We start from the raw sequence: 57,671 nt of genomic DNA, 5'->3' as shown, positions 1-57,671 counted from the left end.
GCTCCCCCTCCCGGTGGAGCGTGTTCACGTCGATCCGGTACTGGATGTCCTTGACCAGCGCCCGGGCCGAGCGCGTGGTGTGCTTGATGGCCAGCCTGGCGCCGGGCCGCAGCGGCTGCTCCACCATCCAGCACACCATGGCGTCGATGTCCTGCGAGACGGTGGGCGGGTTGCCCGGCCGGCACAACATGTCTCCCCGGCTGATGTCGAGCTCCTCCGTCAGCGAGAGGTTGACGGACATGGGAGGGAAGGCCTCCTCCACGGGCGTGCCGGCCAGCTCGATGGCGCGGATGCGCGAGGTGAAGCCCGAGGGCAACACCACCACCTCATCGCCCGGCCGCAGCACACCGCCCACCACCTGCCCGGAATAGGCCCGGTAGTCGTGGAGCTTCCGGGAGATGGGACGGGACACGTACTGCACGGGGAAGCGCACCTGGATGAGGTTGCGATCCGAGGCGATGTGCACGTTCTCCAGGTGGTGCAGCAGCACGGGGCCCTGGTACCAGGGCATCTTCTCCGAGCGCGTCACCACGTTGTCGCCGTTGAGCGCGGAGATGGGGATGAAGGTGAGGTCCGTGAGCTCCAGCTTCATGGAGAACTCGCGGAACCCGGCCTTGATGGACTCGAAGACGGCCTCGTCGTAGCCCACCAGGTCAATCTTGTTGACGCACAACACCACGTGGGGCACGCGCAGCAGCGAGGCGATGAAGGCGTGGCGCCGCGTCTGCTCGAGAATGCCCTTGCGCGCGTCCACGAGGATGAGCGCGAGGTCCGCGGTGGAGGCCCCCGTCACCATGTTGCGCGTGTATTGGAGATGGCCGGGGGTGTCCGCGATGATGAACTTGCGCCGGGGCGTGGCGAAGTAGCGGTAGGCCACGTCGATGGTGATGCCCTGCTCCCGCTCGGCGCGCAGGCCATCCATGAGGAGGGCGAGGTTGACGTACTCGTCCCCGCGCGCCTTGCTGGTGCGCTCCACGGAGGTGAGCTGATCCTCGAAGATGGATTTCGTGTCGTACAGCAACCGGCCAATGAGGGTGCTCTTCCCATCATCCACCGAGCCAGCCGTGGCGAACCTGAGCAGTTCCATCTAGAAATACCCCTCGCGTTTGCGGTCTTCCATGGCCGTCTCGCTGAACTTGTCGTCGGCCCGGCTCGCCCCCCGCTCGGTCACCCGGGAGGCGGCGACCTCCTGGATGACCTGCTCCACCGTGGAAGCGGTGGACTCGACACAGGCGGTGCACGTCATGTCGCCCACGGTGCGGAAGCGCACCTGGGCTGTCGCCGCCCGCTCACCCGGCAGCAGCGGCAGATAGGGCGAGCACGCCATCCACATGCCGTCGCGGAGGAACACCTCGCGCCGGTGGCTGAAGTAGATGGACGGCAGGGGAATGCGCTCCTGGTGGATGTATTGCCAGATGTCCATCTCGGTCCAGTTGGACAGGGGGAAGACGCGGATGTGCTCCCCGCGGCGGTGGCGGCCGTTGTAGAGGCTCCACAGCTCGGGCCGCTGGTTCTTCGGGTCCCACTGGCCGAACTCGTCGCGGAAGGAGAAGACACGCTCCTTGGCGCGGGCCTTCTCCTCGTCGCGGCGGGCGCCACCGAAGACGGCGTCGAACTGGTGCTTCTCGATGGCGTCGAGCAGCGGCGCCGTCTGCAGCCGGTTGCGCGAGGCGCGCGGGCCCTTCTCCTCCACCACCCGGCCCGAGTCGATGAACTCCTGCACCGAGGCCACCACCAGGCGGGCGCCCAGGGCGGCCACGCGCTCGTCCCGGTACTCGAGCACCTCGGGGAAGTTGTGCCCCGTGTCCACGTGCATCAACGGAAAGGGCAGCGGCGCGGGCGCGAAGGCCTTCTCCGCCAGCCACAGCATCACGGCGGAATCCTTGCCACCGGAGAACAGGAGGACGGGCCGCGAGAACTCGGCCACCACTTCCCGCAGGATGAAGATGGACTCGGCCTCCAGGGCCTGGAGATGAGACAGCGCGTAGCTCATCGCCCCGCCTCCGCCTGCTCCCGCAGCAACTGCTCACAGAGCGTGGCCACCTCCTCCAGGGTGTTGAACAGCTCTCCCATCATCGGACGGATGCCCAGCTCCTCCTCGATGCGGTTGGCCAGCATCGTCGCGAGCAGGGAGTTGCCACCGAGCGAGATGAAATGGTCTCCCCGGCCGATCTCCTGGAGGCCCAGCAATTCACTCCAGTATCCGGCGAGTCTCTGTTCCATCTGCGTGCTGGGAGAAGGGGTGCTCATGGTGGGGCCTCAGGGCTTCTCGGCGGAGGCGATGACGTAGTCATCGCAGTTGAACTGGGCGAGGTGCTGGTACTGCTCGGGCTCCAGCTCCCGGACCTCGCGGACCTGCGCGCGGATGCGCTCCGGGCTGACCGAGCCGGGTTGCCGGCTCGCCGCCGTCACCATGCGCAGGGCCGTGAACGCGGTATTCACCGGCCCATAGACATCCGCCGCGATGGATTCGAGCCGGGCCTTCTGGAAGCCCACCGACTTCAGCTCCGTGGCATACCGCTGGACCGTCCAGACGTTGGCCTCCGGAAAGGCAATCAGGCCCCGCCAGTAGCGATGGCGCAGGCGGCGGCGCAGTCCGGCGCCCGCTTCCCGATCCGTCTTCTGGCACATGTCCGCCATGACCAGACGGCCCCCCGGACGAAGTACCCGGAACGCCTCGCGCAGGAAATCGCGCCGCGTGTTGAAATGCATGGCGGACTCGAGCGCGAAGACGACGTCGAACTCGCCCGGGCCAAAAGGAAGCTCGGTCGCGGAGCCCTCGTCCAACTGAACCACCTTCTCGAGCCCCGTGAGCCGGACACGCTCCCGGCCAATCCGGACCTGATTGGGCGTGACGTTCAACCCGTGGATGCGCGCGGGGCGGTACTCCTCGGCCCAGAGGAGATCCTGATCCGCATAGCCAAAGCCACAGTCCAGCACCACGTCGCCCTGCCCCAGGCGCGCCGTCTTCGCGAGCAGGTGGGCCATCTGTGCCTGGGCGGCCTTGAACAGCTCGCCCACGCGCTCGTAGTTGTTCTCGTCGACGCGCTCCACCTCGCGCCAATAGCCGAGGTTGAGCCACAAGGGCTCACGGCCCGTGGTGACCTGGATCTCATCCGACTTGGGAAGACCCGTGACCCAGGCCCCCGTGTCGACCGTATAGAAGCGCTTGGGATCCGCCAGCAGCGCCTTCTTGAGATTCCTCGCGAACGTCGTGACAGCGTTCAGCATTGCCCACCCGACCTTTCATTCATCCAAGACAGTGATTCGGCCCGGGCCCGCTCCAGGCACGCCCGGATCCGCGCCGCCAGGACGTCCACATGGGGCGGGAGCAACATGCTGTCGTGGTCTCCCGGGACGACCTCGACGTGCACCTCCGGGCACCGGTCCGTCCAGCCCGACTCCATCCGCTCCGGCCTCCCCGGCTGGAGCTCGGCGGCCCGGAAGAACCGCAGCGCTCCTCCCTCCCAGCGCGGGGCGGTGTAACGGTGCAGGGCTTCCGCATGGCTCCTCCACACCCGGAGGAAGCGGAGGCCCCGCTCGACGTCCGGGAAGGGAGGCTCGATGCCCCTCCGGGCCGCCTCGTCGAGCACCTTCTGGAGCTGTGCCTCGGCTGGCAGTCCGCGCAGCGCTCCGGCCGGGAGGTCCACCCAGGAGGCCACCATGCCCGCCAGGAGCTCGGCGTCATCCTCGGGTGGTGGCGGGAAGTGCTCCGGGCCGGGCGAGTCGAGCAGCGCGCACAGCGGCACCGCATGGCCCTCGGCGGACAGACGGCGGCCCATCTCGTACGCAATCACCCCGCCGAAGGACGCCCCCACGAGCAGGTATGGCCCCGTGGGCTGCACGGCGCGCAGGAGCTCGAGGTAGTGCGCGGCCATCTCCTCGATGGTGGTGGGCTCCAGTCCTCCCGCCTCCAACCCCGGCGCGTCGAAGCCGTAGGCCGGCAGGTGCGGAGCGATGCGCCGCGCCAGCTCCCGGTAGAAGAGCGTGCGTCCCCCCATCGCGTGCGGGAAGAAGAGCGCCGGCCCGGGCGAGCCCTCCTGGAGCCGCACGAGGCAGCTCGTCCGCTTCGGCACAGCCGGCTCGCGACCGTCCCCGAGCTTCCCCGCCAGTTGCGCGGCGAGCGTGCGCACCGTGGAGAACTGGAACAGCTCCACCATGGGCAACGTGCGGCCCACCAGGGCCTCCACCTTCATGTGCACGGCCTGCAGCAGCAGCGAGTTGCCACCCACGTCGAAGAAGTTGTCGTCCGCGCCCACCCGCTCCAACTGGAGCACCTCCGCCCAGATGGCCGCGAGCGACTGCTCGAGCCCGCTCTCGGGAGCGACATAGGAGGCACCGAACCCCGCCCGCTGCGAATCCGGCGCGGGCAGCGCCTTGCGGTCCACCTTGCCGTTGGGTGTCAGCGGCAGGGATTCCTGCAACACGATGACCGCGGGCACCATGTGCTCCGGGAGGAGCTGCTTCAACCAGGTCCGCAGCTCCTCGGATTTGAGCTCGGGGCCCGAGATACCCTCACCCCGTCCCTCTCCCGGAGGGAGAGGGGTATTGGGGACCACGTAGGCCACCAGCCACCTGCCACTCGGGCCATCCTCCCTGGCCAGGACCACACCCGCGCTCACCCCCGGGTGTCTCGCCAGCACCGCTTCGATCTCGCCCAGCTCGATGCGGAAGCCTCGCACCTTCACCTGTCCGTCCCGCCGGCCCAGGAACTCGAGCCTCCCGTCCGGCAGGTACTTCACCAGGTCTCCCGTCTTGTAGAGCTTCGCTCCCGGCTCCGTGCTGAACGGGTGCGCGACGAACTTCTCCGCCGTCAGCTCCGGCCGGTTCAGGTACCCGAGCGCCAGCCCGTCTCCGCCCGTGTACAGCTCTCCCGGGACTCCCACCGGCACCGGCTGCATCCGCTCGTCCAGCACGTACACGTCCGTGTTCGCCACCGGCCGGCCGATGGGCACCGACACCGCCCCCTCCGGCACCTCCCGCACCTCGTGCCACGTCGTGTTCGTCGTGTTCTCGGTGGGCCCGTACAGGTTCAGCAGCTTCGGGTTTCCACCCCGCCGCAGCACCTCGCGCAGCCGCACCGGGTCCGCCGCCTCGCCGCCGAACATCACGTACCGCACCGTCTGGAACGCGTCCGGGCACTCGGCCGCCACCTGGTTGAAGAACGGCGTCGTGAAGACCATCGCGCTCACCTGCTGCTCGCGCACGAACGCGGCCAGCGCCTTCGGAGACAGCGCCACCTCCCGGGGCACGCCCACCAGACTCGCCCCGTTGAGCAGTGCGCCCCACAGCTCGAGGTTCGACGAGTCGAACGAGGTGTTGGCCATCTGCGTGAAGCGGTCCTCCGCCGTCACCTGGAAGAAGTCGGTGTCGCGCACCAGCCGGACGATGCCCCGGTGCGGAATGCACACGCCCTTGGGCCTTCCCGTCGAGCCCGACGTGTACATGACGTACGCCAGCGACTCCGGCCCGCCCGTCTCCTCGAGGTCCTCCCCGCTCTCGTGCGCGAAGGACTCCCAGGTCAGCTCCAGCACGAAGGCGCCCCCCGCCGGCAGCTCCGAGGCCTGCTCCGGCGCGGCCAGCACCACCGGCACCGCCGCGTCCTCCAACATCAAAGCCAGCCGCTCCGCCGGATACGAGGGATCCAACGGCACGTAGGCGCCCCCCGCCTTCAGCACGCCGAGCATCGCCGCCACCAGCTCCGCCGAGCGTCCCGCGCACAGGCCCACCCGCGTCCCCTCCCCCACGCCCAGGCCCCGCAGGGCCCTCGCCACCTGGTTCGCCCGCCGGTTCAGCTCCCCGTACGTGAGCCGCTGCTCCCCGTACTCCATCGCCACCGCCTCGGGCCGGCGTGCCGCCTGCTCCTCGAACAGCCCGTGCACCGTGGCCTGGCGCGGGTACTCCGTCCGCGTCTGGTTCCACTCCACCAGGAGCTGGCGCCGCTCCTCTTCTCCCAGCAGTGGCAGCTCTCCCACCCGCCGTCCGGGGTCCCCCACCACGCCCTCCAACAGCGTCCGCAGGTGCCCGAACATCCGGGCCATGGTGGAGGCATCGAACAGATCGGTGCTGTACTCGATGACGCCCTCCAGACCCGCCCCGGTCTCCCTCAACGACAACGTCAGGTCGTTCTTCGAGGCCTGGCCCGTCAGCTCCACCGGCCGGGATTCGATGCCCGGCAGCTTCAGCTCCGGCGACGGCGCGTTCTGCAGCGCGAACGCCACCTGGAAGAGCGGCGCGCGGCTGGTGTCACGCGCGGGATTCAGCGCCTCCACCAGCTTCTCGAACGGCACCTCCTCGTGGGCATAGGCCCCCAGCGCCACCTCCTTCACCTGGTGCAGCAGCTCCCGGAAGGACGTCTCTCCCCTCACCTTCGCCCGCATCACCAGGGCGTTGACGAAGAAGCCGATCAGCCCCTCCAGCTCGGCCCGGTTCCGGCCCGCGATGGGCGAGCCCACGCTGATGTCCTCCTGTCCCGAGTACCGGTGCAGCAGCGCCTGGAAGCCCGCCAGCAACGTCATGAAGAGCGTCACGCCCTCCTTCTGGCCGAGCTCGCGCAGCGCCTCGGTCAGCGCCAGCGGCAGGTGCACGGAGTGGAGCGCGCCGCGGTAGCTCTGCACCGCCGGTCTCGGGCGATCCGTCGGCAACTCCAGGGCCGGTGGTGCGCCTTCCAGCTGCTTGCTCCACCAGGCGAGCTGTGACTCCAGCACCTCGCCCCGGAGCCAGCTCTGCTGCCACGCCGCGTAGTCCGCGTACTGGATGGGCAAGGCCTCCAGCACGGGCTCCCTCCCCGCCAGCAACGCCTCGTACAGGGCCTTCACCTCCCGGGCGAGCACCCCCATCGACCACCCGTCCGACAGGATGTGGTGCATCGTCAGGACGAGCACGTGCTCCGCCTCGCCCGTCCGCAACAGGCTCACCCGCAGGAGCGGCCCCTTCCCCAGCTCGAAGGGCCGCAGCACCTCCTCCGTGGCCAGCCGCCTCGCCTCCTGCTCCCGCGTCCCTTCCGCCAACTCGCGCAGATCCACCACCGCCAGGGGCAGCGCCGCTGGCCCGGAGATGACCTGGTGGACTCCGCCGTGTTCACCTTGTTGGAACGTCGTCCTCAGCGACTCGTGCCGGTACACCAACGCCTGGAAGCTCCGCTCCAGCGCCGCCACGTCGAGCTCCCCGTCCAGACGCAGCACCAGGGCGAGGTTGTAGAGCGCACTCCGCGGATGGAGGCGATCGAAGAACCACAACCGCTGCTGCGCGAAGGACAGCGGCAGCGCCCCCTCCCTCGGCACGGGAACCAGCGGCGGAAGCCGGGACTCCCGCGAGTCCTCCGACATCGACTCGAGCCGCCTCGCGAGCTCCGCCACCGTCGGCGCCTCGAAGAGCACCCGCACCGGGACGTCTCCCTTCAGCGCCTCGCGCAGGCGCGACATCACCCGCATCGCCAGCAGCGAGTGCCCGCCCAGCTCGAAGAAGTTGTCGTGTGCGCCCACTCGACGCACGCCCAGCAGCGGCGCCCAGATGTCCGCCACCACCTGCTCCAGCTTCGTCCCGGGCGCGACGTAGGCTTCGTGTCCGGTGCCTTCCTCCTCCGGCTCCGGCAACGCCCGGCGGTCCACCTTCCCACTCGGCGTCAGTGGGAAGGACTCCAGTGTCATGAAGACGGACGGCACCATGTACTCGGGTAGCCGCTCCTTCAGCCAGAGACGGAGAGACTCGGGCTTCAACCCGGGGCCCGTGGCACCCTCACCCCGTCCCTCTCCCGGAGGGCGAGGGGATATGGGCGCAGTGGGGAATGTGGGAACGGTGGGGGATGTGGGGACCACGTAGGCCACCAGTTTCCTGATGCCAGTGCCGTCTTCCCTCGCCACCACCACTACGTCCTTCACCGCTGGGTGTCTGGCGAGCGCCGACTCCACCTCCGCCAGCTCGATGCGGAAGCCGCGCACCTTCACCTGCGCGTCCCTCCGCCCCAGGAACTCGAGGTTTCCGTCCTCCTGATACCTCGCGTAGTCCCCCGTCCGGTACAGCCTCGCTCCCGGCTTCGTCTTGGACTCGTCCGGGAGGAATCGCTCCTCCGTCAGCTCCGGCCGGTGCAGGTAGCCCCGCGCCACCGCCGCCCCTCCGATGTACAGCTCCCCCACCACTCCCACCGGCACCGGCTCTCCCTTCGCATCCAGCAGGTGCACGCTCGTGTTGGCTATCGGCCTGCCAATGCTCGGGACCTCCGGCCACCGCTCCGGATCTCCCTCCAGCCGGTACGCCGTCGCCACGTGCGTCTCCGTCGGGCCGTACTGGTTCTCCAGCACCCCTCCCAGCCTCTTCATCAGCCGGCGCAGCGCGGGCGTCACCCTCAGCTGCTCTCCCGCCGTGATGACTTCCTTCAACGCCCTCGGCGCCAGGCCTCCCCGATCCGCCTCCTCCGCCAGGTTCTGCAGCGCCACGAAGGGCAGGAACAACCGCTCCACGCCGACGCGGTCCATCCTCTCCAGCAGCGCCCTCGGCTCCAGCCTCAGCGCCTCGGGGATGAGCACCAGCTCTCCACCCGCCCCCCACGTGGAGAACAGCTCCTGGAAGCTCACATCGAAGCTCAGCGCCGAGAACTGCAGCGTCCGGGGCTTCTCCGCCGAGCGCTCCACCTGCCAGCGAATCAGGTTGAGCAGCGGCCGGTGGTGCATCGCCACGCCCTTGGGCACTCCCGTCGAGCCCGAAGTGTAGATGACGTAGGCCAGTGACTCCGGCCCCGACACCGTCTCCGGGTTGCCCTCCGCGCACCCCGCCCAGGCCCCCTCGTCCGCGTCCAGGTACAGCCGCGTCGCCTCACCGGCCGGCAGCGTGTCCCCCCATTGCTTCTGCGTGAGCAGCACCGGCGCCCGGGACGCCCCGAGCATCATCGCCAGGCGCTCGGCCGGATAGGCCGGGTCCAGCGGAACGTAGGCGCCACCCGCCTTGAGAATCCCCAGCACCCCCACCGCCAGGTCCATCGAGCGCCTGACGCACAGGCCCACCGGTACGTCCGGCCCCACTCCCAGGCCCCTCAGGTGGTGCGCCAGCCGATTGGCCTTCCGGTTCAGCGCTCCGTAGGTGAGCCGCTCGTCCCCGAAGCTCACCGCCACCGCTTCCGGCGTCCGGTCCGCCCACGCCTCGAACAGCTCGTGCACCCCGTTGGCCGGGGCGTACAGCACCTTCGTGTCGTTGAACTCCACCACCACCCGCCGCCGCTCCGCCTCGTCCATCAACGGCAGCCCCGACACCTTCCGCTCCGGCTCGGCCACGGCCCCCTCCAGCAGCCGCGTGTAGTGCGCCGCCATCCGCGCCACCGTCGCCTCGTCGTAGAGGCCGGTGTTGTATTCCCAGAGGCTCACCAGCCCTTCCGGCGTCTCCCTCACGAACAGCGTGAGATCGAACTTCGCCATCCCCGGCTGGAAGGCGAGCTCGCTCGCGGACACCCCGGGGAGCGCCATCGCAGTCAGCTCGGTCTGGTAGACGAACATCACCTGGAAGAGCGGCGACCGGCTCAGATCCCGGGCGGGCTGGAGCGCATCCACCAGTTGCTCGAAGGGCACGTCCTGGTGCGCATAGGCGCCCAGGCACGACTCCCGTACCCGGCCCAGCAGCTCCCGGAAGCTCACGTCCCCCGAGCCATCCACCCGCAGCGCCAGCGTGTTGAGGAAGAAGCCGATCAGCCCCTCCACCTCGCGCCGGTTGCGCCCGGAGATGGGCGTGCCCACCACCAGGTCCGTCTGCCCGCTGTAGCGCGTCAGCAGCGCCTGGAAGCCCGTCAGGAACGCCATGAACGGCGTGACGCCCTCCTCGTGGCTCAGCAGCGCCTTCACCGAACCGGCCAGGCCCGCCGGGAGCGGCACGGTCAGGTGCGCCCCACGGAAGGTCTGCACGGGCGGCCTCGGCCTGTCCGCCGGCAGCTCCAGCACCGGAGGCGCTCCCGCCAGCCGCTGTTTCCACCACGCGAGCTGCTCCTCCAGCACCTCGCTCTTCAGCCACTCCCGCTGCCACGCCGCGTAGTCCGCGTACTGCACCGGCAGCGCCGGCAACGCGGGCTCCGTCCCCGCGCGGAACGCCGCGTACAGCGTCTCCAGCTCGCGCGACAGCACGCCCAGCGACCAGAGATCGCACGCGATGTGGTGCATCACGAGCACCAGCACGTGCTCCTCCGCCGCCGTGCGCAGCAGCTTCACGCGCACCAGCGGACCCGTCCCCAGGTCGAACGGGCGGCGCGCCTCCTGCTCCACCCGCCGCTTGGCCGCGTCCGCCGCCTGTCCCTCCAGGTCCTCCACCGTCAACGGCAGCGCCAGCTCCGGCGCGATGTGCTGCACCGGCCGTCCATCCACCAGCAGGAATGTCGTCCGCAGCGTCTCGTGCCGCCGGATGACCTCCGCGAGGCTCCGCTCCAATGCGGCCACCTCGAGCCGGCCTCGCAGCCGCACGGCGTAGGGAACGTTGTACGTGAACCCTCCCGGCTCCATCTGCTCGATGAACCACAAGCGCTGCTGCGCGAAGGACAGCGGCAGCTCGCCCTCTCGCGGCACGGGCACCAGCGGGGGAACCCCGGCCTCCTCCGTTCCTCCCGGGAGCAACTCGAGCCGCGCCGCCAGCGCCTCCACCGTGGGCGCCTCGAAGAGCATCAGGATGGGGAACTCCCGCTGGAGCTCCTCGCGCAACCGCGTGGCCACCTGCGCCGCCAGCAGCGAGTGCCCGCCCAGCTCGAAGAAGTCGTCCCGTGCCCCTACGCGCGGCTGTTTCAGCAGCGGCGCCCAGATGTCCGCGACCCGCTGCTCCATCCGCGTCCGCGGCGCCACGTACTCCTCACGCTCCGTCCCCTCCGCCTCCGGCGCGGGGAGGGCATCTCGATCCAGCTTCCCGTTCGGCGTCAGCGGCAGGCGCTCCAGCCGCACGAAGGCCGATGGCACCATGTACTCGGGCAGCGTCTGCTTCAGCCAGGTGCGGAGTTCCTCGGGTTTCAACCCGGGGCCCGTGGCACCCTCACCCCGTCCCTCTCCCGGGGGGAGAGGGGAGATTGGGACCACGTAGGCCACCAGGTGCTTGCCGCTGGGTCCATCGTCCCTCACGACCACCGCGACCTCGCCCACCCCCGGGTGCTTCGCGAGTGCCGCCTCCACCTCTCCCAGCTCGATGCGGAAGCCACGCACCTTCACCTGGGCGTCCCCGCGTCCCAGGTACTCGAGCCTCCCGTCCGCCAGGTACCGGACCCGGTCTCCCGTCTTGTACAGCCGCGCCCGAGGGTCCTCGCTGAAGGGGTGCGGCACGAACCGCTCGGCCGTCAGCTCCGGCCGGTTCAGGTACCCCAGCGCCAGCCCGTCTCCTCCCGCGTACAGCTCTCCCACCACCCCCACCGGCACCGGCTGCATCCGCTCGTCCAGCACGTACACCACCGTGTTGGAGATCGGCCTTCCGATCGGCATCGGGTTCCGCACCTGCCCCGGCTCCGTCATCACGTAGCAGCAGGTGAAGGTGGTCACCTCCGTCGGCCCGTACCCGTTCACCAGCGTCCCGGCCACGCCCTGCTCCAGCACCGCCCTCACCCACCTCGGGTCCGCCGCCTCGCCCCCGAACAACACCTGCCGCACCGTGCGGAACGCGTCCGGGCACTCGGCCGCCACCTGGTTGAAGAGCGACGTCGTCAGGAACATCGCGCTCACCCGCTGCTCGCGCAGGAACGCGGCCAGCGCCCTCGGGGCCAGCGCCACTTCCCGCGGCACTCCCACCAGGCCCCCTCCATTCAGCAGCGCACCCCACAGCTCCAGCGTCGACGCGTCGAACGAGGTGTTGGACAGCAGTGCGACGCGGTCCTCTCCCGTGAACCGCACGAAGTGGGTGTCACGCACCAGCCGGACGATGCCCCGGTGCGGAATGCACACGCCCTTGGGCCGCCCCGTCGAGCCCGACGTGTACATGACGTACGCCAGCGACTCGGGCCCCACCGTCTCCTCGAGGTTCTCCCCGCTCTCGTGCGCGAAGGCCTCCGGCGACAGCTCCAGCACGAAGGCGCCGCCCGCGGGCAGCTCCGAGGCCAGCTCCGGCTGCGCCAGCACCACCGGCACCGCCGTGTCCTCCAACATGAACGCCAGCCGCTCCGGCGGGTACGACGGATCCACCGGCACGTAGGCGCCCCCCGCCTTCAGGATGCCGAGCGTCGCCACCACCAGCTCCACCGAGCGCCCCGCGCACAGGCCCACCGGCGTCCCCGCCCCTACCCCCAGCCCCCGCAGGGTCCGCGCCACCTGGTTGGCCCGTACGTTCAGCTCGGCGTACGTGAGCCGTTGCCCCTCGTACTCCACCGCCATCGCCTCGGGCCGGCGCGCCGCCTGCTCCTCGAACAGGGCGTGGACACTGGCGTGCCTCGGGTACTCCGTCCGCGTCTGGTTCCACTCCACCAGCAGCAGCCGCCGCTCCTCCTCATCCAGCAGCGGCAGCGCGGACACCTCCTGCTCCGGCCGCGCCACGGCGCCCTCCAGCAGCCGCGTGTAGTGCGCCGCCATCCGCGCCACCGTCGCCTCGTCGTACAGGCCGGTGTTGTACTCCCACAAGCTCTCCCAGCCCTCCTCCGTCTCCCTCACGAAGAGGTTGAGATCGAACTTCGCCAGCCCCGTCTCGAAGGCCACCTCTTCCGACACCACTCCGGGCAGTGGCAGCGCGGGCGCCGGGTCGATTTGCGAGAACATCACCTGGAACAGCTGCGCGCGGCTCGGGTCCCGCACCGGCTGCAGGGTGTGGCTCAACTGCTCCACCGGCAGCTCCTGATGCGCATAGGCACCCAGGCAGGCCTCGCGCACGCGCCCGAGCAACGTCCGGAAGCTCGCCGCTCCCTGGACCTGGACCCGCAGGGGAAGCGTATTGACGAAGAGGCCCACCAGCCCTTCCAGCTCGTGCCGGGTGCGCCCCGCCATGGGCGAGCCCACCACGATGTCCGTCTGCCCGCTGTAGCGCGCCAGCAGGGCCTGGAAGCCCGCCAGCAACGTCATGAAGGGGGTGACGCCCTCCCGGCGGCTCAGCTCCCGGAGGGCCCTGGAGAGCGCCTCGGGCAGCCGCACCAGAATCATGGCGCCCCGGAAGGTCTGCACCGGGGGCCTCGGCCTGTCCGTCGGCAGCTCCAGCACGGGAGGCACCCCGGCGAGCTGCTGCTTCCACCAGCCCAGCAGGGACTCCAGCGCCTCGCCCTTCAGCCACTCCCGCTGCCACCGGGTGTAATCCCCGTACCGCACCGGCAGCTCCGGCAGCGAGGGCTCACTCCCCGAGCAGAGCGCCTGGTACAGCGCCGCCAGCTCCCGCGCGAGCACCCCCACGGACCAGCCGTCACAGACGATGTGGTGCATCACGAGCACCAGCACGTGCTCCTCCGCCGCCACGCGCAGCAGCAGCGCACGGACGAGCGGTCCCTTCTCCAGATCGAACGGGCGCCGGAACTCCTCCTCCACCCGCCGCTGGACCGCTCCGGTGCGTTCCGCTTCCGGCAAGGACTCCACGCTCTCCACCGGGAGCGAGAGCGCCAGCGCTGGCGCGATCCGCTGCACCGGCTGTCCCTCCACCTGGGTGAACGTCGTCCGCAGTGATTCGTGCCGCTGGAGGAGCGCCCCCAGGCTCCGCTCCAGCGCGGACACCTCGAGCCGGCCTCGCAGCCGGGTGACGTACGGCACGTTGTACGTGAAGCCTCCCGGCGCGAGCTGCTCGATGAACCAGAGTCCCTGCTGCGCGAAGGACAGCGGCAGGACTCCTCCGCCCGGCTGGGACACGAGCGGTGGCGGCCGTGGCCCCTGAGACGGCTCGGCGGCCGACTCGAGCCACCGCGCGAGCTCCGCCACCGTCGGGGCCTCGAAGAGCGCACGCACGGGCAGCTCCACCCGGAGCACCTCCCGCAGGCGCGAGACGACTTGCGTCGCCAGCAGCGAGTGCCCGCCCAGCTCGAAGAAGTGGTCGTGTGCGCCCACGCGCCGCACGCCCAGCAACGAGGCCCAGAGCTCCGCGACGAGTGCTTCCAGCGCCGTCCGGGGCGCGACGTACTCCGTGCTCAGCCCTTCCGGCTCCGGCTCGGGCAGCGCCTTGCGGTCCACCTTGCCGTTCGGGGTGAGCGGTAACGCCTCCAGCCTCACGAAGGCCGAGGGCACCATGTGCACGGGGAGGGCCTGCTTGAGCCAGGTCCGGAGAGACTCGGGATTCAGCCCGGGGCCCGTGGCACCCTCACCCCGTCCCTCTCCCGGGGGGAGAGGGGAGGTGGACTCAGTGGGCGTACTCGAGCCACCAGGCATACTGGCGGCAGTGGGGACCACATAGGCCACCAGTCGCTTGCCGCTGGCGCCGTCGTCCCTCGCCACCACCACCGCCTCGCCCACGTCCGGGTGCTTCGCCAGCGCCGCCTCGATCTCCCCCAGCTCCACGCGGAACCCGCGCACCTTCACCTGCTCGTCCCGCCGCCCCAGGAACTCGAGGTTCCCATCCGCCAGGTACCTCGCCAGGTCTCCTGTCTTGTAGAGCCTCGCCCCCGGCCTCGCACTGAAGGGGTGGGCCACGAACCGCTCCGCCGTCAGCTCCGGCCGGTTCAGGTACCCCAGCGCCAGGCCCTCGCCCCCCACGTACAGCTCTCCCGCCACCCCCACCGGCACCGGCTGCATCCGCTCGTCCAGCACGTACGCTTCCGCGTTCGCCGGTGGCGTCCCCATGGGCACGGACACCGCCCCCTCCGGCACCTCCTTCACCACGAAGAACGTGGACGCCGTCGAGTTCTCCGTCGGCCCGTAGCCATTCACCAGGGAGCGCGGCGCGCCCCGCTCCAGCACCGTCCGCATCGCCTTCGGATCCGGGGCCTCGCCTCCGGCCACCATGTACTTCAGCGAGTGGAACGCATCCGGACACTCGGCCACCACCTGGTGGAACAGCGCCGTGGGCAACACCGTCACGCTGATCCGCTTCTCCCGCAGGAACGTGGCGAGCGCCCGCGGGGACAGCGCCACCTCCCGGGGCGTCCCCACCAGACACCCGCCATTCAGCAGCGCGCCCCACAGCTCCAGCGTCGACGCATCGAACGCGGTGTTGCACACCTGCGCGACCCGCTCCTCCTCCGTCAGCCGCACATGGACGGTGTCACGCACCAGCCGGACGATGCCCCGGTGCGGAATGCACACGCCCTTGGGCCGTCCCGTCGAGCCCGACGTGTACATGACATACGCCAGCGCCTCCGGCCCGCCCGTCTCCCCGAGGTTCTCCCCGCCCTCGTGCGCGAACGTCTCCCAGGAGCGCTCCAGCGGCACCACCGTCGCGCTCACGGCCGCCCACCTCGAGAGGTATTCCGGCTGCGCCAGCACCACCGGCACCGCCGTGTCCTCCACCATGAACGCCAGCCGCTCCGCGGGATACGACGGATCCAACGGCACGTAGGCGCCCCCCGCCTTCAGGATGCCCAGCATCGCCGCCATCAGCTCCAGCGACCGCTCGGCGCACAGCCCCACCCGCGTCCCCGCCCCCACCCCCAGCCGCCGCAGATGTCTGGCCACCTGATTGGCCCGGCGGTTCAGCTCCGCGTACGTGAGCCGCTCGCCCTCGTATTCCACCGCCTCCGCCTCGGGCCGGCGCGCCGCGTGCTCCTCGAACAGCCCGTGCACGGTGGCGGGGCGCGGGGACTCCGTCCGTGCCGGGTTCCACTCCACCAGCACCTGGTGCCGCTCGGCTTCCGATAGCAACGGCAGCTCCGCCAGCGCCCGCTCCGGATGCGCGAGCGCCACCTCCAGCAGCCGCGCGTAGTGCGCCGCCATGCGAGCCACCGTCGCCTCGTCGAAGAGCGCGGTGCTGTACTCCCAGAGGCCCACCAGCCCCCGCGGAGTCTCACGCAGGAAGAGGGTGAGATCCGTCTTCGCCACTCCGGGCTCGAAGACGAGCTCCTCCACGGCCACCCCGGGGAGCTCCAGCGCGGCGAAGGGCGCGGTCCCCTGGAGGACGAACGAGGCCTGGAACAGGGGCGTCCGGCTCGAGTCCCTCACCGGCTGCACGGCGTCCACCAGCTGCTGGAAGGGCACCTCCTGGTGGGAGAAGGCCCCCAGGCAGGACGCGCGCACCCGCTTCAGCAGCTCCCGGAAGCCCAGCCCTCCCGGAGCCTCCACCCGCAGGGGCAGCGTGTTGGCGAAGAAGCCGATCAGCCCCTCCAGCTCGCGCCGGTTGCGCCCGGAGATGGGCGTGCCCACCACGACGTCCGGCTGTCCGCTGTAGCGCGCCAGCAGGGCCTGGAAGCCCGCCAGCAGCGTCATGAAGGGCGTGACCCCCTCCAGACGGCTGCGCTCGCGCACCGCCGTGGACAGCGCCGGAGGCAGCGCCACCCGCAGCACGGCCCCGCGCGAGGACTGCACCGCGGGCCTGGGCCTGTCGGTGGGCAGCTCCAACACGGGGGGAGCTCCGGCCAGTTGCTCCTTCCACCACGCGAGCTGCGCCTCGAGCGCCTCGCCCTTCAACCCCTCCCGCTGCCACACCGCGTAGTCCGGGTACTGCACGGGCAGCGCCGTCAGCCGGGGCGCCTCTCCCCGCGAGTACGCCGCGTACAGCGCCGTCAGCTCCCGCTCCATCACCTCCAGGGACCAGCCATCGCAGACGATGTGGTGCAGCGACAGCAGCAACACGTGCTCGTCCGCCGCCAGCCGCAGCAGCCGGGCCCGGAACAGCGGCCCCTTCTCCAGCTCGAACGGACGCCGGGCCTCCTCCTCCACGAGCCGCAGGGCCGCCCCGGTGCGCTCGCCCTCCGCCAGCCCCTCCAGGCTCTCCACGGGCAGCGGGAGCTCCGGCTCCGGGCCGATCCGCTGGACCGGCTGTCCATCCTCCAGGGTGAACGTCGTCCGCAGGGCCTCGTGCCGCCGGACGAGCGCCTCCAGGCTCCGCTCCAGCGCCGCCACCTCGAGCCGCCCCTTCAACCGCGCGGCGAGGGGAACGTTGTACGTGAAGCCCCCCGGCGCGAGCTGCTCGATGAACCACAACCGCTGCTGAGCGGAGGACAGGGGCAACGCCGCGGCCCTGGAGACCGGGACCAGGGGCGAGGCTCCGCGTCCCGGCCGCGTGCCCGGCTTCGCTCCGGTGGTTCTCTCGGGGGGCTGCACATCGCGCACGTTCATATCGACCTGGGAGTCCTGAATCGGATGGAAGACTTCGAAACCAGGGTGGAAGACAGACTCAGGCGGGGCTGCCGGGCTGCTCCTTCAAGCGCTCGCGCAGGAGGAACTTGCGGATCTTCCCGGAGGGCGTCTTCGGCATCTCGGAGATGATCTCCAGGCGATCCGGCCAGTACGAGACGGACATGCCGGCCTTGCGCAGGTGCTCTCGCAGTTCATTCAAGGTGGGGACCTCGTCGCGAGGCACCACGACGGCGCACACCCGCTCGCCGCCGATGCGATCATCCGCGTGGGCCACGACGGCGACCTCGCGCACCTTGGGATGCGCGTACAGCGCCGACTCGACCTCCACGACGGGAATCTTCATGCCGTGCCGGAAGATGATGTCCTTGAGCCGGCCGGCGATGCGGATGCCTCCGCGCCCGTCGTCGCGCGCCAGGTCGCCCGTGTCGAACCACCCCTCCGCATCCACACACGCGTTGTAGATGTCCTCGCGCTTGAAGTACCCGAGGCACTGGCTCGCGCCGCGCACCAGCAACCGCCCCGCGCCATCCGGGAAGGGCGTCCCGTCCTCGGAGAGGGCCGGAGCGATCTTCACCTCCATCCAGGGCACGGGAGCGCCGTCGCTGTTGGCGGGCCAGTCGGGCGGATCCTCGTGCCGGGTGATGGTGACGGCGCCGTTCTCCGTCATGCCCCAGAGCGTGTGCAGCCGGACGCCGAGCACCTCGCGCACCTCGGCGATGAGGTGGGGAGGCACGGGCGTGGAACCCGTGGCCAGACACCGGAGCGTGCCCACCTTCCGTGGCCGGCGCTTCTGCGACGCCAGCATGTTCAGGTAGTACGTGGGAATCCCATACATGAACGAGATTCCATGCTCCTCGATGAGCTTGAGGTGGAACTCGGGATCCGCCACGTCCAGGTAGACCGCCGTCGCCCCGAGCAGGACGGGCATCTGGAAGAGGTAGGTGAAACCACTCGAGGCGGTGAGGAGGCTCGGCAGGGAGATGACGTCGTCCGCGCCCAGCCCCAGGGTCTCGTTGAGCGCGCGGGTGATGGCGTAGTTCGTGTTGTACGAGTGGATGACGCCCTTGGGCTCGCCGGTGGTGCCCGAGGTGTAGAGCACGTTGAACACGTCATCCGCGCGGGCCGTCAGCGCGTCCAGGCTGCTGGACGGATGGCGCTCCTCCCACGGCTGGGAGACGAAGTGGGCGTCGAAGTCGAGCTCGCCCTCCCCCACCCCGCTGCCCGCCCCGAGGAAGATCCGGTGGCGCAGCGCCGGGAGCGCCGGAGCCATCTCGCGGAGCATGTCGCGATGGGAGAAGCCGGTCCAGCTCGCGGGCCCGATGTACACGGGCGCCTCGGTCCTGCCGAGGATGAACTCCACCTCGCGCCGCCGGTAGTCCGGAGGAATGGGCGCGAGCACCGCGCCGATCCGCGCGCACGCCAGGGCCAGCGCGGTGAACTGCCACCAGTTGGGGAGCTGCACGGCGACGATCTGCCCGCGCCCGACGCCCAGCTCGCGCAGGGCCCCGGCGAACCGCTCCATGTACCGGCCCAGCTCCGCGTAGCTGATCCGCGTGAGATCCCTCGAGAAGTACCGGGCCGCGATGATCGCCGTCTTGTCCGGGTGTTTCCGGATCGCACGGCGGAGGTCATCGACAACAGTCTCGTCGCGCCACCAACCCCTCTGGCGATAGGCCGAGCCGTTGAGCGGCACGACAGTGCTGCCGGATTTCTCCGCCATTGTCATATCTCCCCGATTGATTTGTTATTATGTGATTTGGGGTTTCATGCCCTAACACTTTCTTTGTGGCTGGCCAATGTCGGATTTTTTTTTTACATCGGCCCCAAAGTTCACACATTGACGAGTCACCGCTCGATTTCCTATAGGGTGAGCCCGCTTTAGCATCGAAGTCAGGAATTGCCCCCCCATCCATCATGACTCGCTCGATGACCGCAGCAACGACAAACGCTCGCGTCGAGCGCCCCTCGGATGATGCCCTGGGCCCGCTCCAGGCGCATGCGAGACATATCCGGCGGCTCATCGTCCGGCTCGCCGCCACCCCCGCGGGATGCCATGTCGGAGGCTCCCTCTCCCTCGTGGAGATCCTCGTGGCGCTGCTCGGGCGCGTCATGAAGCTCCATCCCCAGGAGCCCCTCTGGGAGGGGCGGGATCACCTCATCCTGTCCAAGGGACATGCCGCGGCGGGGCTGTATGCCGCACTGTCTGAATTTGGATACTTCGATCCCGAGGAGCTCGTCCAGAACTACAACGCGGAGTGCAGTCATTTCACTGGGCATGTCAGTGCAAGGGTTCCCGGGGTGGATTTCTCCACCGGCAGTCTCGGACATGGACTGGGTTTGGGAACCGGGCTCGCGCTCGGCTACCGGCTGAAAGGCCTGTCCAATCGTGTCTATGTCATCTGTGGCGACGGCGAGATGGGCGAGGGCTCCAACTGGGAGGCCCTCCAGATAGCCTCACATCAACGCCTGTCCAATCTGACAATAATTATCGACCGGAACGGGGGCCAGAACGACGGCCCGACGGAGTCCATCCTCTCCCAGGCCGCCCTCGCGGACCGGCTGCTCACGTTCGGGTTCGACACCGTGGAGGTGGACGGGCATGACCTCCCAGCGCTGCTCCAGGCGCTGGAAGCCCCCGCCACCGGGACGGCCCCGCGCGCCGTCATCGCGAAGACCCAGAAGGGAGCGGGCGTGCCGCTGTTCAAGGGCAAGGGCCCGCACTACGCCGTCTTCTCTCCCGAGCAGCTCCGGCGCGCGCTCGTGTCCATGGGAGAGACCCCTTGAGCGGCCCCCAGACGGGCGGCGCGGATCTCGCGAGCGCCCCGGAGGCCTGGCTGCGGGAGAACCCCAAGCTCTCCAACCGGCAGATCTTCCGGCATGCCCTCGCGCGCTTCGCGGACCAGGATTCGCGGCTCGTGCTGCTGGAGGCGGACCTCGGCGGCGGGGGAGATCCCTTCGAGGCCCGCCACCCCGGCCGCTCCTTCAACCTGGGCATCTGCGAGGCCACGATGCTCGACATGGCGTGCGGCATGGCGCACGTGGGGCACGTCGTCTTCGCGCACACCTTCGCGCCCTTCGGGGCCATGCGCGCCTGCGAGCAGGTGCGGCTCGGCATGGCCTACCCCCAGGCCAACGTGAAGCTCGTCTGTGACTACGGCGGCATCTCGGGCGCGTTCTTCGGGCCCACCCACCACGCCATCGAGGACCTCGCCATCCTCCGCGCCATGCCGGGGATGACGGTGTTCTCCCCCGCCGACGGCCTGGAGACGATCCTCGCCACGCGCGCGATGATCGACCACGACGGCCCCGTGTACATGCGGCTCGGCCGCAACCGGGTGAGCCGGCTGGAGGAGCCGCGCGGTGGCTTCGCGCTCGGCAAGGCGCTCTGTCTCCGGGAGGGCACCGACGTGGGGCTGATCGCCCACGGGGAGATCGGCGTCCACGTGGCGCTGGAGGCCGCCCGGCGGCTGGAGGGCCAGGGCGTCTCGGCGCGCGTGGTGAACCTGCACACGCTCAAGCCGCTCGACGAGGCGGCCATCCTCGAGACGGCGGAGCGGACGCGGCTGCTCGTCACGGTGGAGGAGCACAACATCCTCGGCGGGCTCGGCGGCGCGGTGTGCGAGACGGTCTGCGCGCATGGGCCCGCCCGGCGGGTGCTGCGGATCGGCATCCAGGATCGCTACGACCCGCTCGCGGGCTCCCACGAGTCGCTGCTGCTCGGGCACGGGCTCGAGGGCGCGGCGGTGGCCGAGCGCATCCTCGGCACGTGGCCGCGTCCCCAATAGGCGTCGTTGGAACCTGACTCAAGGAGGAGCGCATGCAGCTGCAGAAGCAGATGGAAGCCAAGGATGTGGCGGGAATCAACGGGTGCCCCACGTGCGCCTTCGAGATCACCGGTGACGGCTACATGGAGGGCGAGGTCGTCACGTGCGAGGGCTGCTCCGCCGAGCTCGAGGTGGTGGGCCTGAAGCCCCTCCGGTTCGCCGAGGCGCCCGAGGTCGAGGAGGACTGGGGCGAGTAGCCCCCTCCCCCCAGCGCCGTATTGGCGGATGGAGCCGCTCGGATCCCATGAAGAAGATCGATCTGATCTACACACGGTTGCGCACGGAAGAACGGATGATCCTCGAGGCGCTCCGCAAGCGGGACTGCGCGGTCGAGCTCCATCAGGACGCGGATCTCGTCCTTCCCCTGGATGCCGGGCGCTGGTCCGGGGGAAACGTCGTGCTGATGCGGAGCATGTCGCTCACGCGCTCCCGGTACCTGGCGGCCATCCTCGAGGTGAAGGGGGCGCGCGTGGTGAACAGCTCCCGGGCCATCACCACGTGCGGGGACAAGATCCTCACGACCCTGGCGCTGGCCGCGCAGGGGATTCCCATGCCGTGGTCGTTCGTGGGCTTCGAGGAGGAGGCCTGCCTCGCGGAGATCGAGCGCCGGGGCTACCCGGTGGTGACGAAGCCGGCGGTGGGCTCGTGGGGACGCATGGTGGCGCGCATCGACGGGCGCAGCGCGGCCGAGGGCCTCCTGCAGATGCGCTTCGACATGGGCAGCGCGCAGGACCACGTCGCGCTGGTGCAGCAGTACATCGACAAGCCGGGGTATGACCTGCGCGTCTACGTGCTGGGCCGGGCGGCCGGAGGCATCCGCCGGCGCTCGGAGCACTGGGTGACGAACACCGCGCGCGGCGCCGTGCCCGAGCGGTACGAGGTGCCCGAGTCGCACGCGAAGCTCGCCGAGCGCGCCGCGGCGGCCGTGGGGGCGGACATCGCGGCCGTGGACCTGCTCGAGACGCGCGGTGGGGAGATCCTCGTGAACGAGGTCAACCACTGCGTGGAGTTCGCCCGGAGCATCGAGTCCACCCGCATTCCGCTGCCGGAGTTGATCGCGGACTACGCCGCCGGGGTGCACCCATGACGCGCGTGGCCGTGCTGGGCGCCTCGGGCTACACGGGGGGCGAGGTGCTGCGGCTGCTCCTGGCCCACCCGGGCGTGGAAGTCGTCCAGGCCACCTCCGGGCAGTTCGCCGGCAAGCGCCTCGACTTCCCCCACCCGAGCCTCCGGGGCATGAGCGCGCTGCGCTTCGTCCCGCACGAGGCGCTGGAGCCGTGTGATCTGCTCGTGAGCTGCCTGCCCCAGGGAGGGCTCCTCCAGCGCTGGGCCCAGGTGCGCGAGCTCGCGGGCCGGATCGTCGATCTCAGCGCGGACTTCCGGTTGGACCCGGTGGACCACTCACGCTGGTACGCGAAGCACCCGCGGCCCGAGGACGCGCCGCGCTTCGTCTACGCGCTCCCCGAGTGGACCGCCCAGGAGCTGCCCGAGGCCCGGTATGTCGCCATCCCCGGCTGCATGGCGCACGCCGCGCTCCTGGGCATCCTCCCGCTGGTGCGCGCGGGGCTGGTGAAGCCGGAGCTCGTCGTGGACGCGAAGACGGGCTCTTCTGGCGGTGGCGCTACGCCGGACCGCGCGTCCCACCACCCCGAGCGCGCCTCCGCCCTCCGCTGCTACCGGCCCGTGGGGCACCGGCACACGGGGGAGATCGAGAACGTCGTCGAGCGGCTCACCCGGACGCGCCCCAGCGTGCACTTCAGCGCCACGGCCGTGCCGAGCGTGCGCGGCATCCTCGCGACGGTGCACGGCTTCGCCGCCCGGCCCCTCGACGAGAACGAGCCCTTGCGCGCCATCGCGATGGCCTACCGCGAGAAACCCTTCGTGCGGCTCATCCGGCCGAACACGAGCGCCTCGCCCTTCCCCGAGCCGGGCCCCCTGCAGGGGACGAACTACTGCGACCTGGCCGTGGACGTGGACACGGAGCGGCAGCGGATCGTCGTGAACGTGGCGATCGACAACCTGGTGAAGGGCGCGGCGGGAACGGCCGTCCACGCCATCAACCTGATGCTCGGGAGACCCGAGACCGAGGGCCTCGGCTTCCGCGGCCTGCATCCCATCTGAAACACAGGGGAAGAACACATGAGCACGAATGAAACCGCGGGGACCGAGCTGTCCCCCGGGAGGGCTTTCGCCGCGGCGGTCGTCTCCCAGGGCACGAAGGCGTCCGTGGAGTTCTCCACGACGATCACCGACTCGTTCCCGGGCTTCAAGCGCCGCCCCCGCATCGCGGTGCGCGGCCTCTTCAAGGTCGTGAAGACGGAGCAGCCCCAGGTCAAGTACTGGTACGAGACGCGCCCCCAGTCCGCCCTCACCGAGCAGGTCATCGACGCGCAGCTGCGGCAGGAGGCCACGTTCGAGTTCCACTCGGACAGGACGGAGCTGAAGCCGACCACGGCGTGGGTGCAGATCGATCCCGCCCTGCTGGATGATCCCGAGGCGCTCGCGACGTTCATCGACTACCGGCTGCTGGTGCGCCTGTGCACGGCGGAGAACCAGGCGCTCGCCCGCGGCCCCGGTGGCGAGCGCGTGCGCGGACTGCTGGAGACCCCGGGCGTGACCCGGCTCGCGGCGCGCGAGACCCCGGTGGCCTCGCTGCTGGCGGCGTGCAATCGCGTCGAGCAGGTGGGCGGCTCGGCCGACGGCATCCTGATGAACCCGGAGGACTACTACCGCTACTTCGTGGGCCAGGGCAGCCTGCTGAAGGACCTCGCGGACATGGGCGTGCGCATCGCCCGCGCGCGCATGGTGAACCCGGGCACCATCATCGTCGGGGACTACACCGCCGCCGCCACCATCTTCGACAGCGGCCGCTCCGTCATCCGCTTCGCCGAGCCCCCCAAGGGCATCTTCCCGCGCGAGGGGCTCGCCGTGTGCGGGGAGATCCAAGAGGCCCTGGTGGTCCACCTGCCCACGCACTTCTACGTCGCGGCGCTGGCCTGACGGCGGTTGGAACGGGGAGCGCGCGTGTCTCGAAATTCACTGAAGGTTCTCTACATCACCGGCTGGTGCCGCAACGGCAGCACCATCATCGGCAACGTGCTCAACGAGGTGGAGGGCTTCTTCCACACCGGTGAGCTCAGCTTCCTGTGGAAGAATGCCTACGGCAACGGCTCCAACACCTCCTGTGGCTGCGGTGAGGCGCTGACGAGCTGTGGCATCTGGTCCCGGGTGCTCCAGGAGGAGACGCCTCCGGGCCAGGATCCCGCCGGCCATGCCCGCGAGGTCGTGAAGCGCCAGACGAAGGCCGTCCGGACGCGGCACACGTGGAACATCCTCCGGGAGGGCACCCGCTCGGAGGCGGTCCGCGAGTACGCCGCCACGCTGAGCCGGACGTACCGCGCCATCGCGAAGGCCACCGGCAGCCACACCCTGGTGGACAGCGGCAAGCTCCCGTCCGAGGCGGCACTCCTTCCGCACGTGGAAGGCATCACGCCCTATTACCTCTACCTGGTGAGGGATCCCCGCGCCGCCGCGCACTCGTGGACGAAGACGAAGCAGTACGTCGTCCCCATGTCCACGTTCCGCAGCACCTCGTATTGGGTCGGGTTCAACCTCGCCTCCGAGGCCGTCATCCGGCGCTACCCCGAGCGCTCGTTCTTCCTCCGCTACGAGGACTTCATCGCGAATCCAGCCAGCGGGGTGGACGGGCTGCTCGGGATGCTCGGCGAGGAGGGCGCGGTCAATCCGGTGAAGGGGCGGACGGTGCAGCTGGGCGGCAACCACACCGTCACCGGCAATCCGGATCGCTTCCGCGCCGGGACCACGCTCCTGCGCCCGGAGGACGACGCGTGGCGGAAGGAGCTGCCCTCCCGGGCGAGGGCCCTCACCGAGGCGCTCTCCTGGCCGCTGATGGCCCGCTACGGCTACTACCAACCGCCGCGCACCCACGCCCGCGCGAGCGAGGGCTCCGTGACGGCGAACAACGACACCCGGGAGGACGTCCGTGGAACTGGGACTGGCAGGTAGGGTCGCGCTCATCGCGGGAGGCTCGAGTGGGCTCGGGCTGGCCGTCGCCGAGGAGCTGGCGAAGGAGGGGGCCCATGTCGCCATCGGCGCGAGGGACCCGGAGAAGCTCGGCCGGGCCGAGCGCCGGTTGAAGGAAATGGGCCGGGGCCGGGTGCTCGCGACGGAAGTGGACCTGAAGAACCCCGATGCCGTCCGCCGCTGGGTCGAGGACGTGGCGGGCCGCATGGGAGCACTCCACATCGCGGTGACGAACAGCGGCGGACCTCCTCCGGGCCCGGCGACGAAGTTCGGACTCGAGGCGTACCGGGAGGCCGTGGACGCGGTGCTGCTGCCCCCCATCGGCCTGGCGCTGGCCGCCCTCCCCCACATGAAGCAGGCCCGGTGGGGACGGCTGCTCTTCATCACCTCCGAGACGGTGGTCCGGCCCGTGGCGCGGTTCGCCCTCTCGGGCTTCTCGCGGCTCGGCATCGTCGGGTTCGCGTCCGCGCTCGTGCAGGAGCTGGGGGACTGCGGCGTCACCGTCAACGTGCTCGCCCCCGGCTACACCCGCACGCCCCCCGTCGAGCGCACCGCCGGCACCGAGGGAGACGTGGACGCCGGGCTGCGCGCCATGGCCGCCCACATCCCCATGCGCCGGGTGGGCCTCCCCGAGGAGTTCGCCGCCGCCGCCGCGTTCCTGGCGAGCGAGCGGGCCTCGTTCATCACCGGGACCGTGCAGCTCGTCGATGGTGGCGCGAGTGTGATCGGATGAGCCGCGGGCCCATCGTGGTGAAGATCGGCGGCGCCCCGGGGGTGGACCTCGAGAACGTCTGCGATGACGTCGCGGAGCTCGTCCGCCAGGGCGAGCGCGTCCTCGTGGTGAATGGAGGCTCGGACGCTGGAGAGCGGCTGTTGAAGCTCCACTCGCTCGAGCGCCCCGAGGTGACCACGCCCAGTGGCAACGTGGTGCGCCTCACGAACGCGGCCACCCTGCGCATCCTGATGATGGCGTGGGTGGGCGAGGTGAACAAACGCATCGTCCTGGCGCTCGGGGAGCGCGGCATCTCCGGGCTCGGGCTGTGCGGCGCGGATGGGCGGGTGCTCATCGCCCGGCGGCGGCCTCCGTTGAAGATCCACGACAACGGGCGGCTCCGGATCGACCGGGAGCACCTGGCCGGGGAGCTCACGGCGGTGAACACGGGCCTGCTGGGCACGCTGCTGGAGCTGGGCCACGTGCCCGTCCTCTGCCCTCCCGCGGTCACGGAGGACGGTGTGCTGGTGAACGCCGATGCGGATCAGGTCGCCGCGTCGGTGGCCACGGCGATGGGGGCCCGGGCCTTCGTCATGCTGTCGAACGTGCCGGGGCTGCTGGAGAACCCGAACGAGCCGCTGACGCTCGTGCGGCACAGCGACGACGTGGAGGGCTGCATGCAACTGGCGGCCGGACGCATGCGGTACAAGCTGGACGCCGCGCGCAAGGCGCTCCAGGGCGGAGTCCCCTCCGTCTATGTGAGCTCCTCCCGCGTGCCCCGCCCCGTGTTCGTCGCCCTCACCGAGGAGTCCGGCACGAAGTTCACCCTCCCCCGGAAGGACGCGGCCAATGCGGGCACGTGAGAAGTCGATCGAGTTCCTCAAGTGGATGGTGGAGCAGTACAGCCCCAGCCACCACGAGCACGCCTTCTCCCGTGCCCTGGCCGGGCAACTGGAGCGCCGCGGCTGGCGGGCCCACACGGACGAGGTGGGCAACACCATCGCCAGCCTGGGCGAGGGCGATACGTGCATCGCGCTGCTCGGCCACATCGACACGGTGCCCGGAGAGGTGCCGGTGCGCATCGAGGACGGGCGGCTCTTCGGGCGCGGGACGGTGGATGCCAAGGGGGCGATTGGCGCCTTCATCGAGGCCGTGGAGCTGCTCGAGGAGAGCGAGCGCGCCGGGAAGAAGTTCCTGCTGCTCGGGTGCGTCGAGGAGGAGGTGGCCATCACGCGCGGCGCGTTCCACGTCCGCGAGCGCTACCGCCCGGACTTCGTCATCAACGGAGAGCCGAGCGGGGCCCACGCGGTCACCATCGGGTACAAGGGGCTCGTCCGGGCCGAGCTCGAGTACCGGGCGAGCCGGCGCCACACGGCGAGCCGGGAGTACCGCGCCGCCGCCGAGCACGTCGTCGAGTCCTGGAACCAGCTGCGCGCGGACTGTGACGCGTGGAACCGGGAGCGGCCGCTCTTCGAGCAGAACCTGCCCTCGCTGACCTCGTTCCAGACGGGCGCGACGGACACCGAGGAGTGGGCGCGGGCCAGCGTGAACATCCGCACCGGCCCGTCCAGCGATGGCGAGCGCCTGCTGGCGCTCCTGGGCGGCGTTCCCGGCGTCACCGTGAATGCCCTCTCGAACAAGGGCGCGGTGAGCACGGATGGGAACGACGCGCTCTCGCGGATGTTCAAGCGCGTCATCCGCGAGCGGGGGGCTCGTCCGACGCTCCGGCTGAAGACGGGGACGTCGGACTGGAACACCGTGGCGGCGGCGTGGCAGGTGCCCACGCTCGCCTACGGCCCCGGCGACTCCTCCCTGGACCACACGCCGCACGAGCACATCGGGCTCGACGAGTACGAGGAGGGCGTCGCGGTGCTCGCTCGCGTGCTGGCGCTGCTGCCCACGAAGCCGCTGGGGTGAGGGGTGTGACGGCGTGCACACGTGGGCTGTTCGTGCCGTCACAGCCGCCCGGCGGCCTTCCGGGCAGAGTCGTTCGCATGTCCCACGTCACGAACACCGAAGTCATCCTCCCCCACTCCCTGTCCGCCGAGGCGCGGCGCCAGCTCATCGACTCCCTCTACGCCGTCCACCGGCGGATCTTCGATGGCGTGGGCCGGGAGTCCTTCGCCCGCTACGTGGTCGAGTCCCAGGCCGAGCACACGTGGCTGCTGCTCCACAAGAACGAGGCGGGAGAGGTGGTCGGCTACTTCGCCCTGCACCTCTTCGAGAAGCAGCTGGGCGACGAGCCCCTGGCGGTGTTCCGCGCGGAAGCGGGCCTGCTCAGGGAGTACCGGGGCGGCAACGTCAACGCGCGTTTCTGGATGGAGCGGGTGATCCACCATGTGCTGACGCACCCGGGCCGGCGCGTGTTCTACATGGGCTCGCTGGTGCACCCGTCCAGCTACTGGCTGTTCGCCCGGCACTGCGGCGAGGTGTGGCCACGGAGAGACCAGGAGACGCCCCCGGAGCTGCTGGCCTTCATGGACACGCTGGCCACGGAGTTCGGCCTGGAGAAGGTGCACCCGGCGCGGCCGCTGGTGCGGAAGGTGGGCTGGCGGACACGTGAGACGGAGGTGGAGCGCGAGTATTGGGCGCACTGTGACAAGCCCGAGGTGCGCTACTTCGTCGAGGCCAACCCCGGGTATGGCGAGGGGCACGGGCTGGTGACACTGGTGCCCATCACCCTGGGGAACCTGCGGAGCATGGCGCGGTCACTGCTGACGAAGCGGCTGCGCCAGTCCTTGGAGCAGCTGGCGGCTAGGGTGCAGCGCACGCGCCTCGGGGCCCGCCTGATCGCCTCGCGGGTGGTCCAGCAGCTGCGCCGGGTACCGTCCCTGGCCCACCTGGACGAAGGCACCCTGCGCGGCCTGGCAAGGCGAGCGGAGCGCCTCGTGCTGCCCGCGGGCCGGTACGTCTTCCACGCGGGGAGCGCCTGCGACGAGCTGTACGTGCTGGAGCGGGGCGCGGTCTACGTGCTGGCCGAAGGCGAGAAGCTCGTGGACGAGCTCGGCAGCGGCACGGTGTTCGGGGAGGGAGCGCTGCTCACGGGCGAGCGCCGCTCGGCGTCCATCCGCACGGCGACGGCGTCGACGCTGGTGCGCATTCCGCGCTCGGCGGTGCTGCCCCTGCTGGAGGGGGATGCGCGTCTGCGGGAGGGAATGTGGAAGACGCTCGCCGAGCGGCGCTTCGATGACCTGGTGCGCGGGAGCGAGCGGTACGGGCAGCTCGGGCGCAAGGACCGGCTCGCCCTGCTCCGGGAAGGAGAGCACCGCGAGCTGGCACCGAGGGAGCAGCACGAGCTCGAGGCGGGCACCTGGCTGTTCGTGCTCTCGGGCACGGTGGAGGTCGAGCACGAGGGGATGGAGATGACCCAGAGGGGTTCCACGTTCCTGGAGGCACGGCAGCCGCTGCGGATGAAGGCCCGGGAGACCACGCGGTTCGTGCTCCTGAAGCAGGAAGCGGCACGGCGGAACGAGGAGACCTCGCTCGTGTACCTCGCGGCGGCGTAGGACGGACCCGGCCCACCGTGCAACACCTCTTGAACCTACACCCGATGAACCTGAACCGCGCTCCGACCAGAAGGGGCATGGTGAACTGTTGAGTTACACTGGGCGCTCTCGCGAGGATCTCGGTTCTCAGCCTTAGCGGAGATGGCATGCCATGGGACACCCCACCGTCGATAACGAGACGCCGTTCGCCTTCGACATCATGAGCCTCGTGGATGAGGACGGGAGGCCCCTGCTGCTCTTAGTGGTAAAGGCTACCTATTCCATCGGCGACACGAGGCTGCGGCTCGCCGAGGAGCAGTTCCCAGTGAACTGGAGCGGCGAGTCCTGGGGTGAACCCGGCGAATCCAGCTACAAGTACGAGCCGGAGGGAGCCTTCATCAAGCCGGCCACGGATGTGGCACTCATCGGCCACGCACACGCACCACAGCGGGGTACTACCGAGACAGTGGTCGCCCTCCAGAGTAGGCCCGCTGAAAAAGGTCGTGCGCGTGGTGGGCGAGCGCACCTGGTTCCGCAGCATGGGCCGAGTGGGCATGACGAAGCCGCTGCCCTTCGAGACAATGCCCCTCGCCTGGGAGCGGGCCTTCGGTGGTTGGGACCGGACGGATTCGGGCAAGCCCGCCTTCGAGCCGCACAACCCGGTGGGTACCGGATTCCGTGCCAGCGCGCGCCATTTCGAGGAAGGATTGAAACTGCCCAACCTGGAGGATCCGGCGGAACCGCTGCGCGACTTCGGGCAGAAGGTCACGCCAGCGAACTTCGGATTTATCTCGCCCCACTGGCAGCCAAGGGCGAAGTACGCGGGCACCTACGACGAAGCCTGGAACAAGACGCGCAAGCCACTACTGCCGAAGGACTTCGACCAACGCTTCTTCAATGCCGCAGCACCAGGCCTCATCGCCCCTGGCTACCTCCAAGGCAACGAGGCCGTGGTCGTTGCTGGCGCCTCTCCAAGAGGTCGGCTCACCTTTCCACTCCCTGGCCAAGCAGCCCCCAGGGTCACCGTAGCCCTGACCAGCTCCGGGGACGTGAAGCCCGAGATGCGCCTGGACACCGTCATCCTCGACACGGACGCGGAGCACGTCCTGCTCCTATGGCGCGGGCATGTGGTGCTCAGTGACGGTATGCATGATGTGCGCGACTTACGCGTCACTGCTGAGGGTGTTTCTCGACTGAAGACAGCCTGAGAGTGCAGACTCATTTCCAGCTTTCCTGAATTGGTTCTGGCTCGCCGCCCACTTGACTCCTTGAGCGGGCCTGTGTTCGCGCTACGTGGATTCGGCGTGGTAATCTCTTCCCTCTTGGAGGTGGACATGCCCGTCAACACTGGTGTCAACAAGATGTCCGTTGTGACCAAGGACAGTGGTGGCGTCACCACCGCGTTCCCGGACGTGTGCAAGACGCCCAGTCCGGCCGGGCCCGTGCCCATCCCTTACCCCAACGTGGCGCAATCCTCGGACACCGCGAAGGGCACCAAGAAGGTATCCGTGGCAGGCAACCCGGTGTGCGTGAAGGACTCGAACTTCAGCACCAGCACGGGTGATGAGGCAGGCACGGCCGGGGGCGGCGTGGCCTCCAGTAAAACCAAGGGCAAGGCCGAGTTCGTCAACTTCTCCTTCGACGTGAAGTTCGAGGGTAAGAACGTAGCGCGCGCCTTCGACCTCATGCTTCACAACGACAAGAACACGCCTCCCTTCCCGGTCATGCAGGGACCCATCATCGCCATGGGGAGTGGTGACACGAAGCCCAAGTGTCTCTGCTGCGAAGAGGACGTCTAGGCAGGTTGCCGGGAACGCGCTGATGCTCTCCATGGAAGCCCACCGCAGCACCGGCGCGTCCTCCGCGCCGCACGATGCCTCACCCCGAATGGACATGGCGCGGGACTTCCTCTCGGATGCCGCCTTCTTCTGGGTGCAGCGCGAGCAGGGACTGGTAGCTCCCGACTACACCCTTCAGGAGCTCCTGGAAGGCCCCGAGCAGCGGCTACTCGCCTGCCTTGACGCACTGGTGCTGGGTGGACCGACAGTCCATCGGAAGTTACTGCGGCCCGCCCTGGCTTCGGAGGAACTGGAGACAGTCGCCTGCGCATGCTCCGCCCTCCTCATGCAGGGCGGAGCGGAAGGGCTCGATGCCGTGCTCACCACGCTCTGTGTCGACGTGGAGCCGACGAGCCAGGGGGCGGCACGAGCCCTGGAACTCACCCGCCGCGTGGACGCGGTGTCTCGGCTGCACGCGCTCCTGAAGGATGACACTCCCGTAGTCCAGACCCGTGTGCTTGATATCCTCACGCAGTGGGAGACGGATCCCGCTCAAGACCTGGACGGGCTCCTCGCCGCGAGCGATGCACCGCTGGCCTGCGCGGTGCTGCGCGCCGCCCGCCGCTTTCCCGCGCGGCTGAGGGTCTCCTCGCTCGATCGCGCCCTCGGCTCGGACGTGCCGGAGGTGCGCAACACGGCGCTGGAGACAGCCTTTCTGCTGGGGCACCCCGGCGCGTGGAGCACCTGTGTCGAGGCCGTCCGCCGCCGGGGGCCGGGTTGGGGTGGGCCTGCGGCGCTGCTCGCGCTGGGCGGCGACCTCCAGGACGTCAACCTCCTCCTCCAGGCGCTGCCGGAACCAGCGCTGCGGCGGGACGCGCTCTGGGCCCTGGGGCTTAGCGGGCGCGTTGCCGCCGTGGGGCCGCTGCTTGAGGCCATGCGAGACGAGGCCGTCGCGCCCTTGGCTGCGGAGTCCTTCTGCGCCATCACCGGCCTGGCTCTCACCGGTGACCTTTCGGTGCCTCGCGAAGCCTGGACGCCGGATGCTCCCGAGGAGGAGGAACCTACGCCGCTCGGACCCGAGGCCGAACTCCCCCTCCCCGAGCCCCAGAGGGTGGAGAGCTGGTGGAAGCAGGCCCAGAGTCACTTCCCACCCCAGGGGCGCTACCTCGCCGGGAAACCCTTCGGGGCCGAGCCACTCCTCGAGGCCCTCACCGCTGGACCCATGCGCAGACGCGCGACGCTGGCGCTGGAACTGGCCGTGCGCACCCAGGGTGCCTGGCAGCTTTCCACCGGGACTTGGGCGCTGCGGCAATGGAAGGTGCTACAGTCCATGGGGCCTGCGGTACGTGGGAGGCTGGCCCTGGGCTCCTTCCGCGCGCTGCCGCGTACCCTCGCCGTCCCGGAGGCGTTGCCGATGAAGGACGAGCCGCTCTTTCCGCCGGTGTTCCGCCAGCGCCCTCCGCCTCCGGGTGCGCTCGCGGTGACAGGGCTGGGGCTGGTGTCGTCCCTGGGGGATGGTGTGGTGGGCAGTTGCGCGGCTGCACGGGTGGGCGTGGCCCGGCCGGGGGCGCTGGAGGGCACTTCGATCGTTGACGAGGACTCGGGCGAGGAGTTGCCGATAACGGGGCATGCCATCCCCCACCTCACGCAGGGCTTCAGCGGCGTGGGACGGCTGGTGCGGCTGGGCGTGGCGGCCCTGACGGACCTCGTACACCAGACCGGACTGACCGCGGGACCGCGTACCGGCCTCTTTCTCAACTTGCCGAGCGGCTTCCTCCTCGCCGCCGCGGAGCGTCATGCGCGTGAGGCCGCGAAGCGGGAGGCGGTCGCCTCCGGGCAAGAAGAGGACTCCGGGGAGGCAGAAGTCTCCGAAGAGGAGCCCCTGCTCGCGGAGGTACTGCGAGAGCAGTACTCACGGACGCTGCTGCCGCGGCTGCTCGCTCAGGCCGCCTTGCCGGGCGGTGTCTCGCAGGAGGAGCTCTTCTTCGGTGACTCCCCTGGCTTCGTCACCGCCTTGCGCGCGGCGGAGCGCGCGCTCAGGTCGGGCGCGGTGGAGCGATGCATCGTGGGCGGCATCGACAGCCTCGTCGAGCCAGAGTGGTTGGACGCGCTGGAGGAACTGCGGCTGCTGAAGACGCCCAATCGGCCAGTGGGACTGATGCCCGGAGAGTGTGCAGCCTTCGTGCTGGTGGAGAAGGCGAACGCGGCGGCCCTCCGAGGCGCATCTGTCCACGCGCACATCGACGCGATGGCCTCCGCCTCCGAGCCGACCCACATGTTCTCCGGCCAGACCCACCTGGGCGTCGCGCTGACGTCGGTGCTCGCTGAGGTGCTCGGGAGCCTGGAGGATCGAGGGCGGGAGACGGGCCTTGTCTTCGCAGACCTCGACGGCACGATGCAGCGGGCCCAGGACTGGGGCTACGCCCAGGTGAGGCTGGAGGGCTTCCCGCTGAGGGAACTGCCCACGTGGTACCCTGCGGACGCGTGGGGCGGCGTGGGCGCGGCAACGGGAGCCTTGGCCGTCTGCATGGCGTCACGAAGCTTCGCGCGGGGCCATGCACCGGCGTCCGGAATCCTGGCGTGGCTCTGGGGGTGGGCGGGGGAGCGGACTGCGCTTCACGTACGGGCGCCCACGGCGCGGTGAGGTGGAACGTCAGCGCCGGGCCAGGCCCGGCATCATCCGGTACTCAGGCTGCGTGCTCAGGCCGCGCTCCTCGGCCAGCCGCAGCAGGGCCAGTCCCTCGATGAAGACGTGGCGCTCGGTGTGGAAGCGTTGGGGATGGAGGGGTGGGCCTGCGTTCCGGAACTCTGCGTCGCGCTCGACGAGCAGATCCTCCAGGGCGGCATCGAATGCCTCCTGGTCCCGGTTGGAGAGCGACTCACACACGGCTAGCCGCGGGGAGCCACTGTCGCCGGAGCATTTCTGGAAGGCCGCGAGAGCCCGCTCCTCACCCGGGGACGGGGTCTTCGCGCCCGCGAGCAGGTGCTCGCGAAGGAAGTCGGCGTAGCGGAAGTCGTCCTCGAACTCCTCGTCCGCCACCCAGCGGTGCGGGGAATGCTGGGCGATGTCGCGGGCGAGGCCTATCTCACCAGCGGCGAGCGCGTCGAACAGGGGTTCCACCCGGCTGGCGCAGCGGAACCGGCTCGGCGCCGCCGGCTCCGGACTGCAGAGCAGCAACTCCCGGCGCGCCGTCGCGGACAGGCGCAGGTCATGGCGGAACGCCGGGACGTCGCCCTCCGCCAGCAACGCGCCGATGGCGGCAATGCGGCGATAGGTGGAGAGCCGGGTCAGCAGCTCCTCGCGCTGGAGAGACGTGAGAGGCTGGCGAAGGCCGTCCTCCAGCTCCTCGACCGCCGTGAGCGCGTTCTCGCGAATGACATCCATCTGGGGCATGGGGTGTCGCCTGTCCTCCGCGGACGCGGAGCGTCTACGAGCTGGCCCGCTTGCGGAACTCGGAGCCGTAATCGTCCAGATCCTGGAAGAACATCCCGGTGCAGTCCTCGTCCAGGATGGTCTGCCCCAGGTCTTCCCGGACGAGGATGAGCCGGGACCTCTCCGCCAGCCGGAAGAGCTTCGTGTCCTTGGGGATCTTCTTTTCCTGGAGCACCAGCCGACGGAAACGGTGCACCTGATCCTTGCTGATGGGGTCCATCGTGAAGTCGGACTTCTTGGCATCCATGCAGGCCACGGTGCCCAGCACGTTGGCGATGAAGTAGGGCGCGTCCAGCACCTTCTTGCGCGGTGTGCGCACACGCACCGGCAGGAACTCGATGGTGCCCTTTGCCGTCTCCCTGTCCAGGATGCCCTTGAGCTTCTCGGACACCACGAGCAGGGCGTAGCTATTGGGGATGCTGTCCGTCAGCTTGCTGCCCCGCTCCTTCGACAGGTCGAAGATGAGTCCCTCCGGAAACCAATCCTTGCAGGGCACTCCCTCATTCAGCAGATAGCCCTTTCCATCCAGTTCTTCCTTCCGGTACGAGTCCAGCCACGCGAAGGACTCGTCCTCGTCGTCATTCACCCAGGGGTAGTAGCTCACCGAAACAGGCTCCTCGTTCAGGGCTTCTTGCTCTTCGTGAGGCCCTTCTTCTTGGCGGCGGGCTTCTCGAACTTGTTGATGGGGATGGGACCGGCGGCCACCAGCATGTCCCAGTAGTCCTCCTGGAGCTTCATCAGCTTGTTCTTGAGATCCTCGGGAGGGTTCCACTCCTTGTGCTTCTTGTCCTTCGCCAGAGCCCTGTCCAGAGCGTTCTTGACATCATGCATATCCGCTTTGACCTGCTCGGAATAGTCCGGATGGCTGCCCTGGTGAAACGGCAGAAGATGGAACGCCGTGTCTTTCTCCCTGGCGGGGAGGAAGATGATGTTCTCCCCGTTGTTGATGTTGTAATCCACCCCCTGGAGCATCCGGAGTTGGTTGCTGTTGAAGAACTTGTCGGAGAACGCCTCTTCCGGAAGCATGTGGTGCCCCTGGTTGACATACGGGGACTGGCCGATCTGGAAGTTGTTCCCATACGTGAAGGTATAGCGCCGCGCGTGGGCCTTGCTGCCTGCCTTCACTCCCTTGTCACGGGCGCGCGTACCACGCGCCTGGAGCACGCCCTGGATGACATCGAGGTCTGCGTAGACGCTCTTTCGACCCCCATTGCCCTTGATGTGCTTGTGGCCCTTGTCCCGGTAGTCGCGAGAGCGCTTGAGCCGTGCCTTCAGTTTGCCCCCGCCAGAGAGGTGCTGTCCCATGCGTGCCTCCGTAGGACTCAGTTCAACTCGATTTTACCACCACGGATGAGTTGGAGCCCGGAAGCGCGGCTCTCCACCCGGACGCCCCGCAGGAGGATGGTGCCGTCCCTGCGCAGCGTGATGCTCGCCTCGCCCACCTGAAGAACGAGCTCCCGCTGCGCGCCCAGTACCAAGCGTTCCTCCGGCGCGGAGTTTTTTGCCCTGGCTGCCGTGGCAGGCGCGGGTTCAGCGGGTGCGGGAGTCTCGGGCCCCCCGGGCCGGGTCGCCTCCTCCAGGAGTTGGTCCAGCAGCGAAGGAGTATCAGAGTCCTGCGCCATGGCGACAAGCAGGGGCCGCGCCGGATCACCCTCCTCGAAGAGCAGTACGGCCTGCCGCTGCTCCCCTGCGGCCTCGCGGAGCTGTGCCACGTCGAGCGCTACGAAACTCCGAGCCGGAACCGCCCCGGGACAGCCGTCGAACTGCACCAAGGGCAGGCCCTCCAGGCTCACGCCGACAAGTCGACCGACGCGCGCTCCGAGGATGGGTTGCTGCGACTCGGAACGGGCGACCTTGTCAGGAGTGCTGCAATCGTCAGGTGAAGACATGGGAAACCTCAGCGACACGGTGGAGCCCATTGTCTCAATAGCCGGGCTGGATGACGAGCCGCCACCTGAGCGGCTGTGTAGCAGTTGCTGCCAACATCCTCGTGCCCCCCCTGTCGCCCCCCTCTCTGTACACGAGCCTGCCGCGATGGCAGCAGCGAGAGAAGAGCCGAAGGAAGAATGAGAGAACGCAGTATTCCCGCCTTACGGCATGACGGGACGAATTGTCCGATGCGCCGCGTCCTACCGTGCTCGATGGTGGCCGCGATGCGCGTCAGCGGCACGCCCCCGTCCACCGGACGCATCTCGGTGCCACACTCGGCGGCCCAGGTGACGAAGGAGTGGCGCAGCTCGCCCATACGTAGCGGCTCCAGTCCCACGGACTTCGCCGCGCGCCTCACCACCTGTCGAATCCACCAGTCCGCCGGAGCCGAGCCCCTGGCCCGGAGGCGCATGGCCGCCGCGAGGGCATGGGCATCCACGAACTGGACGTGGACCCGCCCCGGGCGGTGGTGAGCACCGCCTCCTCCTCGCGGAGCCAGGAGCAGAACGCCTTGATGGCCGCGATCCGGTGCCGCCTGGCCGGGATGTCCCCCGCTTCCGCGTCGAACCAGCCGTTGAGTGCCTGCTTGAGGTCCTGGAGACGAAGCTGCCGCAGGTCCTTCCCGTAGAGCACCTCGGCCCACTGGGCGAGGTAGTGGAGGACGTTCTTCCGGTGCCGCTCGGTGCGACCCTGGCTCTTCAGGTAGCCGAGGAACCTCTCCACGGTGGGAAGGTCCAGGAGGACCGGCGCGTTGCCCGGTGTGGTCTCCTCAGCGGCCTTGGCCTCCTGGGCACGGGCCACGTAGGCGGCCGGGTCCCTCCGGAAGAGCGCCAGTTCGGCGAGCGCATCCTTCTCGTTGCCCGCCGAGAGCCTTGTGGTATAGAGCCGCCCGTGGACCTGCTTTTCGAGGACCTACACGGTGTCGCCCTGCTTGTTCACGTAGGTGCGTAAGTCAGTACGAAGTTGCGCATCGACTGGAGGGGCGGTAGAAAGCAGTCGAAGTTCCGCAGTAAAAGCAGCCGGTTGCACCATTTGGCCAGGTAGCTCACCTGGTTAGAGCGGCGGTCTCATAATCCGCAGGTAGTCGGTTCAAGTCCGACCCTGGCCAAGGCTCCGTCTCCGGGTTCACTCGGAGACGGGGCTTTTTTTCTGCCCGCTCCCCCGTGAACTCCGGCCGACGTGAGAGGTCCCCCTCTCGTCCATGTCGTCCGACTTCGACTCCGACTCCCGCCCCGCGGCCCCCGGCCCCGAGACGCCCCACCTCCACGAGGAGCGCCTGCGTCTGGCCGTCGAGGCCACCGGCCTGGGCACCTGGGACCTCGATCCCCTCACCGGCACCCTGCTCTGGGACGAGCGCTGCAAGGCCCTCTTCGGCGTCCCCCCGGATTCCTCCCCCCTCGACTACGACACCTTCCTCTCCCTCGTGCACCCCGAGGACCGCGAGCACGTCCACCAGGTCGTCCAGCGGGCCCTGGCTCCCTCCGGCAGCGGCTCCTACCGGCTCGACTACCGCTCCGTGAGCCCTCGGGACGGCACCATCCGGTGGCTGTCCACCTCCGGCCGGGCCCTCTTCGACTCGACGGGCCGCGCGGTGCGCTTCCTCGGCACCGTGCTCGACATCACCGAGCGCGTCCTCGAGCGCGAGGCCGCCGAGCGCGAGAAGCACCGCGTCGCCACCCTCCTGGAGAACATCTCCGAGTCCTTCGAGGCCTTCGACCGCGACTGGCGCTTCATCTACGTCAACCGCGAGGCCGAGCGGCTCCTGGGCAGGCCTCGCGAGGAGCTGCTCGGCCGCTCCCACTGGGAGGTCTACCCCGACCTCGTGGGCACCCCCGTGGAGCACCACTTCCGCCGCGCCGCCGCCGAGCGCATCCCCCTCTCCTTCGAGAACCACTACGCCCCCTGGGATCGCTGGTTCGAGATCCACGTCTACCCCACCGACGAAGGCATCGCCGTCCTCTTCCAGGATGTCACCGGCCGCAAGCGCCGCGACGAGGAGCGCGAGCGGCTGCTGCGAGAGCAGACCCACCTGCGCGAACAGGCCGAGCAGGCCCTGCGCGAGCGCCAGCGCGCGGTGGAGGTGCTGGAGCACGGCGAGGCCCTCGTCGTCCTCGACAAGGACTTCCGCATCGTCCTCGTGAACGAGCACCAGGAGCGCCTCTCCCGCACGCGGCGCGAGGACACGCTCGGACGGAACATCTGGGAGGTGTTCCCCCCGCTCGCCCACCCCGGCTCCAGCTACCGGCGCGCGTTCCGCCAGGTCATGGAGCAGCACGTGCCGGTGCAGTTCGAGGAGTACTACCCGCCCCTGGACCTCTGGGTGGGCATGAGCGTCCATCCCACCAGCGAGGGGGGACTCGCCGTCTTCTTCCGGGACATCACCGAGCGCAAGCGCGCCGAGCAGTTCCGCGAGCGGCTCATGGGCATCGTCAGCCATGATCTGCGCAGCCCCCTCCACGGCATCTCCCTCACCACCGAGCAGCTGTTGCGCCACGAGGACGTCTCCAGGACCGTGCTCGCCGGGGTGCAGCGCATCGCCCGGAGCGCCGAGCGCATGGCGCGGATGATCACCGACCTGCTCGACTTCACCCGCGCCCGGCTCGGTGGCGGCATTCCCCTGCAACGCCGGCCCTGTCAGCTCGTGGACCTGGTGCGCGCCACGCTCGAGGAGCTCGAGGTGCAGCACCCCGGCCGCACCGTGCTCTCCCATGCGCCCGGCCCGTACACCGGGGAGTGGGACCCGGACCGGCTCACCCAGGTCGTCTCCAACCTCGTGGACAATGCGCTCCAGCACGGCGCCCGCGACACGCCGGTGGAGGTGCGCCTGGGCCACGAGGACGCCACGTTCGTCCTCACCGTGCACAACCAGGGGCCTCCCATCCCCGAGGCCCTGCTGCCCCATGTCTTCGATCCCTTCCGCCGCGCCAACCACCCCTCGCGGCAGGGACTCGGACTGGGCCTCTACATCGTGCAGCAGCTCGTCCTCGCCCACGGCGGCTCCATCACCGTGAGCTCCCAGGTGGACTCGGGCACCACCTTCACCGTGCGCCTGCCCCGCCACGCTCCCACGCCCTGACGCGGGCACGGGCCCACCGCCTCGGGCGCGTCAAGCATTCGTGCCGCCGGGGTGGTTTTTTTGACGGCTTCCCCGCCTGCCCTCCTAATGCGCCCACAGGCCGGTAGTGGCCTGTAGCAGCCCCGAGGAGGTAGTTCCGATGCAGGATGCCAGCGCCAGCCCGATGAGCTCCGAGGTCACCCCGGCCTCCGCCGACTCGAACGGCCCCGATGCCGCCGAGGCCGTGGTCTCCACCCACGTGCTCGTCCCCATCGAGCAGGTCCACAAGCTGCGCGAGCTCGCCCGCCGCACCCGCATCCACCAGAGCGAGTACCTGCGCGAGGCCGTGGAGGATCTGCTCGCCAAGTACGGCAAGGCCCACTCCGGGGGCGAGCTGTGAGGACGGCCCTGCCCCTCCAGGCCCGCACTCCCGCCCTCTCCCGCGAGAAGGCTCCTCCTGCCGTGGACACCCGCGGCTTCGGCACCCGCGGCTCCTCCGAGCGCCCCCCCTCCATCCGCGAGGCCATCATCCGCTGGCTCAACGAGGAGCTGTGACGGGACGGGGGTGCTTCACGGTGGGGGAACCCGGGGCACTCGATACCCTCACCCCGTCCCTCTCCCGAGGGGAGAGGGGAAATGGGCGGAGTGGAGTGGGGCAAGTGGCTCAGGCGGACGGTAACGAGGCCTGCTGCCCTTCCTTGTCCAGCTTGCCGGCCAGCTCCTTGAAGGACAGGTGCCCCAGCGACATCAGCACCACCCCGAAGCCCACCTGCTGCACCGTCTGGCACAGCCACAGCACGTTCGCGTACGCCATCCCGTCCCCGTTCACCACCGAGGCCGGCAGGAAGAGCGACAGCCCCACGCTGATCGCCGCCTGGAACGTGCCCACCATCCCCGGGGCCGCCGGAATCATCACGCCCACCACCAGCACCGACATCACCACGTACGCCTGGAACAGCGTCAGGCTCGTCGGGCCGAACGCCCTCGACAGCAACGCCATCCCCGCCCCGTTCAGCCCCCAGTACACCACCGTGTACAGGAAGAAGAGCCCCATCTGGCGCCGGTCCGGCAACTGCCGCATCGCCCCCACGAAGGTGTCCACGATGTCCGCCATCTTGTGCGCCACGCCCGGCGCCACCCGGCCCACCGTGGAGCGCACCAGCCCCACCGCCGTCGCCTGGTGCTTCAGCGCGAAGAGCAGGAACAGCAGCCCGCCGCCGAACACCGCGAACATCAGGTTCGCCCCCAGCTTCACGTAGCGGACCTCGGGCACCTCCGCCGGCACGAAGAAGAGCAGCACCCGCATCAGCACCGCGATGGACATGCCGTCCGTGATGCGCTCGAGCACCACCGACGTCATCGCCGCGCTCCGGCGGATGGAGCTGCGCTGCGCGATGAGCAACGGCCGCGCGAACTCGCCCAACCGGAACGGCAGCACCAGCAACATCATGAAGCCGATGCCCGACGCCTCGTTCAGTTGGCGGAACGGCACCCGCTCCATGCCCGACAGCAGGCAGCCCCACCGCAGCGTCCGCGACAGGTGCACCAGCGTCAGGATGACGAAGTACGGCAACACCCACAGGTAGTTGGCCGACTTCAGGCTGGCCATCTGCGAGTCCCAGTTCGTGTGCCGGAAGGCCCACCAGGAGCAGACGAGGGTGACGAGCAGGCTGGCGATCAGTTTGACGGCGCGATTCACGTCGGCCCGTATACCCTCACCCCACCCCGGACTCCAGGGGTTCCCCCGCCAGCAAGCGGCCCGGCGAGGTGGCCATCAGCCGCGTGAAGGCCCGCTCCCCCACCCTGCTCCGCAGCTCCCCCAGCGCCTTTCCCACCCACTCCCGCGCGCCCACCGGCCCGTGCAGATCCGTCGCCCCCAGGGCGTACAGCCCCTCCTCCAGGAAGCTCCGCGCCAGCTTCCTCGCCGTCCCCCCGTACCGCCCCGTCAGCGCCCCCACGTCCAGCTGCAGCAGCGCCCCGGCCCGCCCCGCCTCCGCCGCCCGGCCCGGACGCTCGAACTCCAGGCTCCGCTCCGGGTGCGCCAGCACCGGCGTCACCCCCTTCAGGCGGATGCGGAAGAGGATGTCCGTCAACGTGGGCACCGGTGAGGTGTAGGGCAGCTCCACCAGCACGTACCGCCCCGCCCCCAGCAGCCGCGCCTCCGGCGTGCCCAGCCCCCGGAGGAAGGCCTCATCCAGGAAGTTCTCCGCGTTCGTCCCCAGCGCCAGCTTCACCCCCGCGCGCGCCAGCGCCTCGCGCAGCTCCGCCAGCCGCTCCTCCACCACCTGCCGCGCGTGCGAGGGGTACTCGGGCCGTGCGTGCGGGCTGGGCGCCACCGTGGTGAAGCCCAGGTCCACCAGCGCCCGCGCCATCTCCACCGCGTCCTCCAACGTGCGCGCCCCGTCATCCACCCCCGGCACCAGGTGGCAGTGCAGGTCGCACAGCCCGCTCACGCGTCGCCGCCCCGCTCCGGATGCTGCTCGGCCGGCAGCTCGTCCTCCTGCTCGTCCGCCTGCCGGTCCGGCACCCGGTACTCCTCTCCCAGCCAGCGCCCCAGGTCCACCATGCGGCAGCGCTTGGAGCAGAAAGGAAACGCCGGGTTCTCGGCTCGCGGGGCGACCGGCTTCCGGCAGACGGAACACTCTTTGAGGTTCATGGACACGCCGTACTCATAAACCCCGGTGCCCGCTCGGGCCAGCGCGTTCACGGCCCCCTCCCCGCCAGCCAGGGCGCTCCCTCCAGGAAGGTGTCCAGCCCCTGATGCAGACCGGGCGCGCGCTGGGACGCGTCGAGCTGCCCGGTGCTCGAGGACTCCAGGTAGTCGCCCCAGAACACCTCGAAGAGCTTGCGGGTGGGGGGCCGGGAGCATCCGTGCTTGACTGCCCCGGTTCAACGACCTCCCAGGTGCTCTCCCATGCAGGTGCTCCGCATCACCCGTCCCGGCGGTCCCGAGGTGCTCGACTTCGAGGAGCGTCCCGCCCCCACTCCCGGCCCCTCGGATCTCCTCGTGCGCGTGCGCGCCACCGCGCTCAACCGCGCCGATCTCCTGCAGATCCGCGGCGGCTACCCCGCCCCTCCCGGCGTCCCCTCCGACGTCCCCGGCCTCGAGTATGCCGGCGAGGTGATCGCCACCGGCCCGCTCGCCCGCCGCTTCAAGCCCGGTGACCGCGTGATGGGGCTCGTGGGCGGAGGTGCCTTCGCCGAGCAGCTCATCACCCACGAGCGCGAGGCCCTCCCCCTGCCGGAAAACCTCGACTTCGCCCCGGCCGCCGCGCTCCCCGAGGCCTACCTCACCGCCTTCGACGCGCTCGTGCTCCAGGGCGGCCTGCGCATGGGCGAGTCCGTGCTCATCCATGCCGTCGCCAGCGGCGTGGGCTCCGCCGCCGCGCAGATCTGCCGCGCCCTCGGGGCCCGGAGCCTGGGGACGGGGCGCAACGCGGAGAAGCTCTCCCGCGCCCCCGCCTGGGGCGTGGAGAAGACGGTGCTGTGTGAGGCCCCTCCCCGCTTCGCGGAGGCCATCCGGGAAGCCACCGGGGGACGCGGGGTGGACCTGGCGTTGGAGCTCGTCGGCGGGGACTACCTCCCGGAGACGCTCCGGGCCATGGCGCCCCAGGGCCGCGTCCTGCTCGTGGGGCTCGTCGCCGGCCGGCAGGCGCCCGTGGACCTGGACGTCCTCCTCACCCGGCGGCTGCGCGTCACCGGCACCGTGCTCCGCAGCCGGCCTCCCGAGGAGAAGATGGCGCTCGCCCAGGCCGCCGAGCGCAGCCTGCTTCCCCTCTTCCGCGCCGGGACGCTCACCCCCGTGGTCGACGCCGTCTACCCCATGCGCGAGGCCCGTGAGGCCCTCGCCCGCATGGCCAGCAACGACACCGTGGGCAAGCTCGTCCTCCGCTGGGAGTGACGCGGCGCCCGGGCCTCAAGCGGTCAATCGTTGACGGGGAACCCGCGCGCGGTGGCATCGCCCCCTTCCCCGAGGCGCTCCGCCGTGCGTGAGTAGGCGGCGTGCGCACGCCGATCGACCGCCACCTGCCGCCCGACCATGACGCCTTCGTCTCCGCCAAGCCCCCCACGGGCCGCGTCATCGTCATCGCCCCCACGCGCGCGGCGTGCGAGACGATCGAGCTCGCGCTCGGACTGAGCCTCGAAACCTGGCTCGAGAAGCACCACGGGCCCCGGGTGCGCGAGCTGGCGCGCTCCGGAGAGGGCTTTGGCATCGTGGCCGGGACCGGCACCGGAAAGACGCTCGCCATCCGGCTCATCGCGGAGGAGATCGTCGGCCAGGGAGGCTCGGCCCCGCTCCGCGTTGGCGTGGTGAACCGCGAGCGCGAGGCCACCCCCGAGACGCCCTCCTGGAACGTCATCATCGTGACGACCGGCATCGCGCGGCGCTGGTTCCAGAGCGGCGACATCCTTGCGCACGACACGCTCGTCATCGACGAAATCCACCAGACGTCCGCGGAGCTCGAGCTCTGCCTCGCGCTCGGCAAGCGCGTGGGCTGCCGCTTCATCTGGCTCTCCGCCACCGTCGACCCGGCGCTCTACGCGCGCTACCTCGGCAGCGCCGACGTGCTCCAGGTGCAAGCGTTCGATCCGAAGAAGGTGGCCACCGTCGTGGTCGAGAACAGGCCTCCCCTCGCCTTCCTGGACGAGGCGTTCCTGCGCACCGTGGAGAAGGAGCAACGCGGAGTGGGCGTCTTCCTCCCCACGCGGGCGGCCGTCGAGCAGGCGGCCCTGTACGTCCGCCACCGCTGGCCCGGCATCCACACGGCGCACTACCACGGCGGCGAGCCCATCCGCGCCATCCGTCCCTTCCTCGAGGGAACGGCGCCCCGGCCCTACCTGCTCGCCATGACGGCCGCGGGACAGAGCGCCCTCAACGTGCCGGGGCTCGACACCATCGTCATCGACGACACGCGCTTCGCCAATCTCGTCGAGCGCGGACGCAACGTGCTCACGCGCCTCCACCTCGGCAACAACGAGCTGCTCCAGATGGCCGGACGCGTGCACGGCCGCGTGGAGGGCGGGCGCATCTTCATCCTCAGCAACCGCGACATCGACTTCTTCGCGCTCCGCCCGACCGGGCCCGAGTTCCAGCTCGCCGGAGACCCGGAGCGCGTGGCGCTCACCGCCGCCGCGCTCGGGGTGCGGGCCGACACGTTGGATCTCCCCGTGCCGCTCGACCGCGCCGCCTACCAGCGCGTGCTCCAACGGCTGCGGGAGCGCAACATCATCGACGCGCAGGGACGGCTCTCGTCCTACGGCCGCGCGGTCGAGGCGCTCCCGGTGGAGCGCGCCTGGGCGGAGCTGATCGTCAACGCCGAGGACGCGCTGCTCCCCTACCTGGCCGTGTGCAGCGCCATCGAGTCGCTCCACCGCATGACGCGCGAGGAGCGCGACCTGGAGGGAGTGCTCGCCCCCGGGAGCGATCACCTCACCGCCTACAACCTCTACGCCGACGCGTACCGCGAGGCGGGATACATCGGAGAGGTGTACGGGCTCCCGCGCCACCTGTTCCACGCGGAGCAGCTGGAGCGCTGGGCCGAGCGGCGCGGCGTGCTGGTGAAAGCGCTCGAGGACGCGGCGCTGGTGATGGCGGGCGTCTACCGGAGCCTGCGCCTCGACCTGCCCGAGCAGCTCCCCCTCGTCGAGGCGCCCGTGTACCGCCGCTTCGCCGACCTGCTCGCGTGCTTCATGCCCTTCGATCTGACCCTCGACGAGCGGACGGCCTCGGGCGAGCAGGCCCGCGTCTCGAAGACGAGCGTGTGCGGAAGCTGGGGCGCGGTGGCGGGGCCGCTCCGCTACTTCGCCGACCGCCATGGCAATCCGCATGCGGCCATCGAGGGCACGCACCTCCCGCTCGACGTGCTGAAGAAGTACGCGCGCCGCACCGAGGCCGGGATCGCCTACGACACGCGGTACATGTCGCTCGTGCGCGAGTGGCACGTGGAGTACGCCGGCTTCGAGCTGGAGAGCGAGGCCGAGGTGCTCCCCGCCTGGGGGCCGGACCAGGCCGGCCGGGCCCGGCACGCGCTCGCGGAGGCACTGGCACGCGGCGAGGCGGAGCACCCGGCGGTGCGCCACAACCAACCCGCCATCGACGAGGTGCGCGAGCTGTGGCGCCGCTCGGGTGGACGCACGGCGAAGCTCGGGGTGCCCGAGCTCACCGCCCTCTACGAGGCCCGGCTCGAGGGCGTCACCTCGATGGAGGAGTTCCTCGCGCGCCCGCTGGCGCTCGACCTGGACGCGCTGGTGCCGCCCGGGACCCGTGAGCAGCTCCTGTCCCTGCCAGACGCGGTGTTCATCCGCGACCGCGAGGTGCCGCTGGCCTACGAAGTGGAGGAGGACGAGACGGAAGAGCCCTTCGGGGTGGTCCGGCTCGATCTCCCGGAGAAGCTCGCACGTACGCTCGTGGAGGAGGAGCTTCCGTTGCTCGACCGGCCCATGCGCTTCGTCGTGGGCCGGGGCCGGCGCGGCGCCTTGCGTGCCGACTCGCTGCTCGACCTGCAGGAGCTGCTCGACATGCCGTGGATGCCCGACGAGCTCGAGGAGGCACGAGGCAGGGGGCCCCGGCGCCCGAAGCGCTGAGCCCCAGGCTCAGGGGCTGGCGACTCCCCACGCGGGCTCCGCCCCTCGCGACAACTCGTCCCGCAGCGCCCGCGCCTCCTGCAGATCGAGGCACTCCCCGCCCGGCTCGAACCCGGCACAGGCCCGCTCCAGCATCCTCCGCGCCGCCTCCGCCTGTCCCCTATCCCTCAGCAAGCGGCACAGGCTCACCGTTGCACGCAACTCGAGCAGGCCCGCCCCCTGCGCACGAGCCACCGCGACGGCGCGGACGAAGCAGGAGCCCGCCTCCTCGTCCCTTCCCGCCCGCCTCAGGCACTCGCCCCGGAGCAGGTGCAGCCAGGCCTCGCTGCTGACTTCCCCCGTCTCCACGCTCTCGGCCAGTGCTTCATCAATCGCCGCCAACGCCTCCTGGACCTGCCCCAACGCCAACCGGGTCTGTGCGATCACGCTCAAGCAGGAGGGAATCCCGTTATGAATGCCCCGCCCGCGCCAGACCTCGAGGACCTCCTGCGCGAGTGCGAGGCCTTCCCGCGACCGCCCCAGCCCGGCCAGGGCCCCTCCCCGGACGAGCGTCGCCCACGTGCTCCACATCACGAATCTGCGCTCGCTCGCGAACGAGAGGGCCCGGTCCACCAGCGACAATGCTCCCAGAGCCTCCCGGCGAAGCAGGCGAGCCACGGCCACATAGACCTGCGTGGAGCCCAGCGAGGAGGGATGACCGACGCGGCCAGCCAGCTCCAGCGCCTCCCGGGCACGGCGTCGCGACTCCTCCATCCGTCCCAGGACGGCCTGGACGATGGCGCTCTCGGCCAGCGCCATCGTCCAGGGATCGGTCCCATAGCGGATGGCCAGCGCCCGGTGCTCCTCGAGAGAAGGCTCCGGGCGGCCCAGGACACGCGCCAGAGCCCGCGCGGCCTCCCACGGCCGTCCCCAGGAGAAGAGGATGACCGCGCTCATCACGTCGCCCAGGCTCCAGAGCTCCAACTGGCCGTGGCGCCTGCCCAGGTCCACGAGCCGCTCCGCCAGCTCCTTCGCCCGGTGGTACTCGGACCGTCCCCGGTAATAGGCGAAGAGACCCCAGAAGGACAGGTCGAGCCGCGGCAACACCTCGCCTACCCGGGAGAGGAGCTCCCAGACCCGGGCGAACATCCGCTCCGTTTCGGGCGCATCGTAGCCATGCACCTGCAACATCGCGAGGCCCAGGTCCATGCGGATCTCCAGCTCCCGCTGGAGGCGCCGCGAGTCGTCCGTCAGGACGGGCAACAGCTCCAGCGCCCGGGTCAGATGACCCAGCGCCTCGAGGCTGTCGTGACGCTCGCGGGCGAGCCGTCCGGCCCTCGCCCAGTAGCCGATGGCGCGCACGTGCTCTCCCGCCTCGGTGAGATGGTGCGCGAGCACCTCCGGCCGCTCCTCCACCAGCCTGGGAAAGTGCGTCTCCAATGCCGGCACGAGGCGCCGGTGGTAGCGCCGCCGCGTGCTCCGGGACAGGGACCGGTACGCGGCCTTCTGGAAGAGCGCGTGCCGGAACAGGTACTCCGGCCCGGGCACGTCTTCCCGCTCCCGTTCGATCAAGAGCCCCGCCTCCATCAGCCCGGCGATGTCACGCAGCACGGTGGTCTCATCACGCTCCGACAGGACGGCCAGCAGCCTGCCACAGAAGACCCGCCCCACCACCGCGCCCAGCTGGGCCAGGGTCTTCTGGCGCGAGGGCAGCAGATCCAACCGGGCCAGCAGCAACTCGTGCAGGGTGAGCGGGATGGACGCCGTCGTCCCTCCCTCCAGGACCATGCGCGTCATCTCCTCGATGAAGAGCGGGATGCCATCCGTCTTCTCCACCAGTGTCTGGAGCGTCCGCTCCGGCAGCTCGCGCTCCCGGGCCACCTGTCGCACCAGGGCCGCGGCGCGCCCGGCCGGCAACCGCTCCATCATCAACCGGTGCACCCCCTCGTGCCAGTCCGGCTGGAACTCCGGGCGGGCACTCAGGACGACGAGGAAGCTCGCCTTCCCAACGCATTCCAGGAGGAAGCCCAGGAACTCGAGCAGGGAGGAGTCGGCCCAGTGCAGATCCTCGATGACCAGCAGCCGCGGCGGGTCCTCACAAGGACAGTGCATGAGCATATGGACCAGGGACTGGAAGGTCCTCTCCTTGCGCCGCTCGGGCGTGAGCTGGAGCACCGGTGAGCCCTCGGGAACGGGCAGGCCCAGCAACAGGCCCAGCAGCTCCCGGTCCTCCCGGGACAGGCCCAGCGCCCCCAACCGCGCCTCCAGCTTCTCCATGCGCAGCGCGGGAGGATCCTCCTGGCGGATGCCCACCACCACCTGAAGCAGCTCGAGGATCGGGTGCAGGGCGTGGGTGCTGTACCGGGACCAACACTGCACCCGGATCAGGGTGGACGACTCCGCCACCCGCTCGCACAGCGCCTCGATGAGCCGGGACTTGCCGATGCCCGCTTCACCGCTCACCAGGACGAAGGCCCCCCGTCCCCGCCGCGCGTGCTCCCACCACCCCAGGAGCCGCTCCAACTCGCGCTCCCGCCCCACCAACGGGGAGAGCCGTCCGGCCACGTGCGTCCGCTCGAACCGGGAGGCCACCTCCCGCTCGCCCCGCACGCGGTGCGTCTCCAGGCTCACGAGTCCCGACAGTCCCTCGAAGACGTGGGTGCCGAGCGGCTCGGCCTGGAAGGCGCCCCGTACGAGCTTCCACGTCGTGTCGCTGACGACCACCTCTCCCGGCCCGGCCCGCCGCGCGAGCCACGCGGCCACCTTGGGGGCCTCGCCCTGGAGCCGCGGGCCCACCCCCATCCATTCCGTGTGGATGCCACCCCGCACGAACAGGCCGGAGAGGGGCAGGTGCGGCAGCCGGCGCTGAAGCGTGTCCCGCAGCTCCCGCGTGAGCTGGAGCCCCGTGCGCACCGCGCGCTCCGAGTCATCCTCCCGGCCCAGGGTCCAACCGAAGCACGCGAGCACCTCGCCGCCCATGGACAGGGCCACGGTGCCCCGGTTGCGCTCGATGAGCTCCAGGCACGCCTCGTGGAAGGCCTGCTCCAGCTCGCCCATGTCCTCGGCATCGAGCGGCCCTCCGCTCTCGGCGAGCCCCCCGAGCTGGCAGGACACCAGCGTCACCTGACGCCGCTGGGGCTCGGCCGAGCTTCCCCGCGGCTCGCGCACTTCCTGCCGCAGCTCCAGCGCCGAGGAGAAACGCCGGGCCGGGTCCTTCGCCAGCGCGGTGGCCAGCAGCACCGCCACCCGCCGCGGCACCTCCGGGTGGCGCACGCGGACCGAGGGCGCTGGCTCCGGGGACGTCACCCGCTCGCGCAGCTCCGCCAACGTGGCCCCCTGGAAGGGCGGCTCGCCCGTGAGCAGCTCGTACAGCACCACGCCGGCCGCCCAGATGTCCGTGCGCGCGTCCTGCGGCTCCCCGCGCCACTGCTCCGGCGCCATGTAGGCCGGAGTGCCTCCCGCCAGCTGGAGCTCGGAGCCAACCGGCTCCACGGCCAGGTGCGACAGGCCGAAGTCCAGCAGCTTCACCGTCCCTTCGCGGGTGAGGAAGACGTTGCCGGGCTTGAGATCGCGGTGGACGATGCCCCGCTCGTGCGCATGCGCCAGGCCCGCGGCGATGGCCTCGAGAATCTCCAGCGCCCGCCAGAGCCCGGGGCGCTCGCGCCGCAGCAGCCCGGCGAGCGACTCGCCCTCCAGGCACTCCATCACCAGGAAGGGCACCCGGGCCTGGCCGGGCGCGGGGCTCCACTCCGCCACGTCGAAGATGCGGACGATGTTCTCGTGGTCCAGCCGGGCCACCGCCCGCGCCTCGGCGAGCGCCAGCTCCTCGAAGCCCGGGCGGGGCAGCAGGAACTTGAGCGCCACCTCACGCCGCAGCGTCGCGTCCCTCGCGCGGAACACCTGCCCCATTCCGCCCCGGCCCATCGGCTCGAGGATCTCGAAACGCCGGCCCTCCAGGCCCCCGAGCCACTGTCCGGGAACGGGCAGCCGGGAGGCAGGCTCGACCTGGAGCACCTCCCTCAGGAAGGAGTCACCGGACTCGGAGGCGGGCCCGGAGGCCCCAGGAGCCTGGGGCGCACCGGTGACCGGCCACGCCTCCCTGTCCTCCCATGGAGCATCCTTGCTCATCGCTCCCTCCCGGGTCTCGTCCATGCGCCCTCTTGGAGAACGAATGGCGTGCCCCGGGAAGTGAGGCCCCTCCTTTGTCAGGAGGGCGAAGCTGGAGACAGACGCTCGGACTCGCAATGACCTCCGGGCCAGGGTGTACGGCATCGGGCGACAGGCCAGCGAGCGGGCGGACAGGGGTTCCACCCCAGGCCCGTGGCACCCGTCCCTCTCCCGGATTGTCCGGACGCAGAGGATCGTTGCTTCGCGCACACGGCCCCTTATCCTCCGCCGCCATCATGCCTGCTGCCTTCGACCCCAGCGCCGCCGCCCCCCCCGACTCCGGCATCTTCGGCCTCCCCCACTCCCCCGAGGAGGCCCACGTCGTCCTCATCCCCGTCCCCTTCGAGGCCACCACCAGCTACGGCGGTGGCACCTCCGACGGCCCCTCCGCCGTCCTCGAGGCCAGCCGCCAGGTCGACCTCTTCGACGTCGAGACCGGCCGCCCCTATGAGCGCGGCATCGCCCTCCTCCCCGAGCCCGCCGAGTGGCGCGCCTGGAACACCCGCGCCAAGGAGCGCGCCGTCCCCATCATCGAGGCCGGCGGCGTGGACCCCTCCAACCCCGAGCTCCAGGCCGCCTCCACCGAGGTCAACACCCTCTGCGAGCAGCTCCACGACGCCGTCTACCGCACCGCCAAGCAGTGGCTCGCCCAGGGCAAGCGCGTCGGCGCCGTCGGGGGAGAGCACTCCATCTCCTTCGGCATCATCCGCGCCCACGCCGAGAAGTACCCCGGCCTCGGCGTCCTCCACCTCGACGCCCACGCCGATCTGCGCGACGCCTACGAGGGCTTCACCTGGTCCCACGCCTCCATCATGCACAACGTCATGGAGCGCATCCCCGGGGTGAAGTCGCTCGTCCAGGTCGCCATCCGCGACATGAGCGAGGACGAGCACCGCTACATCGCCTCGTCCAACGGCCGCGTCCGCGCCTTCTTCGACTCCGACATCAACCACAAGCGCTTCGACGGCATCCCCTGGAACCGCCAGGTCGATGCCATGCTCGAGGGCCTCCCCCAGCACGTCTACCTGTCCTTCGACATCGACGGGCTCGATCCCACCCTCTGCCCCCACACCGGCACGCCCGTCCCCGGCGGACTCTCCTTCCCCGAGGCCGTCGCCCTCATCTCCGGGGTCGTCCGCTCCGGCCGCACCATCGTCGGCTTCGACCTCACCGAGGTCGCGCCGGATCCCGAGGGCGGTGAGTGGGATGGCAACGTGGGCGCGCGCCTGCTCTACAAGATGATCGGCTGGATGCTGAAGTCCGAGCAGCGCAAGTAGGGGCCACCGGGGGAACCCGTGGCTCGCGATACCCTCACCCCGTCCCTCTCCCGAAGGGAGAGGGGTGGATCCGTGCTTGGGGCCGTGAGGATCAACTCCTCGGCAGCATCACGCTCAGCGTGGTGCCCTGCCCCTTCTTCGACTCCACCGACAGCCCGCCGCCATGCAGCCGCGCCAGCTCCGAGGCGATGTAGAGCCCCAGCCCCGCTCCCGCTCCGAACGGCTCGAACAGGTGCCCCAGCTCCTCGTCCGAGATGCCCGGGCCCGCGTCCTTCACCCGGATCGTCACCAGCGACGGCGAGGCCTCCAGCTCCACCCGCACCAGGCCCCCGTGCCGCACCGCATGGCCCAGCAGCCCGTCCAACACCCGGCGCAGCCGCTCCGGATCGAACCGCGTCTCCACCGGCGCCGCCGGCTGCCGCAGCTCCCAGCTCACCTCGGGGTGCCGCTGCTTCCACGTCTCCAGCTTCTGACGCACCAGCACGCTCACGTCCGCCACCACCGGCACCACCACCACGGTGCGCGCCGCCAGGTACGCCGCCTCCCGGAAATCCCTCGTCAGCGCCTCCAGCGTCTTCAGCTGCGCCCCGAGCGTCTCCAGCGCTCCGCTCTCCGCCTTCCCCTCCCCCCGCAGCTGCTCCACCTGCGCCCGCGCCGTCTCCAGCGGCCCCTCGAAGCCCCTCGCCACCCAGTCCCCCAGCGCCTCCATCGCCGACGCCCCCTCCAGCGGCTTTGGCCGGGGTGCCTCCTCCAACGCCTTGCGGATCAACGTCTCGAAGTCCGTGATCTCGAAGGGCTTGTGCAGGAAGGCGTGCGCTTCGGGCGCACCATGTGGGAGAACCGCGCTCAACAGGATGATGGGAACGCGGCCGAGGACCTCGTCGCTCTTGAGCTTGCGACACAGGTCCACGCCACTCAGGCGAGGCATCATGTGGTCCGTGACCACCAGATTCGGACGGCGCGCCCGCGCGAGGTTCCACGCCTCCTCGCCATCGCGTGCCTGGATCACATCGTGCCCCAGGTCCTCGACGACCTGGCTCAGCACCTCGAGCACCGCGGGCTCATCGTCCGCCACAAGGACGAGACTCATGTGCTCATTCCATTCAACCCCGGACCTGTACGCCAGTCCGGGGGCCGGGAATGCCCGCCCTGCTGCGGAGTTCCCGACAGTCAGGGCGTCATGGAGCCGACATTGCCATGCCTCAGAGGGAGGACTTGACGTGAAGAACCAAGTGAGCCGGTGGGGACTGCTGCTCGCCGTATTGCTGACTTTCACCAGCGGCACCAGCGCCCGCGCCGACGCGGCCCGGCGCCGCAATGAGATCGTCGAGGTGGTGCAGAAGGTCTCCCCCGCCGTCGTCTTCATCGGCACCGAGAGCGAGGAGGAGTCCCCCTTCCGCGGGCGCCGCTCGCCCCTGGAGGAGTTCTTCGGCGTTCCCCAGCAGCGCCAGCGCCAGCAGGGCCTGGGCAGCGGCGTCATCGTGGACCCCAACGGCATCATCATCACCAACGACCACGTCATCCGCGGCGCCTCCGCCATCCACGTGGTGCTGGCCGACGGGCGCGAGCTGGAGGCCGAGGTCATCGGCAGCGACGCCAACAACGACCTGGCCGTGCTCAAGGTGAGCTCCAAGCAGCCGCTGCCCGCGGCGAAGCTGGGCACCACCTCGGACCTGATGATCGGCGAAACGGTCATCGCCATCGGCAGCCCCCTGGGGCTGAGCAAGACGGTGACGGCGGGCGTGGTGAGCGCCACGGGCCGCTCCCTCAAGGCGGATGGGAAGACCTACAACGACTTCATCCAGACGGATGCGGCGATCAACCCGGGCAACTCGGGCGGGCCGCTGCTCAACGTGGACGGGGATGTCATCGGCATCAACACCGCCATCATCGCCAGCGCCCAGGGCATCGGCTTCGCCATCCCCGCGGACAAGGTGCGCCGGATCATGGACGAGCTCACCCGCTTCGGGAAGGTGCGCCCGTCCTGGGTGGGCATCGAGGTGCAGCCGCTGTCGCCCCGGCTCGCCCGGCAGCTCGGGTGGGACCGGACCTATGGCGTCGTCGTCAGCGACGTGGAGCCGGGCAGCCCCGCCGAGCAGGCGGGCGTGCGCCGGGGTGACGTGCTCGCCGAGATGGGCGGCTCGCGCATCTCCGATGCCGAGGACTACATCAGCCGGGCCCGGGGCTACCCCGCCCGCGCCGCCTTCCCGCTCGTCCTCTTCCGCGAGGGCGGCCAGCGCACCCTCCAGGTGACGCCCGCCGAGTTCCCGCCCCAGCTCGTGGAGGCCCTCGGGTGGAACCGGCTGGGACTGAGGGTAAAGCCCACGCGCGGCGCCATGGCCATCCAGGCGGTGCGCCCCGGCTCGGCGGCGGACGAGATCGGCCTGGATCAGGGAGACGTCATCCTGCGCATCAACAACCAGCCGGTGGCCGAGCCCACCGCCTTCCAGGAGGCCCTGCTGTCCGCCCGGGGCACCCGGAGCGTCCTGCTGCTCGTGCAGCGCGGCCGCTACCGCTACAACATCACCCTGCCCTTCTAGGGAAAGGGGGCCCCTGGAGAGGGCCCTAGCGGTTCCCCGGCCCGGGCCTGCTAGCATGGGGGCCTGCATGAGTCAGGTTCGCTATCACCCGCTCGGGCCGCTGCTGGCCGGCGAGGGCTCCCGGGCATTCCTCGGGCTGGCGCTCGAGGAAGGTGTCCCGCCCCGTCCGGTGGTGCTCGTCTGGGCGCCTCCCGACGTCACCCGGGATTCCGAGCTGTCCGCCCACTTGCAGCGCGAGACACAGCGCGCCGCCGTCCTGGAGCACCCCAACATCCTGCGCGTCCACGGGCTGGTGCCCCTGGAGGCCGGGCTCGCCCGCATCACCGAGTTCGCCGATGGCGAGTCGCTGCGCCGGGTGTTGGAGGTGCGTCCGCGCATCCCCCCCGCCTTCGCCGCGCTGATCGTCTCGGACGTGGCCATGGGCGTGCACTACGCGCACCTGGCCGGCAACGATGACGGCACGCCGCTCGTCCACGGAGATCTGCGCCCGGAGACCGTCATGGTCTCCTTCAATGGCGTGTGCAAGGTGACGGGCTACGGGGCCCTCAATGTCGCCCCGCGCGAGCGCAACGGCCGGCGCGTGCGCAACCGCCGCAACTACAGCGCCCCCGAGCAGCTCATGGGCGGCCGCGAGGCCGTCACCGCCCGCACCGACGTGTTCCTCCTGGGCCTGCTGCTGCACGAGTGCCTCTCGGGGCGCATGCCCTTCCAGGACGCGCAGGACTCGGATCAGGCCGTCATCACCCGGCAGCTGCCGCCCCTGCCCTCGGACGTTCCGCGAGGCCTCGCCGAGGTGGTGCGCATCGCCACCGCCAAGCGCGGCAACGAGCGCTACGCCACCCCCCTCGAGTTCCGCGAGGCCGTGGTGGCCGCCGTCGAGGGGCTGCCCTCCGCGGAGACGTTCTCCGAGTTCCTCGCCCAGCTCTTCCCACCGGACCGGGACGCGCGCGCCACCCGGCGGCAGATGCTGGAGATCGGCCTGGCGGACGTGGCCCGCCGCGCCTCGCTCACGGGGATGCCGGCCGTGGCCCCCACGCGCCCCTCCGGCAACACCGCCACCGTCGCGCCCTCGCGCCCCATCACGGGCAGCATCCCCCCCGTCGTCCTCGACGAGGCGACGCAGAACGCGGACGCCGAGTTCCACGACGTCCCCTTCGAGCAGGACGACGAAGTCGCCCTGGACTCGGTGATGGAGCTCACCGGCCGCCACTCCCGCCCCGGCGTGGCCCGCCCGCTGCCTCCGCGCGAGGAGCCCCGCGCACCGGAGCTCCAGGAGGAGCCCCGCACGCCGCCCCTCGCCGAGCCGCCCCGCCCGCTTCCTCCGGACGAGCCCGAGGCGCCCCGTCCACCCGCCGCCCGCCGGACGCCCCCCGCGCCCCCGGCCGAGGACGACGCGCCCGTGCCCAGGAAGCGGCGCTCGCGCCTGCCGCTCCTCGCCGGGGCGCTGGCCACCATCGCGGCCGCCGCCGGTGGCTTCTTCTTCTGGCAGCAGCAACAGCAGGCTGGAGCGCAACCCGCGGCCGCGCAGGTGGCCTCCGCCGCCCGGCCCAAGCCCAAGCCGTCCTCCGCCGTGGCCCCGGCTCCGGCGAAGCCCGTGGAGCCCACCCCGGCCGCCGCGCAGCCCGCGCTGGAGGATGGGGGAACGGCCGTGGCCACCTCACAGCCCGCGCTGGAGGGAGATGGGGGGACGGCCGTGGCCCTCGCGGCGGGGCCGTCTCCGTCCACGCCGGGAGGCGCCGTGGTGCCCGCCTCGGGGACACTGCCCGCCACCCCGCCCGCGTCCGCGAGCCCCGAGACGCCCGCCGCCCAGGCGCCCGTGGTGAATACGAAGCTCCAGCTCCTCGTGATGCCACCGGTGGAGGTGTCGCTGGAGGGCAAGCGGCTCGGCAAGACGCCGCTGCTGGTACCGCTGGCACCCGGGGCCTATACGCTGGAGCTGAGCAACAAGACCAAGGGCGTGCGCACCACCCGCGCCATCACCGTCCAGCCCCAGGGCACGACGAAGCAGCGCATCCTCCTGGGCAGGGGCACCGTGCTGGTGCGCGCCCCGGCCGGCTCGCGCATCTTCCTCAATGGACGCAAGGCGGGCCCGAAGCTGACCCTCTTCGAGGGGGAGCATCAGCTCGTCGTCACCACCGGCAAGGCCCGTTGGGAGAAGACCTTCCGGCTCGAGCCCCGCCAGCGCGTGACATTCGACGTGGCACACGAGACACCGTGACGTGAAACCTGGAGGGGAAAACATGCAGGGAAGAATCGCAATGCTGTGCCTGGCCTCGCTGCTGACGGTGACGTCCGCCCGGGCCCAGGAGGCCCAGACGTCCGCGGCGGAGGCCCAGCCGGCACCCCGGCTCAACCGCGTGCAGGGCGTGGGCGACATCGACGCGCGCGCGATGCTCAACGCGGACATCGTGCTGGCCTTCGTCAACCTGGGCGTGGGCGCCGACGTGGGCGTGCTGCCACTGGGCCCCGGCGTGCTGGCCCTCGGCGGTGAGTTCGAGATCGGTGGCTGTGTCTCCGCCTGCCTCCTGCTCAACACGCTCACCGGCTATAGCTGGAGCAGCATGTTCTACTCGCCGCACGTCCGCGCCTCCTACCACCTGCTGCCGAGCAACTCGCCCGGCCTGGAGAAGGTGGACCTCTACGGACTGGCGCTCGCGGGCGCCACCCTCACCACCACGCGCGTGGCCGGCACCGTCTCCGGCGGCTCCGGCTCCAGCACCGACTTCGAGTACGTGGGCAGCGACGTGGGCCCCTCGGTGGGCCTGGGCCTGGGTGCCAAGTACTTCTTCAGCGACAACCTCTTCTTCGGCGCCGAGGGCCGCCTGCGCTACTCGGCCGGCCAGTACACGTACACCGCCCGCGCCGGCAACGTGACCATCTCCGACTCGCAGTCCACCTGGAGCCTGAGCGGCTTCAACGTGCAGCTGTTCGCCGGCCTGCGCCTCTGAGCCGCCCCGGACTCCGGCCGGCTCACGCGCTCTGGCGGTGAGCCGGCTCCATGGACACACCCGAGGAGCCGGCTCGCATGAGACGTCGCCCTTTCTTGCTACACCTGCTCTTGTTGTCGGGCCTCGCCTTCTGCGCTGCGTGCGCGACGTCTCGAGCGCGGCTCCCGACGGACCCGGAGCAGCAACACGCACGAGCCCTGGCAGGCATTGAGGAACACCTCCAGCAGGAGCAGGAAGCAGCGGGTGGATTCACCAGGCCCGAGCCCCTGCCGGTGCTCATCAGCCCGCTGCCGGAGGCCCGCTTCGGCTCTCCTTTCCCACCTCGCCGCCCCACCCGGGAATGGAAGAGCTGGGCGTAGAGGAGATACGCCCCCTTCTCGCCGCCTTCCGGTCCTTCCAGCCTCCGGCCCATCCTCGACTGCGGCTGCTGGGGGAGTCCCCGGCAGCGGCGGGAATGACCCAGGCGCGAGCATCCCCATGGGGGCTGCGGCTGCGCGGGGAGTTCCTCTCCCTTGAGGAAGAACAAGCCCCAGCAGAGCGCTGGCAAGGTCGAGGTCTACGACCGGAGACCCACCAAGGGGGTCAATTTCCGCAAGCCAGATGCCTCGTCAATCCGGCCCGATGGCGTACGACACAATGCAAACCATGTCTCCAACTCGCGGGACTTGCAGCGCGAGCTGGATGCCTTCGACTCGATGGTTCGGGCGGACAACAAGGCCATTCATGAGCTGTATCGACTCGATGGCACCCTGGTCCGGCGGTATGTGCCTCCAGGCGTCA

Annotated in this window: 41 protein-coding genes, 1 tRNA gene and 1 pseudogene (1 of these 43 running past the window's edge); 26 read left to right on the top strand and 17 right to left on the bottom strand. The window is 70.3% G+C overall.

What is annotated here, in order from left to right; translation table 11 throughout:
* The 6 genes in view from VFZ09_RS47170 to VFZ09_RS47145 are tightly spaced (at most 58 nt apart) and all read right to left on the bottom strand, a layout consistent with a single transcriptional unit that may run on beyond the window.
* Positions 1-1,087: the 5' portion of a sulfate adenylyltransferase subunit 1 gene (locus VFZ09_RS47170; protein ID WP_329734410.1), read on the bottom strand. The gene continues 188 nt to the left of window position 1, outside the view; the window shows 1,087 of its 1,275 coding nt (coding positions 1-1,087); the start codon lies at positions 1,085-1,087; the stop codon falls past the left edge of the window.
* Positions 1,088-1,993, bottom strand: coding sequence for a sulfate adenylyltransferase subunit CysD (gene cysD / locus VFZ09_RS47165; protein ID WP_329734409.1), 906 nt, complete (start codon positions 1,991-1,993; stop codon positions 1,088-1,090).
* On the bottom strand, positions 1,990-2,250 hold the full coding sequence (locus VFZ09_RS47160) for a phosphopantetheine-binding protein (protein ID WP_329734408.1): 261 nt from the start codon (positions 2,248-2,250) through the stop codon (positions 1,990-1,992). Before VFZ09_RS47160 ends, cysD begins: the two co-directional genes overlap by 4 nt.
* 9 nt (positions 2,251-2,259) lie before the next feature.
* On the bottom strand, positions 2,260-3,231 hold the full coding sequence (locus tag VFZ09_RS47155; protein WP_329734407.1) for an SAM-dependent methyltransferase: 972 nt from the start codon (positions 3,229-3,231) through the stop codon (positions 2,260-2,262).
* Positions 3,225-17,114 carry a non-ribosomal peptide synthase/polyketide synthase gene (locus tag VFZ09_RS47150; RefSeq protein WP_329734406.1) on the bottom strand — a complete coding sequence of 4,630 codons (13,890 nt, stop codon included), beginning with the start codon at positions 17,112-17,114 and terminating at the stop codon, positions 3,225-3,227. Before VFZ09_RS47150 ends, VFZ09_RS47155 begins: the two co-directional genes overlap by 7 nt.
* A gap of 58 nt (positions 17,115-17,172) precedes the next feature.
* Positions 17,173-18,855 carry an AMP-binding protein gene (locus tag VFZ09_RS47145; RefSeq protein ID WP_329734405.1) on the bottom strand — a complete coding sequence of 561 codons (1,683 nt, stop codon included), beginning with the start codon at positions 18,853-18,855 and terminating at the stop codon, positions 17,173-17,175.
* 206 nt (positions 18,856-19,061) lie between these two features.
* On the opposite strand from VFZ09_RS47145, the gene VFZ09_RS47140 reads away from it, so the two are divergent.
* The 15 genes and pseudogenes from VFZ09_RS47140 to VFZ09_RS47070 all read left to right on the top strand — a co-directional run bounded on the left by VFZ09_RS47140 (position 19,062) and on the right by VFZ09_RS47070 (position 33,622).
* Positions 19,062-19,919: a transketolase gene (locus VFZ09_RS47140; protein WP_329734404.1), complete on the top strand. Its 858-nt coding sequence runs from the start codon at positions 19,062-19,064 to the stop codon at positions 19,917-19,919.
* Positions 19,916-20,920: a transketolase family protein gene (locus VFZ09_RS47135; RefSeq protein WP_329734403.1), complete on the top strand. Its 1,005-nt coding sequence runs from the start codon at positions 19,916-19,918 to the stop codon at positions 20,918-20,920. The genes VFZ09_RS47140 and VFZ09_RS47135 overlap by 4 nt, the downstream gene beginning before the upstream one ends.
* A gap of 32 nt (positions 20,921-20,952) precedes the next feature.
* Entirely contained in the window at positions 20,953-21,156 is a 204-nt protein-coding gene (gene lysW / locus VFZ09_RS47130; protein ID WP_329734402.1) for a lysine biosynthesis protein LysW, read from the top strand.
* A 47-nt stretch (positions 21,157-21,203) separates the two neighbouring features.
* Positions 21,204-22,046 (top strand): RimK family alpha-L-glutamate ligase, encoded by an 843-nt coding sequence (locus tag VFZ09_RS47125; RefSeq protein ID WP_329734401.1) that lies wholly within the window; start codon positions 21,204-21,206, stop codon positions 22,044-22,046.
* Positions 22,043-23,080, top strand: a complete 1,038-nt coding sequence (gene argC / locus VFZ09_RS47120) for an N-acetyl-gamma-glutamyl-phosphate reductase (RefSeq protein WP_329734400.1) — start codon at positions 22,043-22,045, stop codon at positions 23,078-23,080. Before VFZ09_RS47125 ends, argC begins: the two co-directional genes overlap by 4 nt.
* An 18-nt stretch (positions 23,081-23,098) precedes the next feature.
* Positions 23,099-23,959 (top strand): family 3 encapsulin nanocompartment shell protein, encoded by an 861-nt coding sequence (locus tag VFZ09_RS47115; RefSeq protein ID WP_329734399.1) that lies wholly within the window; start codon positions 23,099-23,101, stop codon positions 23,957-23,959.
* Between the two features lie 24 nt (positions 23,960-23,983).
* Positions 23,984-24,985: a sulfotransferase gene (locus tag VFZ09_RS47110; protein WP_329734398.1), complete on the top strand. Its 1,002-nt coding sequence runs from the start codon at positions 23,984-23,986 to the stop codon at positions 24,983-24,985.
* Positions 24,963-25,736, top strand: a complete 774-nt coding sequence (locus tag VFZ09_RS47105) for an SDR family oxidoreductase (protein ID WP_329734397.1) — start codon at positions 24,963-24,965, stop codon at positions 25,734-25,736. Before VFZ09_RS47110 ends, VFZ09_RS47105 begins: the two co-directional genes overlap by 23 nt.
* The gene (locus VFZ09_RS47100; RefSeq protein ID WP_329734396.1) at positions 25,733-26,578 is read left to right on the top strand and encodes a [LysW]-aminoadipate kinase; all 846 of its coding nucleotides are present in this window, start codon (positions 25,733-25,735) and stop codon (positions 26,576-26,578) included. The genes VFZ09_RS47105 and VFZ09_RS47100 overlap by 4 nt, the downstream gene beginning before the upstream one ends.
* Positions 26,565-27,632: a M20/M25/M40 family metallo-hydrolase gene (locus tag VFZ09_RS47095; RefSeq protein WP_329734395.1), complete on the top strand. Its 1,068-nt coding sequence runs from the start codon at positions 26,565-26,567 to the stop codon at positions 27,630-27,632. Before VFZ09_RS47100 ends, VFZ09_RS47095 begins: the two co-directional genes overlap by 14 nt.
* Positions 27,633-27,709: 77 nt before the next feature.
* Positions 27,710-29,221 (top strand): cyclic nucleotide-binding domain-containing protein, encoded by a 1,512-nt coding sequence (locus tag VFZ09_RS47090; protein WP_329734394.1) that lies wholly within the window; start codon positions 27,710-27,712, stop codon positions 29,219-29,221.
* A gap of 151 nt (positions 29,222-29,372) precedes the next feature.
* Positions 29,373-29,621, top strand: a pseudogene (locus VFZ09_RS47085) (DUF2169 domain-containing protein); the annotation flags it as partial.
* Positions 29,614-30,408: a DUF2169 domain-containing protein gene (locus VFZ09_RS47080; protein ID WP_329734393.1), complete on the top strand. Its 795-nt coding sequence runs from the start codon at positions 29,614-29,616 to the stop codon at positions 30,406-30,408. The pseudogene VFZ09_RS47085 and the gene VFZ09_RS47080, both read left to right, overlap by 8 nt.
* 126 nt (positions 30,409-30,534) lie before the next feature.
* On the top strand, positions 30,535-30,999 hold the full coding sequence (locus tag VFZ09_RS47075) for a DUF4150 domain-containing protein (RefSeq protein ID WP_329734392.1): 465 nt from the start codon (positions 30,535-30,537) through the stop codon (positions 30,997-30,999).
* Positions 31,000-31,021: 22 nt separating this feature from the next.
* Positions 31,022-33,622, top strand: a complete 2,601-nt coding sequence (locus VFZ09_RS47070; RefSeq protein ID WP_329734391.1) for a TIGR02270 family protein — start codon at positions 31,022-31,024, stop codon at positions 33,620-33,622.
* Positions 33,623-33,631: 9 nt separating this feature from the next.
* Here VFZ09_RS47070 and VFZ09_RS47065 read toward each other — a convergent pair whose 3' ends face one another.
* From VFZ09_RS47065 to VFZ09_RS47045, 5 genes are all read right to left on the bottom strand, one after another.
* Positions 33,632-34,372, bottom strand: a complete 741-nt coding sequence (locus VFZ09_RS47065; RefSeq protein ID WP_329734390.1) for an Imm49 family immunity protein — start codon at positions 34,370-34,372, stop codon at positions 33,632-33,634.
* Between the two features lie 34 nt (positions 34,373-34,406).
* Positions 34,407-35,015 (bottom strand): imm11 family protein, encoded by a 609-nt coding sequence (locus VFZ09_RS47060; RefSeq protein ID WP_329734389.1) that lies wholly within the window; start codon positions 35,013-35,015, stop codon positions 34,407-34,409.
* A gap of 17 nt (positions 35,016-35,032) precedes the next feature.
* Positions 35,033-35,716, bottom strand: a complete 684-nt coding sequence (locus VFZ09_RS47055; protein ID WP_329734388.1) for an AHH domain-containing protein — start codon at positions 35,714-35,716, stop codon at positions 35,033-35,035.
* A 17-nt stretch (positions 35,717-35,733) separates the two neighbouring features.
* Entirely contained in the window at positions 35,734-36,300 is a 567-nt protein-coding gene (locus VFZ09_RS47050) for a DUF6484 domain-containing protein (RefSeq protein ID WP_329734387.1), read from the bottom strand.
* A 394-nt stretch (positions 36,301-36,694) separates the two neighbouring features.
* On the bottom strand, positions 36,695-37,141 hold the full coding sequence (locus VFZ09_RS47045; protein ID WP_329734386.1) for a hypothetical protein: 447 nt from the start codon (positions 37,139-37,141) through the stop codon (positions 36,695-36,697).
* 233 nt (positions 37,142-37,374) lie between these two features.
* Here VFZ09_RS47045 and VFZ09_RS47040 point away from each other — a divergent pair.
* From VFZ09_RS47040 to VFZ09_RS47025, 4 genes are all read left to right on the top strand, one after another.
* Positions 37,375-37,448: transfer RNA gene (locus VFZ09_RS47040), tRNA-Ile, on the top strand.
* A gap of 93 nt (positions 37,449-37,541) precedes the next feature.
* Positions 37,542-39,416, top strand: coding sequence for a PAS domain-containing sensor histidine kinase (locus tag VFZ09_RS47035; RefSeq protein ID WP_329734385.1), 1,875 nt, complete (start codon positions 37,542-37,544; stop codon positions 39,414-39,416).
* 139 nt (positions 39,417-39,555) lie between these two features.
* Complete coding sequence (locus VFZ09_RS47030; protein ID WP_329734384.1) at positions 39,556-39,795, top strand: ribbon-helix-helix domain-containing protein; 240 nt, start codon at positions 39,556-39,558, stop codon at positions 39,793-39,795.
* Complete coding sequence (locus VFZ09_RS47025) at positions 39,792-39,950, top strand: hypothetical protein (RefSeq protein ID WP_329734383.1); 159 nt, start codon at positions 39,792-39,794, stop codon at positions 39,948-39,950. Before VFZ09_RS47030 ends, VFZ09_RS47025 begins: the two co-directional genes overlap by 4 nt.
* A 109-nt stretch (positions 39,951-40,059) precedes the next feature.
* Here VFZ09_RS47025 and VFZ09_RS47020 read toward each other — a convergent pair whose 3' ends face one another.
* The 4 genes from VFZ09_RS47020 to VFZ09_RS47005 are packed head-to-tail and all read right to left on the bottom strand — an operon-like array spanning position 40,060 to position 42,230.
* Positions 40,060-41,094, bottom strand: a complete 1,035-nt coding sequence (locus VFZ09_RS47020; RefSeq protein ID WP_329734382.1) for a lysylphosphatidylglycerol synthase transmembrane domain-containing protein — start codon at positions 41,092-41,094, stop codon at positions 40,060-40,062.
* Positions 41,095-41,110: 16 nt separating this feature from the next.
* Positions 41,111-41,848: a tyrosine-protein phosphatase gene (locus VFZ09_RS47015; protein WP_329734381.1), complete on the bottom strand. Its 738-nt coding sequence runs from the start codon at positions 41,846-41,848 to the stop codon at positions 41,111-41,113.
* Complete coding sequence (locus tag VFZ09_RS47010) at positions 41,845-42,051, bottom strand: DNA gyrase inhibitor YacG (RefSeq protein ID WP_329734523.1); 207 nt, start codon at positions 42,049-42,051, stop codon at positions 41,845-41,847. Before VFZ09_RS47010 ends, VFZ09_RS47015 begins: the two co-directional genes overlap by 4 nt.
* 47 nt (positions 42,052-42,098) lie before the next feature.
* Positions 42,099-42,230: a hypothetical protein gene (locus tag VFZ09_RS47005; RefSeq protein WP_329734380.1), complete on the bottom strand. Its 132-nt coding sequence runs from the start codon at positions 42,228-42,230 to the stop codon at positions 42,099-42,101.
* A gap of 79 nt (positions 42,231-42,309) precedes the next feature.
* On the opposite strand from VFZ09_RS47005, the gene VFZ09_RS47000 reads away from it, so the two are divergent.
* Together VFZ09_RS47000 and VFZ09_RS46995 are read left to right on the top strand one after the other, a co-directional pair.
* Positions 42,310-43,296 (top strand): NAD(P)H-quinone oxidoreductase, encoded by a 987-nt coding sequence (locus VFZ09_RS47000; RefSeq protein ID WP_329734379.1) that lies wholly within the window; start codon positions 42,310-42,312, stop codon positions 43,294-43,296.
* 101 nt (positions 43,297-43,397) lie between these two features.
* Entirely contained in the window at positions 43,398-45,980 is a 2,583-nt protein-coding gene (locus VFZ09_RS46995; protein WP_329734378.1) for a DEAD/DEAH box helicase, read from the top strand.
* A 9-nt stretch (positions 45,981-45,989) separates the two neighbouring features.
* Here VFZ09_RS46995 and VFZ09_RS46990 read toward each other — a convergent pair whose 3' ends face one another.
* Positions 45,990-50,111 carry a protein kinase domain-containing protein gene (locus VFZ09_RS46990; RefSeq protein ID WP_329734377.1) on the bottom strand — a complete coding sequence of 1,374 codons (4,122 nt, stop codon included), beginning with the start codon at positions 50,109-50,111 and terminating at the stop codon, positions 45,990-45,992.
* A 251-nt stretch (positions 50,112-50,362) separates the two neighbouring features.
* Here VFZ09_RS46990 and VFZ09_RS46985 point away from each other — a divergent pair, with 251 nt between their 5' ends.
* Entirely contained in the window at positions 50,363-51,403 is a 1,041-nt protein-coding gene (locus VFZ09_RS46985; protein WP_329734376.1) for an agmatinase family protein, read from the top strand.
* 91 nt (positions 51,404-51,494) lie between these two features.
* Here VFZ09_RS46985 and VFZ09_RS46980 read toward each other — a convergent pair whose 3' ends face one another.
* Positions 51,495-52,493, bottom strand: a complete 999-nt coding sequence (locus VFZ09_RS46980) for an ATP-binding protein (RefSeq protein ID WP_329734375.1) — start codon at positions 52,491-52,493, stop codon at positions 51,495-51,497.
* Positions 52,494-52,623: 130 nt separating this feature from the next.
* Here VFZ09_RS46980 and VFZ09_RS46975 point away from each other — a divergent pair, with 130 nt between their 5' ends.
* The 4 genes from VFZ09_RS46975 to VFZ09_RS46960 form a co-directional block, all read left to right on the top strand.
* Entirely contained in the window at positions 52,624-53,943 is a 1,320-nt protein-coding gene (locus VFZ09_RS46975) for a trypsin-like peptidase domain-containing protein (RefSeq protein ID WP_329734374.1), read from the top strand.
* Between the two features lie 67 nt (positions 53,944-54,010).
* On the top strand, positions 54,011-56,161 hold the full coding sequence (locus tag VFZ09_RS46970) for a serine/threonine protein kinase (protein WP_329734373.1): 2,151 nt from the start codon (positions 54,011-54,013) through the stop codon (positions 56,159-56,161).
* Positions 56,162-56,183: 22 nt separating this feature from the next.
* Positions 56,184-56,891, top strand: coding sequence for a hypothetical protein (locus tag VFZ09_RS46965; protein ID WP_329734372.1), 708 nt, complete (start codon positions 56,184-56,186; stop codon positions 56,889-56,891).
* A gap of 512 nt (positions 56,892-57,403) precedes the next feature.
* Positions 57,404-57,671: hypothetical protein (locus VFZ09_RS46960; protein WP_329734371.1), on the top strand; the 268-nt coding region annotated here is incomplete at its 3' end.

Origin of the sequence: Archangium sp. (assembly GCF_036277355.1) — a bacterium.
Taxonomy (GTDB): Bacteria; Myxococcota; Myxococcia; order Myxococcales; family Myxococcaceae; genus Archangium.
The sequence above is the reverse complement of the archived record's forward strand: the minus strand, read 5'-3'. Positions and strand labels throughout refer to the sequence as shown.

Coding starts and splice junctions, on each gene's coding strand:
- VFZ09_RS46990 (WP_329734377.1), bottom strand. CDS start 50,111: ATGGACGAGACCCGGGAGGGAGCGATGAGCAAGGATGCTCCATGGGAG.
- VFZ09_RS46965 (WP_329734372.1), top strand. CDS start 56,184: ATGCAGGGAAGAATCGCAATGCTGTGCCTGGCCTCGCTGCTGACGGTG.
- VFZ09_RS47000 (WP_329734379.1), top strand. CDS start 42,310: ATGCAGGTGCTCCGCATCACCCGTCCCGGCGGTCCCGAGGTGCTCGAC.
- lysW (WP_329734402.1), top strand. CDS start 20,953: ATGCAGCTGCAGAAGCAGATGGAAGCCAAGGATGTGGCGGGAATCAAC.
- VFZ09_RS46980 (WP_329734375.1), bottom strand. CDS start 52,493: ATGAGTCTCGTCCTTGTGGCGGACGATGAGCCCGCGGTGCTCGAGGTG.
- VFZ09_RS47150 (WP_329734406.1), bottom strand. CDS start 17,114: ATGAACGTGCGCGATGTGCAGCCCCCCGAGAGAACCACCGGAGCGAAG.
- VFZ09_RS47115 (WP_329734399.1), top strand. CDS start 23,099: ATGAGCACGAATGAAACCGCGGGGACCGAGCTGTCCCCCGGGAGGGCT.
- VFZ09_RS47030 (WP_329734384.1), top strand. CDS start 39,556: ATGCAGGATGCCAGCGCCAGCCCGATGAGCTCCGAGGTCACCCCGGCC.
- VFZ09_RS47090 (WP_329734394.1), top strand. CDS start 27,710: ATGTCCCACGTCACGAACACCGAAGTCATCCTCCCCCACTCCCTGTCC.
- argC (WP_329734400.1), top strand. CDS start 22,043: ATGACGCGCGTGGCCGTGCTGGGCGCCTCGGGCTACACGGGGGGCGAG.
- VFZ09_RS47095 (WP_329734395.1), top strand. CDS start 26,565: ATGCGGGCACGTGAGAAGTCGATCGAGTTCCTCAAGTGGATGGTGGAG.
- VFZ09_RS47155 (WP_329734407.1), bottom strand. CDS start 3,231: ATGCTGAACGCTGTCACGACGTTCGCGAGGAATCTCAAGAAGGCGCTG.
- VFZ09_RS47080 (WP_329734393.1), top strand. CDS start 29,614: ATGTGGCACTCATCGGCCACGCACACGCACCACAGCGGGGTACTACCG.
- VFZ09_RS47160 (WP_329734408.1), bottom strand. CDS start 2,250: ATGAGCACCCCTTCTCCCAGCACGCAGATGGAACAGAGACTCGCCGGA.
- VFZ09_RS47125 (WP_329734401.1), top strand. CDS start 21,204: ATGAAGAAGATCGATCTGATCTACACACGGTTGCGCACGGAAGAACGG.
- cysD (WP_329734409.1), bottom strand. CDS start 1,993: ATGAGCTACGCGCTGTCTCATCTCCAGGCCCTGGAGGCCGAGTCCATC.
- VFZ09_RS47055 (WP_329734388.1), bottom strand. CDS start 35,716: ATGGGACAGCACCTCTCTGGCGGGGGCAAACTGAAGGCACGGCTCAAG.
- VFZ09_RS46970 (WP_329734373.1), top strand. CDS start 54,011: ATGAGTCAGGTTCGCTATCACCCGCTCGGGCCGCTGCTGGCCGGCGAG.
- VFZ09_RS47070 (WP_329734391.1), top strand. CDS start 31,022: ATGCTCTCCATGGAAGCCCACCGCAGCACCGGCGCGTCCTCCGCGCCG.
- VFZ09_RS47075 (WP_329734392.1), top strand. CDS start 30,535: ATGCCCGTCAACACTGGTGTCAACAAGATGTCCGTTGTGACCAAGGAC.
- VFZ09_RS47100 (WP_329734396.1), top strand. CDS start 25,733: ATGAGCCGCGGGCCCATCGTGGTGAAGATCGGCGGCGCCCCGGGGGTG.
- VFZ09_RS47035 (WP_329734385.1), top strand. CDS start 37,542: ATGTCGTCCGACTTCGACTCCGACTCCCGCCCCGCGGCCCCCGGCCCC.
- VFZ09_RS47145 (WP_329734405.1), bottom strand. CDS start 18,855: ATGGCGGAGAAATCCGGCAGCACTGTCGTGCCGCTCAACGGCTCGGCC.
- VFZ09_RS46985 (WP_329734376.1), top strand. CDS start 50,363: ATGCCTGCTGCCTTCGACCCCAGCGCCGCCGCCCCCCCCGACTCCGGC.
- VFZ09_RS47140 (WP_329734404.1), top strand. CDS start 19,062: ATGACCGCAGCAACGACAAACGCTCGCGTCGAGCGCCCCTCGGATGAT.
- VFZ09_RS47010 (WP_329734523.1), bottom strand. CDS start 42,051: ATGAACCTCAAAGAGTGTTCCGTCTGCCGGAAGCCGGTCGCCCCGCGA.
- VFZ09_RS47065 (WP_329734390.1), bottom strand. CDS start 34,372: ATGCCCCAGATGGATGTCATTCGCGAGAACGCGCTCACGGCGGTCGAG.
- VFZ09_RS47050 (WP_329734387.1), bottom strand. CDS start 36,300: ATGTCTTCACCTGACGATTGCAGCACTCCTGACAAGGTCGCCCGTTCC.